Annotated in this window: 53 protein-coding genes and 2 pseudogenes (2 of these 55 running past the window's edge); 33 read left to right on the forward strand and 22 right to left on the reverse strand. The window is 50.7% G+C overall.

The features are described 5' to 3' along the window. The 7 genes in view from dpdF to dpdD are tightly spaced (each overlapping or abutting the next) and all read left to right on the forward strand, a layout consistent with a single transcriptional unit that may run on beyond the window. Positions 1-1,810, forward strand: the 3' portion of a protein-coding gene (dpdF, locus tag OGV71_RS19330; RefSeq protein WP_174349141.1) for a protein DpdF. Its footprint begins 671 nt before the window's first position; only the last 1,810 of its 2,481 coding nucleotides appear in the window; the start codon falls outside the window, past its left edge; its stop codon occupies positions 1,808-1,810. Continuing rightward, positions 1,797-2,699, forward strand: coding sequence for a protein DpdG (dpdG, locus tag OGV71_RS19335; protein ID WP_032175789.1), 903 nt, complete (start codon positions 1,797-1,799; stop codon positions 2,697-2,699). Before dpdF ends, dpdG begins: the two co-directional genes overlap by 14 nt. Continuing rightward, entirely contained in the window at positions 2,696-5,833 is a 3,138-nt protein-coding gene (dpdH, locus tag OGV71_RS19340; protein ID WP_286533851.1) for a protein DpdH, read from the forward strand. Before dpdG ends, dpdH begins: the two co-directional genes overlap by 4 nt. After that, positions 5,820-6,563, forward strand: a complete 744-nt coding sequence (gene dpdI / locus OGV71_RS19345; RefSeq protein ID WP_174349142.1) for a protein DpdI — start codon at positions 5,820-5,822, stop codon at positions 6,561-6,563. The genes dpdH and dpdI overlap by 14 nt, the downstream gene beginning before the upstream one ends. Beyond that, a complete protein-coding gene (gene dpdJ, locus OGV71_RS19350; protein WP_174349143.1) occupies positions 6,560-11,098 on the forward strand; it encodes a protein DpdJ in 4,539 nt (1,512 codons plus the stop codon). Before dpdI ends, dpdJ begins: the two co-directional genes overlap by 4 nt. Next, on the forward strand, positions 11,095-11,640 hold the full coding sequence (gene dpdK / locus OGV71_RS19355) for a phospholipase D-like domain-containing protein DpdK (protein ID WP_032175793.1): 546 nt from the start codon (positions 11,095-11,097) through the stop codon (positions 11,638-11,640). The genes dpdJ and dpdK overlap by 4 nt, the downstream gene beginning before the upstream one ends. Continuing rightward, complete coding sequence (dpdD, locus tag OGV71_RS19360) at positions 11,640-13,811, forward strand: protein DpdD (RefSeq protein ID WP_182289235.1); 2,172 nt, start codon at positions 11,640-11,642, stop codon at positions 13,809-13,811. Before dpdK ends, dpdD begins: the two co-directional genes overlap by 1 nt. Before the next feature lie 37 nt (positions 13,812-13,848). Here dpdD and queD read toward each other — a convergent pair whose 3' ends face one another. From queD to OGV71_RS19400, 8 genes and pseudogenes are all read right to left on the reverse strand, one after another. Beyond that, entirely contained in the window at positions 13,849-14,211 is a 363-nt protein-coding gene (gene queD / locus OGV71_RS19365; protein ID WP_032175795.1) for a 6-carboxytetrahydropterin synthase QueD, read from the reverse strand. A gap of 260 nt (positions 14,212-14,471) precedes the next feature. Next, positions 14,472-14,861, reverse strand: a complete 390-nt coding sequence (locus tag OGV71_RS19370) for a putative zinc ribbon protein (protein ID WP_032175796.1) — start codon at positions 14,859-14,861, stop codon at positions 14,472-14,474. Between the two features lie 139 nt (positions 14,862-15,000). Next, positions 15,001-15,582 carry a YagK/YfjJ domain-containing protein gene (locus OGV71_RS19375; RefSeq protein ID WP_032175797.1) on the reverse strand — a complete coding sequence of 194 codons (582 nt, stop codon included), beginning with the start codon at positions 15,580-15,582 and terminating at the stop codon, positions 15,001-15,003. 335 nt (positions 15,583-15,917) lie between these two features. Next, positions 15,918-16,295: a putative zinc ribbon protein gene (locus OGV71_RS19380; RefSeq protein ID WP_131347512.1), complete on the reverse strand. Its 378-nt coding sequence runs from the start codon at positions 16,293-16,295 to the stop codon at positions 15,918-15,920. 11 nt (positions 16,296-16,306) lie between these two features. Then, positions 16,307-16,840: a secretoglobin family protein gene (locus OGV71_RS19385; protein WP_174349110.1), complete on the reverse strand. Its 534-nt coding sequence runs from the start codon at positions 16,838-16,840 to the stop codon at positions 16,307-16,309. 401 nt (positions 16,841-17,241) lie between these two features. Next, complete coding sequence (locus OGV71_RS19390; RefSeq protein WP_248180111.1) at positions 17,242-17,568, reverse strand: hypothetical protein; 327 nt, start codon at positions 17,566-17,568, stop codon at positions 17,242-17,244. A gap of 83 nt (positions 17,569-17,651) precedes the next feature. Beyond that, positions 17,652-17,855: pseudogene (locus OGV71_RS19395) on the reverse strand (helix-turn-helix transcriptional regulator); the annotation flags it as partial. 104 nt (positions 17,856-17,959) lie between these two features. Further along, complete coding sequence (locus OGV71_RS19400) at positions 17,960-18,541, reverse strand: rolling circle replication-associated protein (RefSeq protein ID WP_174349108.1); 582 nt, start codon at positions 18,539-18,541, stop codon at positions 17,960-17,962. Between the two features lie 462 nt (positions 18,542-19,003). On the opposite strand from OGV71_RS19400, the gene OGV71_RS19405 reads away from it, so the two are divergent. The 12 genes from OGV71_RS19405 to OGV71_RS19460 all read left to right on the forward strand — a co-directional run bounded on the left by OGV71_RS19405 (position 19,004) and on the right by OGV71_RS19460 (position 26,394). After that, the gene (locus OGV71_RS19405) at positions 19,004-19,915 is read left to right on the forward strand and encodes a hypothetical protein (protein ID WP_248180110.1); all 912 of its coding nucleotides are present in this window, start codon (positions 19,004-19,006) and stop codon (positions 19,913-19,915) included. A 98-nt stretch (positions 19,916-20,013) separates the two neighbouring features. Then, positions 20,014-20,877, forward strand: coding sequence for a GTPase family protein (locus tag OGV71_RS19410; protein WP_174349107.1), 864 nt, complete (start codon positions 20,014-20,016; stop codon positions 20,875-20,877). Between the two features lie 96 nt (positions 20,878-20,973). Further along, positions 20,974-21,798 (forward strand): DUF932 domain-containing protein, encoded by an 825-nt coding sequence (locus OGV71_RS19415; protein WP_174349106.1) that lies wholly within the window; start codon positions 20,974-20,976, stop codon positions 21,796-21,798. A 208-nt stretch (positions 21,799-22,006) separates the two neighbouring features. Beyond that, the gene (locus tag OGV71_RS19420) at positions 22,007-22,717 is read left to right on the forward strand and encodes a DeoR family transcriptional regulator (protein ID WP_174349105.1); all 711 of its coding nucleotides are present in this window, start codon (positions 22,007-22,009) and stop codon (positions 22,715-22,717) included. Between the two features lie 25 nt (positions 22,718-22,742). Beyond that, a complete protein-coding gene (locus OGV71_RS19425; protein ID WP_116541151.1) occupies positions 22,743-22,850 on the forward strand; it encodes a DUF4339 domain-containing protein in 108 nt (35 codons plus the stop codon). A gap of 159 nt (positions 22,851-23,009) precedes the next feature. Next, positions 23,010-24,077: a hypothetical protein gene (locus OGV71_RS19430; RefSeq protein WP_008783819.1), complete on the forward strand. Its 1,068-nt coding sequence runs from the start codon at positions 23,010-23,012 to the stop codon at positions 24,075-24,077. A gap of 127 nt (positions 24,078-24,204) precedes the next feature. Continuing rightward, positions 24,205-24,432 (forward strand): DUF905 family protein, encoded by a 228-nt coding sequence (locus OGV71_RS19435; protein ID WP_370655833.1) that lies wholly within the window; start codon positions 24,205-24,207, stop codon positions 24,430-24,432. Between the two features lie 85 nt (positions 24,433-24,517). Continuing rightward, positions 24,518-24,976, forward strand: coding sequence for an antirestriction protein (locus tag OGV71_RS19440; RefSeq protein ID WP_174349104.1), 459 nt, complete (start codon positions 24,518-24,520; stop codon positions 24,974-24,976). An 8-nt stretch (positions 24,977-24,984) separates the two neighbouring features. Further along, positions 24,985-25,467: a JAB domain-containing protein gene (locus tag OGV71_RS19445; RefSeq protein ID WP_058649301.1), complete on the forward strand. Its 483-nt coding sequence runs from the start codon at positions 24,985-24,987 to the stop codon at positions 25,465-25,467. Between the two features lie 8 nt (positions 25,468-25,475). Further along, positions 25,476-25,697: a DUF987 domain-containing protein gene (locus OGV71_RS19450; RefSeq protein ID WP_286533871.1), complete on the forward strand. Its 222-nt coding sequence runs from the start codon at positions 25,476-25,478 to the stop codon at positions 25,695-25,697. A 17-nt stretch (positions 25,698-25,714) separates the two neighbouring features. Further along, positions 25,715-26,032 carry a type IV toxin-antitoxin system YeeU family antitoxin gene (locus tag OGV71_RS19455; RefSeq protein WP_174349102.1) on the forward strand — a complete coding sequence of 106 codons (318 nt, stop codon included), beginning with the start codon at positions 25,715-25,717 and terminating at the stop codon, positions 26,030-26,032. 20 nt (positions 26,033-26,052) lie between these two features. After that, entirely contained in the window at positions 26,053-26,394 is a 342-nt protein-coding gene (locus OGV71_RS19460) for a TA system toxin CbtA family protein (RefSeq protein WP_174349101.1), read from the forward strand. A 378-nt stretch (positions 26,395-26,772) separates the two neighbouring features. Here the strand turns inward: OGV71_RS19460 and OGV71_RS19465 are convergent, their stop codons facing one another. Next, on the reverse strand, positions 26,773-27,645 hold the full coding sequence (locus tag OGV71_RS19465; RefSeq protein ID WP_081365436.1) for a phosphorothioated DNA-binding restriction endonuclease: 873 nt from the start codon (positions 27,643-27,645) through the stop codon (positions 26,773-26,775). A 196-nt stretch (positions 27,646-27,841) separates the two neighbouring features. Here OGV71_RS19465 and OGV71_RS19470 point away from each other — a divergent pair, with 196 nt between their 5' ends. After that, complete coding sequence (locus tag OGV71_RS19470; protein WP_040230261.1) at positions 27,842-28,168, forward strand: DUF1493 family protein; 327 nt, start codon at positions 27,842-27,844, stop codon at positions 28,166-28,168. Positions 28,169-28,386: 218 nt separating this feature from the next. On the opposite strand, the gene OGV71_RS19475 is transcribed toward OGV71_RS19470, so the two are convergent. The 4 genes from OGV71_RS19475 to symE all read right to left on the reverse strand — a co-directional run bounded on the left by OGV71_RS19475 (position 28,387) and on the right by symE (position 30,498). Further along, a complete protein-coding gene (locus OGV71_RS19475) occupies positions 28,387-28,866 on the reverse strand; it encodes an Hcp family type VI secretion system effector (protein WP_048219803.1) in 480 nt (159 codons plus the stop codon). 2 nt (positions 28,867-28,868) lie between these two features. Then, entirely contained in the window at positions 28,869-29,216 is a 348-nt protein-coding gene (locus OGV71_RS19480) for a hypothetical protein (RefSeq protein ID WP_286533873.1), read from the reverse strand. Position 29,217: 1 nt separating this feature from the next. Then, positions 29,218-29,892 (reverse strand): Ssp6 family T6SS pore-forming effector, encoded by a 675-nt coding sequence (locus tag OGV71_RS19485; protein WP_048219800.1) that lies wholly within the window; start codon positions 29,890-29,892, stop codon positions 29,218-29,220. A gap of 243 nt (positions 29,893-30,135) precedes the next feature. Next, positions 30,136-30,498 (reverse strand): endoribonuclease SymE, encoded by a 363-nt coding sequence (gene symE, locus OGV71_RS19490; protein WP_204584180.1) that lies wholly within the window; start codon positions 30,496-30,498, stop codon positions 30,136-30,138. A 777-nt stretch (positions 30,499-31,275) separates the two neighbouring features. On the opposite strand from symE, the gene OGV71_RS19495 reads away from it, so the two are divergent. The 3 genes from OGV71_RS19495 (at position 31,276) to pdxY (ending at position 34,971) form a co-directional block, all read left to right on the forward strand. Continuing rightward, a complete protein-coding gene (locus OGV71_RS19495; protein ID WP_003837154.1) occupies positions 31,276-32,646 on the forward strand; it encodes a tyrosine phenol-lyase in 1,371 nt (456 codons plus the stop codon). A 190-nt stretch (positions 32,647-32,836) separates the two neighbouring features. Further along, the gene (locus OGV71_RS19500; RefSeq protein ID WP_003837156.1) at positions 32,837-34,102 is read left to right on the forward strand and encodes an aromatic amino acid transporter; all 1,266 of its coding nucleotides are present in this window, start codon (positions 32,837-32,839) and stop codon (positions 34,100-34,102) included. Positions 34,103-34,113: 11 nt separating this feature from the next. Beyond that, positions 34,114-34,971 carry a pyridoxal kinase PdxY gene (gene pdxY / locus OGV71_RS19505; RefSeq protein WP_204584177.1) on the forward strand — a complete coding sequence of 286 codons (858 nt, stop codon included), beginning with the start codon at positions 34,114-34,116 and terminating at the stop codon, positions 34,969-34,971. A 460-nt stretch (positions 34,972-35,431) separates the two neighbouring features. On the opposite strand, the gene OGV71_RS19510 is transcribed toward pdxY, so the two are convergent. Then, positions 35,432-36,985 (reverse strand): L-lactate permease, encoded by a 1,554-nt coding sequence (locus tag OGV71_RS19510; protein ID WP_003837161.1) that lies wholly within the window; start codon positions 36,983-36,985, stop codon positions 35,432-35,434. A gap of 581 nt (positions 36,986-37,566) precedes the next feature. On the opposite strand from OGV71_RS19510, the gene OGV71_RS19515 reads away from it, so the two are divergent. Genes OGV71_RS19515 through OGV71_RS19525 form a run of 3 tightly spaced genes read left to right on the forward strand, consistent with a single transcriptional unit; the run spans position 37,567 to position 40,412 of the window. Further along, positions 37,567-38,286 (forward strand): (Fe-S)-binding protein, encoded by a 720-nt coding sequence (locus tag OGV71_RS19515; protein WP_003845579.1) that lies wholly within the window; start codon positions 37,567-37,569, stop codon positions 38,284-38,286. Positions 38,287-38,296: 10 nt separating this feature from the next. Then, the gene (locus tag OGV71_RS19520; protein WP_071696542.1) at positions 38,297-39,724 is read left to right on the forward strand and encodes a LutB/LldF family L-lactate oxidation iron-sulfur protein; all 1,428 of its coding nucleotides are present in this window, start codon (positions 38,297-38,299) and stop codon (positions 39,722-39,724) included. Continuing rightward, positions 39,717-40,412, forward strand: coding sequence for a LutC/YkgG family protein (locus OGV71_RS19525; RefSeq protein ID WP_071696543.1), 696 nt, complete (start codon positions 39,717-39,719; stop codon positions 40,410-40,412). Before OGV71_RS19520 ends, OGV71_RS19525 begins: the two co-directional genes overlap by 8 nt. A 49-nt stretch (positions 40,413-40,461) precedes the next feature. On the opposite strand, the gene gntP is transcribed toward OGV71_RS19525, so the two are convergent. Beyond that, positions 40,462-41,805 (reverse strand): gluconate permease GntP, encoded by a 1,344-nt coding sequence (gntP, locus tag OGV71_RS19530; protein WP_003033260.1) that lies wholly within the window; start codon positions 41,803-41,805, stop codon positions 40,462-40,464. Between the two features lie 259 nt (positions 41,806-42,064). Between gntP and uxuA the strand changes: the two genes are divergently transcribed. The 5 genes from uxuA to OGV71_RS19555 all read left to right on the forward strand — a co-directional run bounded on the left by uxuA (position 42,065) and on the right by OGV71_RS19555 (position 47,760). Beyond that, positions 42,065-43,249: a mannonate dehydratase gene (uxuA, locus tag OGV71_RS19535; RefSeq protein WP_003837169.1), complete on the forward strand. Its 1,185-nt coding sequence runs from the start codon at positions 42,065-42,067 to the stop codon at positions 43,247-43,249. A 78-nt stretch (positions 43,250-43,327) separates the two neighbouring features. Next, positions 43,328-44,803: a fructuronate reductase gene (locus OGV71_RS19540; protein WP_061548391.1), complete on the forward strand. Its 1,476-nt coding sequence runs from the start codon at positions 43,328-43,330 to the stop codon at positions 44,801-44,803. A gap of 132 nt (positions 44,804-44,935) precedes the next feature. After that, the gene (uxuR, locus tag OGV71_RS19545) at positions 44,936-45,709 is read left to right on the forward strand and encodes a Uxu operon transcriptional regulator (RefSeq protein WP_003033268.1); all 774 of its coding nucleotides are present in this window, start codon (positions 44,936-44,938) and stop codon (positions 45,707-45,709) included. A gap of 648 nt (positions 45,710-46,357) precedes the next feature. After that, a complete protein-coding gene (locus OGV71_RS19550) occupies positions 46,358-46,561 on the forward strand; it encodes a hypothetical protein (protein ID WP_008322159.1) in 204 nt (67 codons plus the stop codon). Between the two features lie 191 nt (positions 46,562-46,752). Then, positions 46,753-47,760 (forward strand): porin, encoded by a 1,008-nt coding sequence (locus OGV71_RS19555; RefSeq protein ID WP_008322158.1) that lies wholly within the window; start codon positions 46,753-46,755, stop codon positions 47,758-47,760. 63 nt (positions 47,761-47,823) lie between these two features. On the opposite strand, the gene OGV71_RS19560 is transcribed toward OGV71_RS19555, so the two are convergent. The 4 genes and pseudogenes from OGV71_RS19560 to OGV71_RS19575 all read right to left on the reverse strand — a co-directional run bounded on the left by OGV71_RS19560 (position 47,824) and on the right by OGV71_RS19575 (position 51,981). Next, positions 47,824-48,225, reverse strand: a complete 402-nt coding sequence (locus tag OGV71_RS19560; RefSeq protein WP_071696545.1) for a hypothetical protein — start codon at positions 48,223-48,225, stop codon at positions 47,824-47,826. 190 nt (positions 48,226-48,415) lie between these two features. Further along, positions 48,416-49,603 carry an MFS transporter gene (locus OGV71_RS19565; RefSeq protein WP_204584175.1) on the reverse strand — a complete coding sequence of 396 codons (1,188 nt, stop codon included), beginning with the start codon at positions 49,601-49,603 and terminating at the stop codon, positions 48,416-48,418. A gap of 96 nt (positions 49,604-49,699) precedes the next feature. After that, complete coding sequence (locus tag OGV71_RS19570) at positions 49,700-50,980, reverse strand: DUF445 domain-containing protein (RefSeq protein ID WP_044699088.1); 1,281 nt, start codon at positions 50,978-50,980, stop codon at positions 49,700-49,702. Positions 50,981-51,055: 75 nt separating this feature from the next. Further along, positions 51,056-51,981: pseudogene (locus OGV71_RS19575) on the reverse strand (LysR family transcriptional regulator). Between the two features lie 219 nt (positions 51,982-52,200). On the opposite strand from OGV71_RS19575, the gene OGV71_RS19580 reads away from it, so the two are divergent. Together OGV71_RS19580 and metC are read left to right on the forward strand one after the other, a co-directional pair. Continuing rightward, the gene (locus OGV71_RS19580; RefSeq protein WP_136397524.1) at positions 52,201-53,433 is read left to right on the forward strand and encodes a dicarboxylate/amino acid:cation symporter; all 1,233 of its coding nucleotides are present in this window, start codon (positions 52,201-52,203) and stop codon (positions 53,431-53,433) included. Positions 53,434-53,463: 30 nt separating this feature from the next. Then, the gene (gene metC, locus OGV71_RS19585; protein ID WP_003019195.1) at positions 53,464-54,654 is read left to right on the forward strand and encodes a cystathionine beta-lyase; all 1,191 of its coding nucleotides are present in this window, start codon (positions 53,464-53,466) and stop codon (positions 54,652-54,654) included. Positions 54,655-54,734: 80 nt separating this feature from the next. On the opposite strand, the gene mdtM is transcribed toward metC, so the two are convergent. From mdtM to OGV71_RS19600, 3 genes are all read right to left on the reverse strand, one after another. Beyond that, a complete protein-coding gene (gene mdtM, locus OGV71_RS19590; protein ID WP_048241697.1) occupies positions 54,735-55,976 on the reverse strand; it encodes a multidrug efflux MFS transporter MdtM in 1,242 nt (413 codons plus the stop codon). Between the two features lie 325 nt (positions 55,977-56,301). Further along, the gene (locus OGV71_RS19595) at positions 56,302-56,952 is read right to left on the reverse strand and encodes a LysE family translocator (protein ID WP_204584173.1); all 651 of its coding nucleotides are present in this window, start codon (positions 56,950-56,952) and stop codon (positions 56,302-56,304) included. A 48-nt stretch (positions 56,953-57,000) separates the two neighbouring features. Beyond that, on the reverse strand, positions 57,001-57,671 hold the 3' portion of the coding sequence (locus OGV71_RS19600) for a helix-turn-helix domain-containing protein (protein ID WP_204584171.1). 145 nt of this gene lie beyond the right edge of the window; 671 of the gene's 816 nt are visible here — the last part of the coding sequence; its start codon lies beyond the right edge, outside the window — the gene reads right to left on this strand; its stop codon occupies positions 57,001-57,003.

Consider the following 57,671-nt stretch of genomic DNA (forward strand, 5'->3'; position numbering starts at 1 on the left):
GCACTCTGGGCAAACACCAGAGGCACGCGAGGCGATTAAGGCCCGTATCAAAGCCGGTAAACAAAGGTTACTGTTTTGTTCACCGGAGGCGGCATCCAGTGGTTCGCTGCTATTGCTTCTATTTTCACTGGCCAAGCGGAAAATGATTGGCGCCCTGGTCGTGGACGAAGCCCATCTTATCGATCAATGGGGTGCGGAATTCCGGCCGGAATTCCAACTGCTTGCGCCGTTGGTAAAATCATTGGTGGAAGTGAGTAAGGCGAGCATTCGCACGGTACTTCTTTCCGCGACGTGGAGTCAGGCAACGCTCAATACCCTTAAAGAGCTCTTTGCCGGTGATAACCCTCAGGCGATCGTTGAAGTTAACGGCAGTTTCCTGCGACCAGAGCCTATGTGGTACGTCAGCAAAGCGGACGATCGTGAAGATCATCGTCGGCAGGTGGAAGATGCGATTTCAACGCTACCGCGGCCGTTGATCCTTTACGTTACGACGGTCGAGGACGCCATCGACTGGCACCAGTATTTGCTCAAAGCCGGCTATAAGCGCTGCGGGTTGGTCCACGGTAAAGTATCTCCACGCCAGAGAGAAAAGCAGATAGCCGACTGGGCTGAGGATAACGTTGATATCATGGTTGCGACCTCTGCATTTGGCGTCGGGATGGATAAAAACAACGTACGCGCGGTGCTGCATGTTACCGTCCCGGAAAACATCGACCGTCTCTATCAGGAGAGCGGGCGTGGAGGGCGTGACGGCTATGCTTCAGTAGCACAACTCATTTATAGGGACGATCAGATCTCTTTGGCTCGTCACCTTAACCGCGATAACCTTATCGGTGCAAAAAAAGGGTTTCTACGTTGGCAAAAAATGCATCAGAACCGGGAATCGGAATCACCCGGTTATTTCTCAGTTTATCTGGATACCAAGCACGACAGCATCAAAATTGATTCTCGTGCTAATGTCGCGTGGAACTGGCGCACACTCCTCATGCTCCAACGTGCCGGCTTCTTGAGTCTGCATTTTGCTGCACCGGATCTCGAACAGTTTGCCTCAGATAATGTGGACGATGCGAAGGTAGAACAGTACTTTAACCATTATTTCAGCCATATTGGCGTCAAACTCCATCGTGAAGGTCATCTTGATGTGCAGGAGTGGAATGGCACGTTAAAAGAACTGCGTTCCAGAGAGTTGCGTGCCCGGCAAAAAGGGTTTCAGGTGCTTGAAGATTGGTTGAATCATCAGGAAAATCCGCTATGTAGTGTCCTTGAATCGTTCTACACGCTTGATGGTTACGCCCCAGAACTGGCTTGTGGTGGTTGCCCAGGTTGTCGCTCTCAGGCGTTGTCAGCATATACGCCTACGCTGGGCTTGAATGCATATTTGATTTCTGGCGAAGAACGCGAGCGCATCGGTAGCGATATGCGTATTTATTACCCTCCGGCCCGATCCTCTGCTTTGCTGCTTCGCCAGTGGATCGACTGGATCGCACGTTTGCTAGTCACACGTGAGATTCAGGCCATCCGCGCAAGCTCGACCGTACTATCCCAATTAAGCCAACAACTTTATAAGAGCGTGCCATTCTGGTGCGCGCTTTCACATGACGATCCCTCGACAAACTGGAATGAACTGGTACTTGTCCTGCCCGGAGAGAGCCTGCCAGAACTTGACCCGTTTAGTGATATCAAACGAATCATTGTGGCCCCAGAGACGCTCCCTGAAAAAAACGTTCGGGGAAGGCTGTGGTGGGAGAGTGATCCCAGAGCTCGTACGCTGGACCAATTTATAAGGAGTTTAAGCAGTGGCAATCATTAATAACGCCCATCCGGGTAGCCAGATTCGCTTGATCTGCACAATTGATAGGGTCCTCAATCGCCGTGGAGGAAAACCGATTTTGCATGAAGATTTGGTTGAACTGCTGCGTCCCCAGGCGCTGCCGCAATCCGATATTGGTGCGGATCGTTTTCGGAAGAACCTGGATTTCTGGTTGGAAGAAGGGCTATGGCAGCAGACTGAGGCGGGTATTTCCCGACATACTCCACTCGCGAATGAGCGCAATCTGCCGAGCCGCGTATTACGCACATTGATAACAAACGAGCCAAAAGAGTCATTGCTGGAAGGCACCCGTGGACAGCCTTTCCTACTCAGTATCACCGCGTTGCTTGCGCAGGATAATTTTGCCTTCATCGGCAAGAGCACGCTGACAAAAGAGAGTGTCACGGGAGGCGTTGGACCGCTGCTCAAGGATTCGAACAACGAAGGCGTACGTCGCCAGATCAACTTATCAAATGAAGCGACAACGTTCCTTGAATTTGCTTTTTTCCTCGGTTTTGTTGAGCCATTTATGGATGGATATCTGGTTGATCCGACGCGAGCTATTGAGGGCGTACTAGACCGTGTGCTGGAGAACCACAGCAACCTTCCCGCAATTGACTTCATATCCCGGCTTGCAGAAGTCTTACCGATGATCGATGGCGGAAGCTATCGTCAGCAGGTTGAACCAATGATTACGGCAGATAACTGGACACCGAAAGAACCATTACATTTGAGCGCCTCTCTGAGTCAGGCGCTGGTGCGTCTTGAGCTGGCACTGAAGATAAAGTTTGAGATTAGGGCTGATGATCATCAGGCGCTATTGTTAACCGGGCCGGACGGTAATACCCAACGGATAAGCGCCATTAGCCCTGGGGAGCTTTTAAAATGAAAATGCTGGAATATTGGCCGTCTTTACCGAACATCAGACAGTGCATTCGTACCGAGGCGGAAGAGCTTTCGGACCATACGCTGCTGGCCGTTCATGAGCCAGCCCGAATCTTACGAATGAATACCGACGGCAGTCCGTTGGCGTATGAAACGGAAGAGCAGTTGCTAAAACACTTTCTGGAAGTGCAGCGCCCACTGCCAATCATAGGCAACACAGGGGTAGGGAAGTCCCATATTATCCGTTGGCTGGATGCGAACCTGCGCCTGCGCCCTGAATTTAAAAATAAACAGTGGCATATTGTCCGTATACCCAAAAGTGCAAGCCTACGGGAAGTACTTGAGCTTTTACTGGAAGGGCTTGAGGGCGAAATTTTTGATGAAGCGCGTGAGGATATCAACAAGGTCAGCGATAAACGCTCATCCAAAGAGATCGCTGAATGGCTTTTGATGTTGATGGGGCAAGAGCTTCGCGATCTTCATGCGCGTTCAAGCGCTGATTATGAGCAGCTTAAGCAGGAAGCGGCGGAAGCAAGCCCGGAGCAGCAGAATGCACTGCGCAAGAAGTCCTCTGAGTTAAAGAAAATCAATATTCATGCCGCAGAAAATGCCCTGCCGACGCTGATCAACGACGCTTATTTCAAACAGTTCTTACTAAAGGAAGAACAGTGCCTGTTCCGTTTCGCCAGCCGTCTGATCAGTGGCGCAAACAGCGATGAACTTGAAGAGGGTGAACAGCAACTTAAAGCCAGCGATCTTGATTTCCAAATACACCTAAGTGATCTGAGCCTTCCGACGCGTTCGTATATCAGTCGGACGCGACTCAATACGCATGAACCTGGTCGGCAGGAAGCCGCTGATATTCTGAACCTGGTGCTCGGTAAAGCAGCACAAACCCTTTTTAATCAGCTGTTTAATTTCCGGGGGCGCAGCTTTTCCGATCTATTTCTACAGATTCGAAAAGCATTGCATGAACGGGGAATGACCCTGATGGTGCTGGTGGAAGATATGTCTCTGATCACCGCTATTGAAGATGTGCTTATCGACAGCCTGGAGCGTGAGGGGACGCGCGATGGTGAAGAAGTGCTTTGTCCGGTGTGCTCGGCCTTTGCGACGACTGAAGGTTATCAGGGATATAACCGTCGTCGCCAGGGTATGCGTGACCGTGCGAAAGGTGAATGGCGGATCGAAGAGGTTGTAGGTGAGCGTTCAGAGACGCGGCAGCGGATTGTCGACTTTTGCAGTCGCTATATCAATGCCGCGCGTTTTGGGGATAAGTCTTTGCTCGAGTTCTGGAAAAAACGTACCAGCGATACGAACTGGGTGCCAAACTGGGATCAGCATGCTGAAGCCATTGAGGGTATTGATGCTTTTGGCTACAGCTCTCTGGGCTATGCGCTTTTTCCCTTTAATGAACGCGCAATTCATGCGCTGGCGGATGTTCACTGTGGCGATGGTAATAAGGGCATAAAATTTAATCCCAGAATCATCCTTAACAAAATCCTGTTAAACATCTTGTTCAACTATCGGGTTATGGCACAAGAAGGACGGTTTCCGCCTCCGCAACTTGATGGCATTACCGCACCTCATGGGCTGCGAACCTGGCTGAGTCGAAAAACGTTGGCGGAGCAGGACCGCTCTGAAACCGTCGCGGCTATTTGGGGATATCCGGCAGACAATGGTCCCGCCCTTGCTACCGCATTGCCTCCTGCGGTTGTGCGCTGCTTTGGCCTCAATGATTTGGCAAACGAACTCGCGTCGACTGAGAAAGGCGCGATCAACCCCGGTAATGCTGCAACGGTTGGACGAAAAATCGAGCCTGTCAGTGCGAAAACGGTGAAGCCAAACCCTGTTCCGCAAGAATCGGTTGAGCCTGTTGATCCCCTCGAAGCACGTGTTTACAAGATGGAGGCCAGCGTTTCCGACTGGATACTGAAAGATGTATTACTCGATCAGGATACGGCGAAATATATCCGTAACTCGCTGGCAATGATTTATGACCAGCACGCCAATGCTGACTGGTATGGTGCGAAGTTTAAGCCCGATATTCGCAGTGGGAATTTCGTTAACATTAATGTCCCAAATGCGCACGGTAACAGGCTGAAACAGGTAGTGAATTTTGTCTCCGAGGCGGAGTATAAGAAACGGTCAGTCTGGATAACTGAGGTATCGATGGCCCTTGCACGTTTCGGGCTCTATATGGACAAAAAAAATGGTCCGGACTGGACTTATTCGAAAGCTGCGGAAGATTATCTGGTTATACAGTCCTTTGCTGACCGTTGGGTGCCCTACGCTCTCACTGAACTCCTGCGCAGCAAGCGTGAAAATCAGGGGATGATACTGACTGAACATCTGCAGTTGGCCCGGGCCCTTGGCATTATCAAACCGAATGCGACCTCCAAAGAGGTGCTGAATCAATTGCTAATGAACAAAGAGGCATTGATCGGCCAACATAAATCTGCCGCCACAGAGAGCATTGCCAAAGTACGCTCTGACGCTCTTGATAAGTGGGAGGAGGTGAAGTCGAAATGGCTAAATCTCTATGCCCCAAACGATCATGCACTGGAAGGCGATATTGTGCAGAAAATGGTGCTGGAGGCCCTGAAACAACCAGCAGACAGCAGGATAGAGCAGGCGGCGAACAGAACGGTAAGAGAGATTGCGTCAACGCTGACCGAGGTCACGTATTTCTCTGATTGCGAAAACAGTGAGGCATTCGCTCAACTTATCGAGGATGCCGTATCGTTGTTGGAAGAGTTACGTGAAGAAGGTGACTATCCGGTTAATGCTGAGGTGGACTGCAGTACGCTGCAAGCAGAACTAAGTGCTTTAAAAGAAGGTGGCACGTGGGCAATGATCCTCAAATTACGAAGCATTACGCAGAAAGAAGAACCACTTGCTTTGTGGCAGTTGCTTTGCGATTTAGATGGAAAATTACTCAAGCGTTTTACAGATACTCTGCAGCGGTGGCAAAAGATTTGTAAGCAAACCTTTAGTGCGATTACGGGGTACAACCAGGATAAAGGTGGTCACCGAATCAGTGAGTGTCGCGTGCAAATTGACAGAGTCCTGATGGAGATGATGCAGGATCTTCAGATCCTCAAAGAGAATGCAGGAGGTAGCGATGAACACGCTTAAGCAGCAACTCATCCAACTTCGCAAGGATTTTCAACTGAAGAAGCAGGTGAAACAAGAAGATAATGTTTACGAAAAGTACCGGCAAATTCGCGACGATTTGCACAACGTTGCTTCATCTTTAAAGGAGACGGCAACTCAGCTTGATGTCATTACTCAACTGCCTTCACCGTTGTCGCAAATCACTCTTGATAGCCATGAAAAAGCGGCGATTTATGACGCTGAAATCGCTCTGAAAGAATTTGCGGAAAAATACCAGCATATGGCCGATGAGGCTCAGCAAAAAGGGGGATTAGGCGAGACGCTCAATGCGCTGATGGCCGTCCAGTCGAAATTTGCAGATAAAATTGATAGTAACTGGCAGGCATTCATCCACAATCTTGAAAGCCAACAGATGCTGGAAACTGTCTTCCTTGAACAGCAAAAGACGTTGGGGCTCATTCGTATCTACAACGAGTACCGAACGGCTCTTGATGGGTTCAATCATCAGAAAATGATGGGGCCCGCTAATCCCATTGTGATTAAAAAACTACAGCAGTACTGTGATGAAATGGTCGAGTTAAAAGGCAAAATGGATTTTAAAGCGCCAGCCTGCGTCCTTGATTTTTTCCAGGCGCTCAATAATAGCAATCGCGCACCGTTGACTTTGCTGACGCCTGAAGTCCTTAGCTGGCTGGCGGAAAAAGAAATGCTGAACTCATTCAATGTGATGCGCAAAGGTTTACTGGGATGAGTGAAATCACTACTGCTGTGCTGCATCACGTCCTCGACGCTCTTGAAGCAGAGGAAAATACATTGCTGGTGTGGGGAGACACAGGTGGCTTCTTCAGTGAAGAAGAGTTACTGACTCACATCAGAAGAGAGTTGGGCGTTGTTTTTAAACGCACTCCGACCGATGAGGAATGTGATAATACACAATTGGCGATGCTAGACGCCGCCATGCTGATCCAAGTGCCGCACCTCAGCGGCATGCCTGTCTGGCGAACCCGAATGGGGGAGACGGTCCATCTCTTACGTAACTTGCGCCAGTGGATGCATGGGCAAAAGCTGGACCAGAGCAAAACGCTGGTATCGGACTATCGCTTTATTCGCCGGCCGCGCACTTATCCCGATCGCATTTACGAACCGACCACGCTGATTACTGGCTGGAAAAAGCAGCTGAAATTAAGCGAGCGCGTTTGTGACATTATGCGCCAAGCGCTGGCGTCAGATAAGTCCTTCCTGCTGGCGGGTTTTCAGGTGCGATCTACCGAACGCATTATGCAGTGCTGGCAGGATCACAAGGTGAAAAGCGACACGGCCAGCGGAACCATTATTTGTGCCGGTACCGGTAGCGGTAAAACGCTGTCGTTTTACCTGCCTGCGCTGACCCGTCTTGCCGAGGAGATTTGCAGCAACCCTGAGCGCAAGGTGCGTATCCTCGCTATCTATCCGCGAAAAGAACTGCTAAAGGACCAGTTTGCTGAAACTTTTTCACAGTGCCGCAAGCTTGACGACTATATGCTCACGGCGGCCGGACGAAAAATTCGAATCGGCGCCTTTTTTGGCGATACGCCAGTGAAAGCGGAATGGTCGAGGAAAGACGTTAAGGGTAAGGTTGGGCTGCCGTTCGGGTTGATGAAATGCCAGCATCCCCACCCGCATCATCCTAAGCAAGCGTGCGGAGGGGCATTGATTTGGCGTCGTGAGGACATATTTGACGCGCGAGAGGTGCTCACCTGTACGCAGTGCCAGCATCAATTGGATCAGAGTGAAATCATGATCACCCGTGATGCGCAGCAAAATCGCGGCGATGCCCCGGATATTCTATTTACCACAACGGAGATGCTGAATCTCCAGTTGAACTCCACCTGGAGTAATCATCTGTTTGGCGTCGGAGAGGGCTATGGCCCGACGCTGGTCCTGCTTGATGAGGTCCATACCTACAGCGGAACCACCGGCGCTCAAACTGCGCTGTTGCTACGGCGCTGGATGCAGCGCACCGATTGCCTGCCGCATTTTGTTGGCTTGTCGGCAACGCTTGCCGACGCGCGGCACTTCTTTGCCAAACTGGTGGGCGCACCTGAAGAGCAGGTTGCGCTGATCCACCCCTACGCGGAAGATATGATCGAAGAGGGGGCTGAGTACCTGCTGGCGCTGCGAGGCGATCCTGTCTCTGAAACGGCATTACTCTCCACCACCATCCAGGCCAGTATGCTGATGGCGCGCATGTTGGATAGTGAAGCGAATAAGTCGAAAGGCACGTGGGGTAAGAAAACCTTCATCTTCACCGACACTCTTGATGGTAACAACCGTCTGTACCATGACCTCAGCGATGCCGAAGGCTGGGTCACGGGGCCAGGGGCGTCGCGCATTGATCACCCACCGTTGGCCGTATTACGCAGCCCCTTTGATGATACTGCACCTGAGCGGTCTAAAACCGAACTGGGGCAGAACTGGAAGGCGGCTATGGAGATTGGTCACGACCTCGCGCAAAACAAATCTATTTCCCGAACGTCGAGCCAGGATGCTGGTGTTGATGCATCAGCGGATGTCGTGGTCGCTACCTCTTCGCTCGAGGTGGGATATAACGACCCGCTGGTCGGTGCTGTTGTTCAGCATAAAGCGCCTAACGATGTCGCCTCTTATTTACAGCGTAAAGGTCGCGCCGGACGTCCACGGGGCATGCGTCCTTGGATGCTGGTAGTGCTTTCCGAGTTTGGCCGCGATCGCGTCGAGTTCCAGCGTTATGAAGGGCTGATGAGCCCGGAGATCAAACGTCAGGGCCTCCCGCTGGGCAACCAGCACGTGCAGAAAATGCAGGCAGCTATGGCGACCCTCGACTGGATCAGCAAAGTCGGGCAGTTCAAAGACCTCTGGGGCATGTTGAAAAAAGTTGAACATAATCAGCTGAAATATGACCGAATGTATGGCCCGCTTATCAAGCTGATTGAGGAGGTTCTGAGCGGCGGCAGACGGCTGAACGAGTTGACGCGCTACCTTCAGGACGCCCTGCAATTATCTGACGACGCGGTGCAGAATATCCTCTGGAGCCCGCCGCGCTCGGTCATGTTTGAGTTTCTCCCAACCATACTACGTAACCTCAGAACTCGCTGGTCGGTTAACGGCGTGGAGTGGGCCGGACTGCGCCCGAATCAGCCGAATGGCGAGGGCGAACAGCACCGGAGCAATTCACCCGCCCCGGAATACATCCCGCAGAACCTGTTTAGCGAGCTGAATTTGCCGGAACTGGACATTCGCCTGAAGCGTGGATTTGACGATGAAGACCACTGGGAAACTCTCTCTTTCTGGCAGGGAATACGTGAATTTGCGCCTGGGCGACTCTCTAAACGCTATGCCGTCAAATCGAACAAAAGTACCGACTGGCTGGTGCCACAATCCTACGAGCCGATGGCAGGGGAAGGGCGGCAATTCGTTGATTTCCAGATAAGCGATGCGTTCGGTGATAGCTGGCAAAACGAGTGTGAAGTTGACTATCAGGGAAAAACCATCAAGGTTGTTAAACCGTCGAAGGTCATGACCACCCGGGCCGACATTCGCCGTATAAATGATAAAAGTAATGCGCAACTGCAATGGGTACTCAACGTCATTAACCCCGCTATTGCTACGCCAGACGAGGTGCCGAAGGGACCCTGGAAGCACACGCTGAGTGATGTCACGTTCTACAACCACCAGCATATGACCCCGCTGGAACTGGTCCGCTTTTCTACCGGATCGCAGGCGTCGCTTCGGTTCAGGAATAAGGAGCGGGCTCACGTTGATTTCACCTGGGTTAATGGCGAGGAACAGGTTGGCGTAGGAAGTCGTCAATGGGTGGATGCAATGCGCCTGCGTTTTAACCTCACCTGTGATGATGTGCTTGGTCTGCTGCATCAGGAAGAAATTCAGCGAGGCATGCGCCCCGTTTATTTTCAACATCTTGTAAGACAGTCGCCGGAATTTGAATTTGACAGCTTCAACGCGGACTGGGCCATTGAATGTTTTATGGCTCAGCTTGCGGAGACACTGGCAAACGGCGCTCACTCCTCGGTTGAGTCGGCATTACGAGAAATGGCCTCCGAAAGAGGGGTAGAAAGGCTGGCAGAGATCCCGGCCAGCCTGTTCCAGCCGGATACCGACAATGAAGCAGGCACTGACCAGGCGCTACAGATTGGCCTCAACAAACTTCTTCAGCGACCGGAAATACAGCAACTGCTGCTGAACTGCGCGCAGGCGCTCTGGAAACCCCTGGCTGAAATCGACGGTTTTGTTGAATGGGCACGCCAGGTATTAGCGGATACCTTGGCTGCGGGTGTGCAGCAAACGCTAAGCACGCTGCTTCCAGACGTTGATGAGCGGGCGGTGGTGACAGACTCCTTTTGGATGAGCGATCCCGACAAGGGCGCTGAATGGCTGGAGATCTGGCTCTGTGAAATGGAGTCTGGTGGTAGCGGTATTCTGATTCGTTTACAGCAGAAGTGGGCAGAAGATCCTGTCTCCTTCCTCAATGTGCTGGTGCGTAATCTTTCAGCCAGCGACTACGAGCAGATCGATTACGATCTGCGAACTGTGTTGCAGATGCTGCAAACGGATGAGGCGCTTCGTATGGCGATCTCAGCCGTACGTGAAGCCAGCAACATGGACGCCCGGCGGGAGGCTAACAAGAATCTGCATTTGCGGCTTTCACAGCGCGGTCTGCGCCTTTCCCACAGCTTTACCACGGTGCTGTACTCGCGGATTCTGCGGGCGGGCAGCAGCGATGACACAGACACCCAGCTTTATCAGTTACTGTCGGACTGGTCGTCGCTTGAAGTGAGCGCGGGTATTGAGTTCAGTATGAACACCATGGCACACGCGCTGGCGGTGAACGCGCTTAGTGTGGAAACCGATGCTTCCGTCGTGTTTAACGCGCAGTGCCGGAACCAAAACCTGCTCTGGCCGCGTGGCTACACGATCCGCCAGGCTGAGCTCGGCTTTTACAATATGTTTTGCTCGCGCAAAGTCACAACCGAGCGTCTGCTTGCTGGCGCGTTATTTAGCGAACAAATCGAAAAGATTGCTCTTGACGATGACTGGCTTGGGCATTTGCATGCGGCGCTGCGTAAAGGCGGTCGTGCGGAGCTGATCCTCACTCGCCAGCAGCGAAATCAATTACATCAGGTCATTACCACCGTGCAAATTGAACCCATCGATCATTTGGGACTGCTGCTGTATCCGCGTCTCGGTGAAGTCCGCCGTGAGCAGGATTTGCTCATATTGCGTATTGAACTGGCGGAGGCGATGCAATGATCGGACGAGCAAAACAGCGGCAGATTTTTTTACATGGCTCCGCAGGGCAACGGCAGTTGCGAGAAGTCCTCAGCGCCCAGCTTGTTGCTCTGATTATGCAGCCAGAGCCAATCTGGCTGGTTTCGCCGTGGGTGAGTAACTTCCCACTACTGGACAATCGCTCAGGCCATTGGGACAGCATTGATCCTGCATGGGGAGGCCGGGAGATGGATTTCATTGAACTGCTAGCCTGTGCGGCGAATAACGGTGCGCCGCTTTCGCTGGTGACCCGCGACGACCCTATGAACCGTATCTTTGTAAAAGCATTGGAAAAGCGCCTGAGCAGCTTTGCGAATTTTCGTCTGGAATGGCGTAACCAGCTGCATACAAAAGGTTTTTTGACGCCTAACGTCTTCCTGAAGGGCTCTATGAATTTTACCCGGAGTGGCGTCAATCGAAATGAAGAATTTGTAGAACTGAACTGCGATTCGCATATGATCGGTGAAGCGATGGCCGAATTTGAAAGTCAGTATCTTTTTAGTGGATCACAGGAAGCGTTCTGATGTGTGCAGATTGGCTGAAAAACTTTTACGCTGAAGATAAACATCTGGATTATGACAGGGCGATGCAGGGCGGTTATAGCATCCAACAAATGAACACGCTGATTCAGCGGGCCGCTGCGCAACGGATGCCCTGCATCGTTCCTTCTACGCGAACGGGAAAAACGGTGTTTTATGCTCTGGCAGAGAATGCGAGAAGCCTGGACGAATTACGGCGCATTTTGACCGCGGCGCTGGGCTCCGCCGACACTAATGCGGATATCAGATCCCTCTATCACACTAACGATCCAGGGGAACAGTTGCTTCTGGATAAATCTCCGGACGGAATTCTGACCTTTGACTTTTTACCGGTGCCGGATGGATCGCCGCAACAGGTAAAAGAATGGCAGATAGCCCGAATGAAACGGGTCTACGCCATGCTGCAAATGGTGATGGATCTTTATCATCAGAGACCCGTCTTACATTCGCTGGTCAGTCGGCAAACTGGACGAATCCTCAGAGATTTCTACACAGCATGCCACGCTCGCGATGGCAAGATTGCCGAACAGTATCTGGAAGAGTTACGCGGAAATCAGATGCTTTCTTCTCTTAATCTCCTGTTTCTTGAGCTACAGGGGATGGCGGCTTCGGCAAAATGGGACTCGATTCTCAACCACCCTCGGCTGGAAGTATTGTTGCGCGGTCGGGTGCCGGAGCGTATCCAGCGCCTGCTGTTGCGATCCTCTGGCCATTTAATGCTTAACGCCATCCGCGATGCGCACTTCCCGCTGGACAGGCGTGAGGATGCAAGGCGACTGGTGCTGGGCTTATTGCCGCTGTACAAGCATAAGCCCCGCTTTGCTCATCAGGCGAGTTTTCTGCCTGACTGGCAAATGTGGACCATGGGGGCCGCGCTGCTGGGGATCGACGAATGGCAAACGGCGTCGCCTCTATTAGATCCTGACTGGATACAGCAGGTCGAGGGGTGGGTGACAGGCGCAAGTTCGCTGCCCGCGCCGATAGAAGCGGAAGAACAGGCGTTGATCCAGGCGCCGGTTGTCATGCTGATAAGCCTTGAAAACGCGACCGATTTGTTACTTGAAGCGCTACTGGCGGACGCTGAGCGCGAAAGTGAGATCTACGCACAACTGGCGGCGATGCCTGAAGCAACACGACAGGCATTGCAAAAAATACCCAAACTCTGGGAGGCGTGGCAGGCGCTGAAAAAACGCTGTGAACCACAAGACTATGGCTGGAGCCGCTGGCTTGCAGATATACAACAGGCTACGGAATCCGAACGGTTTGAATCACTGCGCCAGCAGGCGACCGTTCACTACATGGACTGGACGCCGTCAACCTTCAACGAAACGCAGTGGCAGGCGCTGCTGGAGCAGCAGTCCAACGCCCAGTTGAGCAAAGTTTTACGAGACGTACTGCCAACCTTTCTGAACTGGCTGGAAGAATATGACGTTCAGGTATCTGCCTCCTTGTGGCCGGACTGGCTTATGCTGCTGGCCGTTGAGGATATTCGCTCAGAGGAGGATGTGCGTCTCGGTGGAATGATTCTGGATAAATTCCTTTCCGGTACCTTCACCCGCGAGGAATATGCGTCCGCAATTGAATCGGTGGCAATGCTGTGCTCTGAAAACCTGTCGGTAAGAACCTTGGGCTACTCACTTGATATTGCTGAACTTCTTTATGATAAAGTCACGGCTGACGATGCCGCCAGATTAGGTTTCTGGGTCACCTTGCAGGAGTTGCTCAAGCAGCGCTGGGAGCGTCTGGATGTCAGCATGCAACTTTCTGCACGCTTGGTGGAAAGGCTCTATCTCGGCGAACATGCGGGACATGCTTTCCCGGAAGAGGATAATACGCCGGGTGTAGCGTCTTCGCTTCATCGCGATCTCAGTGGTAAAACGTTGGCGATTTATAGCCTGATGGAAGGGGCGGCAAGACGTGGGAAAGAGGCGTTGCTTCAGCTTTATCCAGGGCTACGAGTGGAACTCAACCACGATCACGTCGCTACTCCGGCGCTGGTGAACCTGGCGGAAAAAGCTGAATACTTTATCTTCGCCAGCGGCAGCTCAAAGCATCAGGCGTTCTATACCGTGACGGATTATCGCAAAGAGATAATCTATCCCTCAGGTAAAGGGGCGTCGAGTATGATCGCCGCCTTCGTCAGTGCACTGGGGTAAACAGCAAATAAGGAATAGCTTCTGCTATTCTTTATTGTTATTCACCACGGTAGATGCAGCCTGCGGAGCATGTCTCTTTCACGACAACTGCGCTAAGGATCGGGAGTTGTGTCTTAATCTGATTCCAAATCCATTCAGCAAGCACTTCGCTGGTGGGGTTTTCCAAGCCTGGAATGTCATTGAGATAGTAATGATCCAGCCTATCTAAAGTCGGTTTAAAAATTGCTTTTAGTTCGGCAAAATCGATAATCCAACCGGTATGCTTATCCACTTCACCGGTAATCTCAAGGCGCACGACAAAAGAGTGGCCGTGTAAGCGGCCGCATTTATGGCCTTCCGGAACATTGGGAAGACGGTGTGCAGCTTCAAAGGTGAAATCTTTGTATAACGTAGTTTTCATGGTGACCTCATTTTTTGTTATACAGTAACAATAAGAACCAGGATTTCCTAGCATTTCTGAGTTAGTTACCACTACTCTATTGATAGACAAAAATATTCCGGTCGAGCTTAATCCGGGCTGTTTTCGAGTGTGAGCCTATGTGCAGGCTGAGTATGCAACTAAATTGCGGGTTATCGCCGGCCACTGCCCAACATTGATCGCTGCGCGTGGCTCCCACTTAATGGTTTAAAGATTGGCGACAAGAAAAAACCTCAGCATTCTCATGTTGCCACAGTTGCTGGAAGGCTGAAGTTTCCAGTACGACAAATCAGGCAGTATCGTTCACCATAGTAATTGGTCTTGCATTGTGTGCACTGCCAGTCGGCTTTACTGACTCTGGGGATAACATTGGGGAGGAAGCGCTGTAGCCGTCTGGTTAATTGACTTTCACCCGCATCAAGTTTCACATAAGGGCAATGTTGCTGACCATTATCGGTAAGGCCCGCTTCGATGTGCTCAAACCACGGACGCTCAGTTTCGTACTCAGGATGGTATTGCAGTGCGCTGTTGCAAAAATGGCAGGTGTAGCGGTCGTAGAGTGCAGTTTGCGCAGTACGGGCACCGGTCAGGCGACCGTTACCGTCGAGAGCGATAAAAGATTTGGCAAACATATTTCAGGTTCCTGTCAGACAACACGCAGGCGTAAGCCGTCCCGCAAGGGCAGACAGACGCCATATGTGTTAAGTGTGAGGGATAAGAATTAACAAGAGATGCGGTGGTTCAAACGATGGGAAGATGACGTAAATAAGCTCAGATAATCCGTTCCTCTGTACCGGTTCGGGGACGTCCGGTTAATGGGCGATCGGGTACTTCGTTGCACCCGTACAGTAATAAATCATTCTTCTGTTCAATCTTGGTCATGTACTCCAGTACCTGGCGCATGTTGGTAATGCTTCCCGGATCGCTGTAGTGCACCGGTATATTGATATCGGATTCGTAGTTCGGTTTATGTTCACAACGATAGTAACAGCCGTCATGTTCCGTGATTTCACGCCAGCATGCCCCGGCCTTCTCCATCCAGAAAAAGGGCTTCTGAGTCTTATTACCATCCAGCCAGAAAGCCACATGCGCATGGAACAGGTGATCCTCGGTCCATTCAATTACCCAGAAATAACCCACCACTGCGGACATACTCATCATCATATCCATGAGTTGACGGACGTCAGGCTCCAACTGGCGGTGATCCGGGTGGCGATATTTAACGGTATTATTTCGATAGAAAAGATCCAGCCGTATTACCCTCAGGCAGGAATAGCGATTAACCATCGCATTAATATGCGAATCAAGAACAGATTTCAGAAACCAGTCCGGTTCCCAGGTGCGTTTTTTCATAGCGTGACCTCCTGATCGCTGAGGACAGGATCAGTTTGAATGGATATGTGGGAGAGTAGCGACGCCCTGAAGCGGGCATCGTGGTAGTCGTGTCTGTGCGCCATACAGCAGTCAACATGCTGCGTGTTGCATACGCAGCAATGGGATACTGAGAGTGGGGGGAATTACAGGGAACAAACGTCAGGGATTATTGGGTTACAGACTGCAAAGAAAAAATAGATTACAGACAGGGAGTGAGTATTAATTATATTAATTAACCGAAATTAAAATGCCCCTGGTGACACCCTCTTTGCGAGCGGTAAAGCACTGGTGGTTCGTGAGTCCGAATACTCTGTTCATTCCTCCCGGCTGTATATCCCCGTTCTGCACTGAGGGCACCGTTTCTCACCGCCATACGACAGGCCGCACATCGTGCATCGCCACCGGGTGGTCGTCATAACCGGGGGCAACTGTGTCACGAGTTGCTGGAGTTTCTCTACGGCAGAAGACTTCCCATTGGCTGGTGCCAGGTAAGGGCACTGTAGCAGCGCTTCCGGTTGTCCATTGGGAATATCATGTTCAAACCAGGGCGGTGATGCTCTGGTGGACGAATGGAAAATCAACGGGCACTGGCAGTGGTGACAGAACCATTCGTCCCCGGTTGAGTTAAGCTGGCTGATAGCGAAAATCTCACCCGTTTTGCGCTGTGCGATATAGCATTTCTGAATGTGCATGCTCCATGCCCTCAGAGTGGTTTACTGATACGAATGTATTCTTTAGTCAGTGCTGTCAGACAACTGAACTTTTTTTGTCGTGTGCTGATCCACTTTTTCAGTGTGTGGGGGAGTGGCAAATGCAATGCGTACCATGCTCCCAGATCAATCCCACCCACCAGTTCACACCAACACAGTAGCGTCAGCGATTCACGTATACCGGGCTGTGGATACTGGCGGATTAAAAGCTGCAACTGTTCAGCAAGGGCGCTCAATCCCAGCCGGTAACATTCACTGCGCAGCATACTCATCAGTGGAATCCCCTCAGCACGCTTGATAATGCGTCCCGGGACGGATTCTTCTTCCACAGTGCCAGCCTGCACAGCCTCCAGTAAAAACTGAGGAATAATGAGTAGGTCGGTAAAATCACCCGGTAACGGGCAGGTCGTCATGGTCAGCCTGTGCCACTTTTTGATTTCAGGCCGACAGAGCCCATGGGTGACATGCAACCGGGTAAGGTCATCAAGCCAGGCCTGGCAATGAGCTGTAAAAATGGTTGAATTCATCTGTAACGCCTTATTTTTAAATGGCAGACAGCAGCATTCCGCCTGCGTGAATCGGTGAAGGGGACGTTGTCTGCGGGAATTAATGGGGTTTTCGGGGAAAACGCGTTTTCTTTCGTCACGGGTGCGAACGTCGTTCGCAACTAAGCCTTCACTGATATCAGTGGCCGGTAAACAGCAGGTATTCATCCATCATCAGGGTGAAAACGGAATCGTTATCCTAGCGGTCACCCAGCCAGAGATACAGTGCTTCGTCTGGCTGTGAAGCCAGGCGCTCGAGCCAGAAGCAGGGATCCACTCCGCACATCAAATCGCGCCAGCACAGCCAGACAATCTTGTGTCAAATCTCCTGACTGGTCAGCCGCTGTAACATCCTCAGCAATGCCGTTGTATCGGGAACAACTTCAGCCGGCGCATTCGCTCAGCAATATGCCTTCGAGCATGGGATGGTGAAGCAGCATTGCGGTGTCTGAGTCCAGCCGGGTGGACATGTCCTCTGTTACAGTGATAACCGGCGTTTGGTTACGGTGAAATAGCCGGTTCAGAGCATGGGGGACAACAGCAGTGACCTGATCCGTGTCCGTGAACCAGAGCGAACCGAGGATGAGATGATGGCTGGCCTGAATATTCGGGTGACACAACCCGTGCCGTATATCCAGTCGGATAAAATCGTCCAGCCAGCGCTGGTAATGTTGCAGCAGGAAGTCATGACGGGAATGAGGCGTTTTCACGATAACGATGCCCCCGTATCTTTTACTGCGGTTATCGTAAGCGGGCGTTGTGGGTGGCTGGTCAGGGATGGCGTTGAATTAACGCCACGGGAAGCGTTAATTCGTTGTAGTAGCCAGACTTCCACCTCACTCTGCAACCAGCGGGAACTGCGGCCAAACTTGGTAGGTTTTGGAAACTCACCATCTTTGATGAGCTTGTAAAACCACTTATCGGTTAATCCGGTGAGACGGGTAATGAATGCCATATCGATAAACTGGTCTTCGAGCAGGGGTAAAGTCGTGGTCATGATGAGATCCTCCGGTAGCTAAAGGGAAACCGAAGAAGGGTTATGAATTACTGCTGCCCTCTCCGGCATAGCAACCGGTGGTGCTGTAAAAAAGTGTCGTTAGCTTATTTTGTTTTTCTAGGTCTGCCCTGTCTTGTAGGTTCAGGATCCTCATTACATCCCCAAATCAGATAACCATTCTTCTGGGATTCTTTCGTCAGATAGCTGGCAATACGCCTCAAACTTTTAACTTCTTCGTCGTTGTTATAGTCAACGACGTTATTGATGTTGTCCTGGTAGCAGTCCTTCGGTTTGCAACGTTCGTATTTCCCTTCGTCGTTAGTTATCTTCCGCCACAATTCACCTGTCTGCTCAATAAGCGGAAATGACTTCTGATGTTTCTGTCCTTTGAGATAAAAAATGGCATGTGCGTGGATGGCATTTGTCTTTGTCCATTCCAGTACCCAGAAACAGCCACAGAATTGAGACATTTGCATTACAGCCTGGGTTAACTCCCGGAGGCTATCCTGTATCTCAAATGAGGAATTACGAATGAATCGGTTGGTACTTCGCTGATAATCAAAATCCATTCGAAACGCCAGTATTTTGGAGTGACATGCCAGGATCTGATTAAGATGGTGATTGATCATATTCAGCAGAAAATCATTTGGAGTGAATTTTTTAAAGTGTGGGTAATGTCTTTGCATTGTTCTGTTCCTTTGGATGAATTCAAAGGAAATGGCACATCTGTTTTTTGTCTCTTTAAGGATGCTTATAAAGCAGGGTCCAATCGCTTTTGACGGATATTAATTATCCTGCTGTGGGGATGTTAGATGGCTATAAATTGAGATCTACTCTCTATAATACCAATTAACCTTAATTATTTTTTGACCTGATGGCACTCCACAGTTTCCCTATGGCTTTTACATTTATATTGCCTGCTATCCGTGACAGCCGTCGGGGTGACACATAGCCAATTTTTAGTGTTCCAAGTAAACGTTCTACATGATGTACGTCAAAGTTTCTCAGGTATCATTGAAATCCAGGAATGTAGTGCACGTTGAAAGGCTTGTGATAACAAAAAAATGACGTAGTCTACTACGTAGAGTGCTACGATTTTTTCTACGATTGTTGTTACGTTTGAGGTTATGATGAGTGCAGGAAAAAGAGTGACCAGTCTCTGGACGAAAAGAGTAAATTTATGGCTTTACTGGGATATCTTTCGCTCAGCATTAATGCATGTTGATGAGTCTCGTGAAATAGTGGGAAGAATAGATGATGCCAATCTTTTCAAAGAGTCTTGCATTAACTGTATGAATAAAAAAGAAATGGTTGAATATGGGAGTGCGGAGGGATTCTTTGAAAAGAGTAAACGAGAGGTTGAGGGTAAATTAATACCTTTTAGTGAACTTGAGTGGATTAATTGTGAGCGTTCTTTGTCATTTGTTTCTAATTACATTCATTCCGAATATAAGCTATATACCAATAATAAAAACCCCTCTCTTCTTGATATCACTTTACCTGAATGGAGCCTTGATTCTGACAAGGGTGGTGTAAATTATGAGGGGTTAATTCTTTTGATCGACTATCAATGTCGTGTATCAAGCTTTAACCATATCCGCTCAAACTTAGAGCGTTTGAAAAACTCTTGGCTCCGTATCCAGAAAAAATTTGGCAATCCGTTCTGGTTCTCATCCACCAGATATGATGCTAAATACTTGGCGGATTATCAGTGGGTGATGTCTTACTTCGATAAGAACAAAATGATTAATGGTAATGTTGATTTTTGGTTTGAAAAAAATTTGAATCTGAAAGTTCATTCAATCTTTGATCAATGGGTTGAGAATAAATCCGATGCTGAAGGTGAATTGTTTATTATAAAAACAAAAAAAGCATGGGGTCAGAAAAAATTCAGAGATAGTGTTGCAAACAAAAAAGTTCTCAATACCTATATTAGCAAAGACAGTAAGAGACAGCTTGATTATCTAGCAAGCCAAAATGAAATGAAAATCAATGAATTGATTGAGATGCTGATCAATGATGCATACGCAAAAGCTAAACTGAAAAGTTGGGAGAATTAAAAAAGATCACAGATATATATCATCACTCTGAACATACCCCATTAACGGCAGAATCTCGTGGTTCTGCCGTTTTTGTATTCTTTTTCGGAGGAGCAGTAATGAAACAAATTGACGGTCTGCAGTCACTGCAGCAACCGCTTTCCGGCCTGCCCCAGTGGGTCTCTGAACGCATTCTGCAGCAGATAAATCAGTTAACCCACTACGAGCCAGTAATAGGCATTATGGGGAAAACCGGCGCGGGCAAGAGCAGTCTGTGCAATGCGCTGTTTGCCGGGGACGTTTCACCGGTCAGCGACGTGGCTGCCTGCACACGCGAACCCATGCGCTTTCGCCTGCAGCTCGGCAAACGCTTTATGACAATTATGGACCTACCCGGTGTTGGAGAGTCTGAACTACGGGATGCTGAATATGCCGCACTCTACCGTGAACAACTTCCCCGGCTCGACCTGATGCTGTGGTTGATCAAGGCCGATGATCGAGCGCTGGCGGTGGATGAGCATTTTTACCGGGAGGTGATTGGTGAGGCATACCGGCATAATGTGTTGTTTGTTATCAGTCAGTCCGACAAGGTTGAACCCACCTGCGGTGATGAAAAGCTGTCTACAGAGCAGAAACAGAATATCAGCCGAAAAATCTGTCTGCTGCATGAGTTGTTCCAACCTGTAAACCCTGTCTGTGCGGTGTCGGTACGTTTGCAGTGGGGGCTGCGGGTGATGGCTGAACGGATGATTCGTTGCCTGCCACGGGAGGCCAGTAGTCCGGTGGCGGTACAGCTTAGTGTTCCACTTCGTACCGATGCCGTTAATAAAAAAGCCCGTGACGATTTTGGTGAAACAGTCGGCTCGGTACTGGACACAATAAGTTCCATGCCACTGATACCGCCCCCAATACGGGCAATCATTCAGGCTGCACGCGACACCGTGGTATCGGTCGCTCGTGCTGTCTGGAATTTCTTCTTCTGAACACTTAACCCTTCTAACCCGTAGTTTCCTGAGCCCTGTCGCGATTGAGCGGCAGGGCTTTTCTGTCTTTATTTTCCCATCATGAGGAGTCTGCTTATGACCCGTCTGGCCTCGCGCTTTGGCGCAGCAAACCTTATTCGTCGTGACCGCCCGTTAACCCGTGAAGAGTTGTTTCGTGTGGTGCCCAGCGTATTCAGCGAGGATAAACACGAATCCCGCAGTAAACGTTATACCTATATTCCGACTATCTCCCTCCTGGACAGCCTGCAGCGCGAAGGCTTTCAGCCATTCTTTGCCTGTCAGACCCGGGTACGTGACCCGAATCGTCGGGAACACACAAAGCACATGTTGCGTCTGCGCCGGGAGGGACAGATCACCGGTAAACAGGTCCCGGAAATTATTCTGCTCAACTCCCATGATGGCACCAGCTCGTATCAGATGCTGCCGGGATTATTTCGTGCGGTATGCCAGAACGGCCTCGTCTGCGGTGAGTCGTTTGGCGAGGTGCGGGTGCCGCACAAAGGGGATGTGGTGAGTCAGGTGATTGAAGGGGCGTATGAAGTGCTGGGTATTTTTGACCGTGTGGAAGAGAAGCGGGATGCCATGCAGTCGCTGATGCTGCCGCCACCTGCACAACAGGCTTTGGCACAGGCTGCACTGACGTACCGTTTTGGTGAGGACCACCAGCCGGTGACAGCACCTCAGATACTCTCCCCACGCCGCTGGCAGGATGAGAGCAATGATCTGTGGACCACATACCAGCGTATTCAGGAGAACCTGATTAAGGGCGGGCTCAGTGGCCGGAGTGCAAAAGGCGGGCGAACACATACCCGCGCCGTGCGTGGTATCGACGGAGATGTGAAGCTCAACCGGGCTCTCTGGGTGATGGCGGAAGCTATGCTGAGTGAGTTTCAGTCCTGAGAGTGTTATCGCCATGTTAACAAAGGACGCTCCCTGTCCGTTTTACCTCCATTGGATTGAGTGTTTTATCACCGCATTTCACAGTGTGCCGCGTCGGGCCTGCCTCCGGTGGCAGAGAAAAAATAGTTCATTCCATGTCCATACCCTGTCCGCCCCCCTCTTTAGAATCATTTCATATTCAGTCAGTTAATTATTACGGAGATTCGAGATGACACAGGCAGAGCGCCGTCATGACCGGCTGGCTGTCAGGCTGTCACTGATAATCAGCCGCCTGGTTGCCGGTGAAACGCTGAACATGACGCGGCTTGCTGCAGAGTTTGGAGTTTCAGTCCGTACCCTGCGACGGGATTTTCGTGAACGGCTGATGTACCTCGACCTTGAGTATCGACGGGGGCAATGCCGCCTGCGCAGCACCGGTGGGGGCGTACAGGGGGAACTCGATGCGCTGACCTTCGCGCACCGGGCCGGACTGGCCGATATTTTTCCGGGGCTGGACCGGCGTCTGGCGGGCATGCTGCTCACTGCAGGAGGGATGCCGTGTCTGGTATGGCAGCCGCCACAGTCTGTGTCACCGGCCAGCTCACTGGTCTTCTACCGTCTTGTCAGTGCCATTACTGCCTGCCAGCGGGTACTGTTGCTGGCCGAGGGAGAGCGCTGTGACGGGCTGGCCCCGTACCGCCTGATATCACTCGACGGCTGCTGGTACCTCACTGGTGAACTTAACGGGTATATCACCGTGCATCCTCTGGCGACTATCCATGCGGTGACGGTTCTGAACACCACTTTTACCCCGCTAAAACGTCTCAGCCAGTTAACCACACAGGCGGGCTTTATCCGGGCTCTTCCGCACTTCAGCTGTATCCGCGAAGTCCTGTCTCCTGGTCCCTCTGAGGAGATGCCGGACAACACACTAATTTAATAACCTCTGTTAAGAAGGAAAAGCAATGACCTGGCATTACGAGAAAAATGGCATACGTTACGGCAATATGACCAAAGACGACCTCATCGGCCTGATTTTACGCGGTGAAGCGAACGCTACCGCACTGGTGTAATGGCATTAACTTAAGGAACAGAAATCAATTTCAACAACGCTCATGGTAACTGTACTGAATCGAAACGACTATCCAACGTAACTGCCATATTTAAGTTAGCCAGGATGTTTGCCGATAGTTATTAACTGATGTTTTTTTAAATTTTCAAAGAGGATAGCTGTGAAAATATTATTGATTGTCCTGACTCTATGTTTGAGCTTTAGCGTTAAAGCCACCCCGATGGAGGCTGCTGCCAACTGCACCGATAATTGCCCTTATCCTAGCGAGCTGTACAAATCAGACAAAGCATTTGCGGATGCCTTAGCCGGGAACTTGCGTGCTATTGGGATTAAGGACGCTTTTACCAGAACCGGCGCGCTTAATGGCACTGAATCGCCGGTAAGCTCGTATCAATATAAAGGCGATACCGTGATTACCGGCTCAATTTGCGCCAGTGACTGTTTTACCCACTTCAATTTCATCTACAACGTCGTTACCAAAACAGCCGCATCTGTATATATCGAAGGTGATAAAGCTACTTTGATGGGTAAGCCACCAGAGGACGTTACTAACTTTCTGCTAAAAGATGAAAATATTGCCACCACAACTATCGCCCCTTTAGCACCAAAGGGACCATCTGAGAGTGGAGAAAATTCAGACAAAACTATCTGGGAACTAAAAGACAAGAGCGGGCGGCTGTTGGGGGATGTGTGCGCTGGAAAACCGGGTACCTGCGCCATCGTAATGAACACGACAAACCTCGTGGCCGTCGTTAATCATAAATCTCTCAACGGATGCGCCATGGGAGATTTCTACGTCGTAAGTAGACCTGAGCAGTTTTGGAGTCAGTACGATACAGGCACCTGCAGCAGAGACGCCTATTTTGCTGAAGGGACAATGAATAATGGTCAATATCGTACAATCGATGTTCACCTTAATGGAGAACTGGTCAAACGTTTCCCAATCGAATACTGGTCATTGGCAAAATCCTTTTCCGGCAGTAACCGTCCGAAATGGAAGGAAAAGGAATATGGTAGAGGTTCTATTTACCAAACTAACGAAGAGCCGATGGAGAAACCAACTTACACCCCAGAGGAATTGGAAAAAATGGAGGCTGCGCAAAAAATGGGGGGGCGTGGTTTTTCTGGTACCTCAAACGACATTAATCAAGCTGTAAACGATGCCGGTGGGATTATGAATTATATAAAGAAGACAACAGGAACAGATAAAGATCAGACACAAAAATAATCCGCCTCACTACCATGTAAGCGCTCTATTTTTGGGCGATTAGAAATTGAGAATCAAGGTACTTAGCTTAGCCCCTGTGCTCATGTTGCGGGGGTTAATTTTACTTAAAGTCTATGTGAAAGCAGAAATTATTTTTTCCTTCACGCAAATCATTCATCCAGTAGCAGCTGAAGTTGTTAGTTACCTGAATAACAACATGCCCCTCGAAGATTGCAAGCATATCCACTTTAGCCCAGCGATTCGCTGTTCTGAAAGCTGGATGGTCTGGCGGGCGTGGTGCTTTGAACCGGATGCCGGTGAAGGGCTTAACCGTTATATTCTGCAGTATGGCATCCTCAGAGCATCCTCCTCCTGACCACACCCATTCATCATCCCTGCATGTCCTTTATTTCCCATACGCCAGCCATCGTCGCTGGCGTTTTTATTGACGGAGAATATCCATGACGACACAAACGCAATGCAAATTGATGTCCGCTAATGAACCTCAATTTGACCTTACTGCATCACCAGTACCTGACGAGCAGCGTCTCGATTTCTGGCCGCTGCACTTTGGTGCTATCACACAGTGGATAACGCTGGAACCCCGTATTTTCGCCTGGATGGACCGCTTCTGTGATGAGTACAGCGGTGGTATCTGGTCCTTTTACACGCTCAGCAATGGCGGCGCGTTTATGGCTCCTGATGCTGACAGTGACGATAAATGGCATCTTTTCAACAGCATGAACGGTAATGGTGCGCAAATGAGCGCAGAAGCCGCAGGTATTGCTATCTGCCTGATTGAATACAGCCATCACGCTTGTCGCACCGAATGCGATGCCATGACGGAGCACTATTACCGCCTGCGGGATTACGCCCTGCAGCACCCTGAATCCCACGCCATTTTTCGCATTATTGATTAAGGATATTCATGATAGAACAGTCACTTATCCCACAGGCTCCGGCACTTCCACTGACCGCACAACGTACGGTAAAACGCGCCTTAACCCTGCTTGACCGACACCTGCGCGAAACAGGCGTGGCATTTACCTCCACTCAGGCTGCCCGTGACTGGCTGAAACTGAAAATGGCGGGGCTGGAGCGCGAAGAGTTTATGGTGCTGTACCTGAATCAGCAGAACCAATTGATTGCCCATGAAACCCTGTTTGCCGGTTCCATTAGCAGCACCGAGGTACATCCCCGTGAGGTGGTCAAACGCGCCCTGTACTTCAATGCAGCAGCAGTGATACTGGCGCATAACCACCCCTCCGGCGATACCACGCCCAGCCAGGCAGATAAGACCATAACGCAGCGTCTGGTGCAGGCGCTTCAGCTCGTTGATATCCGTGTGCCTGACCACCTTATCGTCGGTGGTACGCAGATATTGTCGTTCGCTGAGCATGGTCTGCTTTGAGGTATTACATGAAAATTATCAGTAAACGCCGGGCGATGACAATTTACCGTCAGCATCCAGCCTCACGCATTTTTCGATACTGCATCGGCAGATACCAGTGGCACGGCAGTGTCTGTCATTACATCGGTAAGATAGTTCCTGACATTCCCGGCGTGCTGGCGGTATACGCCGAACGCCGCCAGGACCGCAATGGACCTTATACCTGTCTGATGAGTATCACCCTGAACTGACAATAAAGAGGTTATAAATGAGCAATCCCACATGGGGCCTGCAGCGGGATATCACGCCGTGCCTGGGAGCACGTCTGGTGCAGGAGAGCAACCGACTGCACTATCTGGCTGACCGGGCAAGTATCACCGGTAAGTTTAGTGATGTCGAAAGCCTGAAGTTGGATGTCGTATTTCCACATTTTATCAGCCAGATGGAGTCGATGCTGACCACTGGTGAAATGAATCCTCGCCATGCCCACTGCGTCACCCTGTATCACAACGGTTTTACCTGCGAAGCCGATACCCTTGGCAATTGCGGCTACGTATACATCGCTGTTTATCCCACTCAACGCTAACTAATTTCACGAGAGCAAGCATGAAAACTCTACCTGCAACAACTCAGCAGGCGGCGAAGCTATGTCTGTCGCCTGTGGCTGTCTGGCAAATGCTGCTGACACGTCTGCTGAAGCAACACTATGGTTTGGCCCTGAACGACACGCCGTTCAGTAATGAAACGGTTATTCAGGAACACATTGATGCCGGTATCACGCTGGCCGATGCCGTTAACTTTCTGGTGGAAAAATACGAGCTGATTCGAATAGATCGCAAAGGATTTAGCTGGCAGGAACAATCCCCTTATCTCCGGGCTGTCGATATCCTGCGGGCACGACAGGCAACTGGCTTGTTACGAAGAAACTGTAATAACTCTGCGTTGTGAATATTGCGAACTATCTCCCGATTTACACCGCCGATCTTTGTTCCTTGTTTACTCATTGCATAATGCGCCTGCTGGTACTGGTGGGTGCGTTTACTTTTTTACGGAAAAAATACCATGCAAACTGAAGTCGTAGTTTTAACCGACCGAAATATTATCCGGAGATGCTACCTCCCGATAATAAAAAACGCCCCAGGCTGAAATGATGCAATCGGGTATAATCACAGCGCCATCTTTGAGTTGGTTTATGTGCTGCGTTAAGCGCTAATTTTTGAAAGAAAATGGTTGAGTATATAACTGAGTATATATCATCAATGCATTAACAATTAATAACTTGTAATTCAGTTGATTAACTTTGAAATTCGAGTCCGGCCTTCGCACTCACCCTCTAAACACCTCCTTCCTGTGCCACTCCACAAACCCTTCTTTTGGATAATTCTCGCGCATCATCGGTAGCGCTATCGATTTACCGTCGAAATCCCAGAACAGTCTGCCAACAATGCCGCTGCCATTCACTGCGGTGGACACCTGAACCCGCATACTTTCATCCAGCCCAATCGAACCTTTATCAAAGGCTTTATGGTGGATTGCACACAACGCCAGGCCGTTTGAAATCTCACACGGGCCGCCGTGCTGTTTCCATTTGATATGGGCGGCTTCCAGGGCGACTGAGGTGCTGTCGTGGCGCATATTGAAGCCACAAATAGCGCATTCATAGTTATAGGCACGCAGAACCTGCTGGCGGAACAATGGATCCCGCTGTTTGCGGATTTGCAGGATATCAAATCCCAGTTCATCCGCGATCTCTTCCTGGATGCTTTCGGTGAAGTGCGCCTCGAGGATTTGCTGGGCCAGGGCGTTGATGAGGCTCTTGCTCTTTTTCAGCAGGGCAAAATGCTGTTCATCAAAACCTCCGGTAACGTTGTGCGACACCAGTTCTCCGGCAGGAGGCTGTTTGCTGCTACCGGATGTTGAACAGTGCTCGGCGTTTTGTAGCTCCCAGAACCCATCTCCCTGTAAGCGCCAGAAAGGCATATCCGGGCGGTATTGCGCGCGCTGTGGTCCAAATCGCTCCAGCAGACTATGCAACGGGTCGCGAACTTCCGAACCGTAGTCAAACAGGCGACCGTGACCCTGCTGATAACCGGCCAGCACATGAAGCAGCAGCAGGGGCTTGTGCGGCGCACGCTGCTCGCCTTTACGCCAGATGGTGATGTCGGCAATCGCCTGTTGCAGGGTTTTACTGGAAGTCATTGATTTCATTATCAGGTAAATAATTGCGATGATGCTCGCAAAATATCACCTGATCAAGCAAAGACGGGTTGATGCGCTACCGACATCACTTTTATGTTTTCTGAAAAACACATACGCCATGGCGTTTACCGTTCCCCAAACTGGAGACGCAGGAGTACAATAAGTAAGCAAATTATTGCATATCGAAGGATCTTTGATGGTGAAGGATAACGAGGTATTGGAATTTTTTCGGGGGGAGTTATCTCTCGCGGTAACGTTTACTTTCAAGCTTATCCCGATTGAACTTGATACGCCGCTGCAAGGTTACGCTGAATGGGATGAATTACCGTATGCCATTGAAGATTTTGGAGAGAAATATAACGTTGAGGTTTCAGTCATTGATTTCGAAGCCTATTACCCCAGGGAAAGAGAATCGGTCTATCGAAAGTGGTTTACGAAAGAACCCATCAAACAAGTGTCAAAACCGCTTACTGTGCGTATGTTCGCAGAATCAGCCAGAGCAGGTCACTGGTTATATGATTGACTGTATGCTTACAGAGGATACTGACGCAATTAGATGTTGATTGCATTGACAAAATCTGGGAAATAATTATACCAAGAATAATGGCAGTATCAGTTTACTCAAAAGTTTTGGTGGTGTATCTCGCTGTTTATTAGAGAGGAATGACCTCGTTTGTTCATAAAACGTATGCTTTCACCACCAGCACATTCTTTCTGTGCTGGTGAAATACTCAATGGCAGTTACGAAATTACTCTGTGATTCCAGGCATCCTTATAAATGATATTTCCATCGCAGTGCTTCCATGTAATAGCCTCATATCTTAGCTGAATAGTTTCATTGTGGGTTCCTGTTCCCGAACCGGGGAATAAATTTGGTGTGATTCCTGTCACTTTTACATTTTCTAAAATGATATTGAAATATTCACTTTCAATACCAACCTCCAGAATTTGATACATTTTTATTGTGGCTGATTTTAATGTCTGGCTTTCACTTAACGCTTTATACAAAAGGGGCGTTGTTTTATCAAACTCCTTCTGTATTGTAATCGGCGCGTGCACACGCGTTCCTGTCAGTCTACCTGTATTTCCATCTACAGGGACAGACAGGTGATGAGTGACTGCTTTCAGTTCAATAGCACCAATGCGTCCAGCGACTTGTGAGCTTCCCATTACGGGGGAGCCATTTGCATCGGTTAACCACAGATAGGCTGGGTTTGACATGATTAGTCCTTATCTATATTTATACGGGAAGGGAAATAAAGCATGATGAGAATCCAAACGAATGTTCCAATAATTTTTATGGGCCAGGGTTCAAGAAAAGTGAAACAGGCGAGGCCTCCTGCGATTAGCAATGGACCGGATAATAGATCAAGAACTCCCCCCATCAGGTGTATCTTTGTTGGTAAGAACCTATTGGCTATAAAGGCGATAATATAAGCGCTTACAACGATGATAATAATGGCAAGGATTTTATCCTGCCATGAATCGAATTCGATGAGAGAAATTAAACAAAGGGTGGCAACATACCCACAAAACAATGAATTTATTATTAGGGTGATAATTTTTTTCATGTTACCAGTCCTTAGACTTACCGTTTAAATGTTCTCCCACTAACTCAATTATTTTTATAAAAGTAGGTTTGCCTTCTGTATATCCAGCATGTATAGCATCAACGAAAGGTTGTACTGCATCAATGAAAAGGAAATAAAGAAGATCGTAGTCATGAGGCCTTAATAACTCGTATATCTCGGGTGCATCTGTACTGAGGCCATCCGATGTCCTGATAGAACGTTCGGTCATACCTCCCAATAAAAGGAAGGTGCTTAACAGTGTTATGGGATTACCTTTACCCTTAAAGACAACATAAGTGAAAGATGTTTTTTCGATAACGGCTTTCGCAATGTTTGAGGCGATTGTATTTGCAATAATCCTTCCTGCTATAGATGTAATAACGGTTCTGTATATTTTATCTTGTGCCTGTTCGGATAAGAAATTGTTAAAAAGATGAAAGATGCGAGAAACAGCATTGACGATATTCTCATAATTTAGAATGTCATTTTTTATGGCTGTCATGATGCGAATACGTTCTGTTTCTCGTTTAAATCTGCTGTCTGTATCAAAGACACCGTAAATCATATATCCATAATCTAAAGGAACAGACAGGCCACCATTGATAAGTCCTGTGACTGTATCAGGTGAAATGATAATGTTATAGATCCTTCTTGCAATGCCTTCTATATCGGCCATGGCAATCCTTTAATAAAATAAGATGGCTAGAAATGAAAGCATGTAAATAACAAAAATAGATGGTGAAATAGTTGACCTGAGTAACAGTTTCTCAAATAACATTAAGAATATCGACATTGGTTATTAATTAGAGATATTAATTCTTGAGCTAAATATTCTAGTGCTGATATAAAAAATCATATGAAAATGCTTCCTCAAAAAAGGCGCCCCGCAGGCGCCTCAATGACAATCACAATTACAATCTCACCCCTTCAACGCTTTCCCCGCAATCACCCCGATAAACTCCAGTACCTGCTTTTGCTTACGCGCGGAGAGCTTTTCCACGGCGCGCAGGGATTTCATCAGTTCTGACTCTTCGGGGTCGGCGGTGCGGGCGGTTAATACGATGCAGCCTTGCATTACGCGCACATCAACGCTGGTGCCGGTATCGAATCCGGCGGCTTTCAGCCACTGGCCCTTCATCACAATGGACGGAAACCGAACGTACTTCACCGGAATACGGCTGTAATCAGGATAACGGCCCGCATAACCCACCTTCAGGCGACGGTTATCTGCGGCGTGGACTTCTGGATCAAATGAAACTGCAATACAATGCGTATCAGTCATGGCTGCTATTCTCTATTAATAGTTGCTGTGATTAGCGATGCGGAGGTGTTGGCGCACCTTCGCATCGCGCTAATAAAACCCCTGTAAATTACGCCAGTATCCTGGGGGAAGTCCAGATGTAAATAAGATGAAATAAGCGCGAATAGCACGCTTTCGGAATAAATAGAAAACGCCTTCACCCCAATGAATCCGGTATTATTCACCGTATAAATCCATTCTCATCCAATCCGCCAAATACCTGCCATTTCCAGAAAATAATGCTCCTCTGCATCTGGCCAAAAATGTGATATAACTCACTGAAGCAAATAGCAAACTCTGAAACAACACCGTTTTGTACACTTTGCTTTACACTTTTAGTGATGTGAATCACAAATATCACTCCGTGAAGTGATCCGACTCTCACAAAATGAGGTGTACTCATTCACCAATACATTACGAGCACAGCCTGGAAAGTTATGTTTTCAGTATTTCCACTCTCCGCAGACACACTACGACGAATGACAAATCGAAACGCAAAAAAAACTTGTTGAATATTAACGGGTAAAAAAATGACGTGTGATTTGCATCACTCACATTTACAGCTTTTTAAATTATTGCCAGTGATTAATGTTGACCGGGCTATTTCCATAATCAATCAAATCTTGCATAGTGCCTCCACATTATTTCTCCCCCTGACTCAGGAGGCGAATAGTTATATTTCATCAGGATTTGTTGATGAACCAGGTATGATTTACTTCACATTAATACGTACATGACCACTGTTACTGGAGAAACAAAATGAATTATCCGGCAGAACCCTTCCGTATTAAAAGCGTTGAAACTGTATCTATGATCCCGCGTGATGAGCGCCTCAAAAAAATGCAGGAAGCGGGTTACAATACTTTCCTGTTAAATTCGAAAGATATTTATATTGACCTGCTGACAGACAGTGGCACTAACGCAATGAGCGACAAGCAGTGGGCCGGAATGATGATGGGTGATGAAGCGTACGCGGGCAGCGAAAACTTCTATCATCTGGAAAGAACAGTGCAGGAACTGTTTGGCTTTAAACATATTGTTCCGACTCACCAGGGGCGTGGCGCAGAAAACCTGTTATCGCAGCTGGCTATTAAACCTGGGCAATATGTTGCCGGGAATATGTATTTCACTACCACCCGTTATCACCAGGAAAAAAATGGTGCGGTGTTTGTCGATATCGTTCGTGACGAAGCGCACGATGCCGGTCTGAATATTGCGTTTAAAGGTGATATCGATCTTAAAAAATTACAAAAGCTGATTGATGAAAAAGGCGCAGAGAATATTGCGTATATCTGCCTGGCGGTGACGGTTAACCTCGCTGGCGGGCAGCCGGTCTCCATGGCGAACATGCGTGCGGTGCGTGAACTGACAGAAGCGCATGGCATTAAAGTGTTCTACGACGCTACCCGCTGCGTAGAAAACGCCTACTTTATCAAAGAGCAAGAGCAGGGTTTTGAGAACAAGAGCATCGCCGAGATCGTGCATGAGATGTTCAGCTACGCCGACGGTTGTACCATGAGTGGTAAAAAAGACTGTCTGGTGAACATCGGCGGTTTCTTGTGCATGAACGATGACGAAATGTTCTCTTCTGCCAAAGAGTTAGTCGTGGTCTACGAAGGGATGCCATCTTACGGCGGCCTGGCCGGACGTGATATGGAAGCGATGGCGATTGGCCTGCGCGAAGCCATGCAGTACGAATATATTGAGCACCGCGTGAAGCAGGTTCGCTATCTGGGCGACAAACTGAAAGCCGCTGGCGTACCGATTGTTGAACCGGTAGGCGGTCACGCGGTATTCCTCGATGCGCGTCGCTTCTGCGAGCATCTGACGCAAGATGAGTTCCCGGCACAAAGTCTGGCCGCCAGCATCTATGTGGAAACCGGCGTGCGCAGCATGGAGCGCGGAATTATCTCTGCGGGCCGTAATAACGTGACCGGTGAACACCACAGACCGAAACTGGAAACCGTGCGTCTGACTATTCCACGTCGTGTTTATACCTACGCACATATGGATGTTGTGGCTGACGGTATTATTAAACTTTACCAGCACAAAGAAGATATTCGCGGGCTGAAGTTTATTTACGAGCCGAAGCAGTTGCGTTTCTTTACTGCACGCTTTGATTACATCTAAAAAATAGTTATGGCCCCATCACGTGATGGGGCTTTTTTGTATTCCTTTTCCATGAACAGGAAGCCTTTACGGTGCCCGTTACCGTGACATAACTAAAAAAAAGTAAACCCTGACTCCGACATTTTTATTATCCGCATGATGTACAAATGACAGCTGTAATTATAACGAATAGTCTACAGGAACATTTATCATGGATATTAATGCCATTGAGCGACAGAGTAGTACCCCCGGACTGATTAGCGGAACCATGTTGGTTATCGCGACCGTAGTGGGTGGCGGGATGTTCTCCCTGCCGATTGCGATGGCCGGCGTATGGTTCCCCGGTGCGTCTGTTATTCTTCTGTTTATCGCCATCATGATGTTATTAACCGGTCTGATGCTGGTTGAAGTTAACCTGCATTATGGCGCCGGTGCCAGTTTTAATACCTTTACTCAGGATTTATTAGGCCGGAAGTGGAATATCGTGGTTGGTATCGCTTTCGGCTTTGTGCTGTATATTCTGACCTATGCCTATATCTCCGGTTCGTCGGCGGTGATGGCGCAAACCGTGTTCAAATACAGCGGTGTGCGCTTTCCGGCGAATATCTCGGTGGTGATCGTCAGTATGCTGGTCGGCGCGATTGCCTGGTATAGCTCCCTGCTGGTTGGACGCATCACTACCGTGCTGATTATCGGTAAGTTTGTGGCGTTCTTTGCCACGTTCTCCGGGCTGATTGGCCATATCGAAGTGGCAAAACTCATCGACAGCGTGGCGGTGGCGTTGCCCAATTCGCAGTATCTGCCGTACATCCTGATGACGCTGCCGTTCTGCATCATCTCGTTTGGTTTTCACGGTAACGTGCCGAGCCTGGTTAAACTGTATGGCACAAGCGGAGTCTCGAATATTACGCGTTCGATTATCATCGGTACGCTGTTTGCTCTGCTGCTGTATATTTTCTGGCTGGGCGTGACGATGGGTAACATCAGCCGTTCCTCATTCCCGCCGATCATCGCCAAAGGCGGCAATATCGATGTGTTTGTCGAGGCCATCAGCGGGCTGTTCACCAGCCGGTATATGGATCTGATCCTCACCTTTTTCGGCAACTTCGCGGTAGCCAGTTCCCTGCTGGCGGCGACGCTTGGCCTGTTCGATTACATCGCCGATCTGTTTCACTTCCCGGACGACGGTATGGGCCGCCTGAAAACCGCGCTGGTGACCTACTTCCCGCCAGCCGCCGTGTGCTTTTTCTTCCCGAACGGTTTTGTGCACGCGATTGGTTACGCCGGTCTGGCCTTTACCATCTGGAGCGTGATCCTGCCGCCGTTCCTGGTGAAAGCCGCGCGGAAACGTTTCCCAACCGCCAGCTATACCGCGCCCTGTAATAACACCGTGCTTAACCTGGTGATTGTCTGCGGAGCGGTTGTCTATCTGACGGTTGTTCTGGACGTATTTGGTCTGCTGCCAACGTTTCGTTAGACGGAGTCAAAATGAAAAACGTGTTGTCTGTTCAGTCGTCGGTTGTTTATGGCTATGCCGGAAATAAAGCCGCTGTGTTGCCGATGCAGCTCTCGGGGATCGATGTCTGGCCGTTTTACACCGTACAGTTTTCCAACCACACCCAATATGGGATGTGGCAGGGTATGGCGATGCCGCACGGCGAGCTGAGCGCGATCATCAGCGGGTTGGATGACCTGCAAAAGCTGGCGCAATGCGATGCCGTATTGTCCGGGTATCTTGGAGATAAACGCCATTGTGAAGAGGTGAAGCACGCGGTCATCACCATTCGTCAGCGTAATCCGCAGGCGCTCTATTTTTGCGATCCGGTAATGGGCGACCCGCAAAAAGGCTGCATTGTCGCGCAGGGCGTGGAGTCATTTTTTGTCGATGACGCCATTCAGCTGGCCGACATGATGGGACCGAATCTCTATGAGCTGGGCGTGCTGACGGACAGACAACTGCGTAGTTTTGACGAGGTGGTGGAAGCGGCGCGGCAGCTGGTGTCGTGGGGCGTAAAGAAGGTGCTGGTGAAGCATCTCGGCGACTGTTCGCGGGACAAACAGGCGTTTGAAATGCTGCTGGTGACGCCGGAACAGACGTTACACATTGCCCGGCCGCTGTATACCTTTGCCAAAATGCCGGTCGGCGTTGGGGATCTGATTTGCAGCGTGATGCTGGCCTCACTGCTCAATGGTTATGAGGACAAGCAGGCACTGGAGCGGACCACCAGTGTTGTTGACGCGGTAATGCGGCTGACGAAAGAACATGATTCGTATGAACTGCGGCTGATAGACGCGCGCCACCAGATTATGGACCCACAGGTTCGCTATCAGGCAACGGTGATCTGACGCCGCAAGGGGGCTCTGTGTTTCTGACATTGCTGAGGTTTCAGCATCCGCTGGTCTACCGTTTTGCATGGCTTCGTCTGCGGGTCAGGGTGTTAAGGGCGTTCAGGCTGCGTAAGTGAAAGGGGGCGTGCTTTACTCTGCGGCGCTTGCGCCTTATCCGGCCTACAAATGAATGCGAAACGTAGGCCTGATAAGCGAAGCGCCATCAGGCATAAGTGCCCAGTATTACACGCGGAAGTAGCGTGGTGGAATCAACGCGGAAAAGGCGTCGAACTTCTTCACCATCTTTTTCCAGAACAACATAACAACAATCCTCGATTTGAAACATCGGCGCTATTTTAGTCAGCGCCGACAAATCGTAAAGTCTGGCGCCTCGTTCCGTTTCCGGGGAGGTGTAAACCTTTTTGGTCACCGCGTCGTCAAATACGGTTGCCGCAAATTTGACGGGGTTGACAATGGCTTACGCCATAAACCAGTAATAAAAGAGGCCAACCTTTAAGCCGAGGATCACGATATAGGCGCAGCAGTATTTCATGGTGCCAGACATGATCTGGTTGGCCTGACCGTCCATTTTTGTGGCGGATACCGCGATGGCGATGCTTTGCGGCGAAATCATTTTTCCGCCCGTTGCGCCAGAGGTGTTGGCCGCCGCCAGCCAGTTGGGATCGATATGCAGTTTGCTGGCGGCAATGGTTTGCAGTTTTCCGAACAAAATGTTCGAGTTGGTATCGCTGCCGGTAACGAACGTGCCCAGCGCGCCAATCACCGGGGCGAGGAAGACGTACGAGCTGCCGGTCAGATCGACAATCGACTGCGCCAGCGTGGAGATAATCCCGCTGAGATCCATCACCGTGGCCAGCGCGACGATCGCCATAATTGCAACGATAGAGTTTTTAAGCTGGAAAATCGTTTTGATAAATACTTCCAGCATCCCGCGTGCGGACGCTCCCTGAATAAAACCACCGATAATGGTCGCAAAGATGATCAACATCCCTGGCGTGGTCACCCATTCAACTTTCAACGCCATCGTTTTGCCGTCAGCCAACGTGAAATGTAGCACCGAGGCCAGTTGTGAGGCTGCGCCTTTAATCGTCGGGAACAGCGGCGAACACATCAGGATAAACACAAAAATAAACAGATAAATAGAGCCAACTCGGAACAACACTTTTGCCGAGCGCGGCGTGGTTTCGCGGGTATGGCTGACTTCAATTCGCCACTCGGGATCGGTTTTCCCTTTGCGCAGGCGACTAACCATCGCCACGGCAAACAGGCTGACCAGGCTACCGGCAAAGGCGGGTAATTCAGCACCGAGATGAATAGCGACAAAATACTGCGGAACCAGTGTGGTAATACCGCAAATCAACGTGATCAGAAATACGCCGCGAATGGCTTTCAGGCCGCCGCCAATAATGCAGACAATCACAAACGGCAGCAGGATATTAAACAGCGCGAGCTGCAGAATAATGGTTCCGCCTAAGGTATAAACCGGCAGGTTAACCTGTTCTGCCAGAATAGAAACCGGGATCCCGACCGCGCCGAATGCAGTGGGAACGGTATTTGCCACCAGAGAGGCAATCGCCGCCTTCAGCGGATTGAAACCCAATGCGATAAGAATACCGATCGGAATGGCGACCGCTGTACCATAACCCGCCGCGGCTTCAAGAAATCCACCAAAGCACCATGAAATCAGCAGCACCTGAATACGCTTATCTTCGCTAATACTGGCGAGAATATCGCGCAGAATATCCAGCGCTTTGGTCGCCTGCATGACGTTATAACTGAAGATAGCACCGAGGATCACAATCACAATCGGCCATAATCCCTTCAGCGCGCCATAGCCTATCGCGGCTTTCAGATTTTGTACGGGCATTTCCCAGAATATTGCCGATAGTGCAGCGGTGAATACCAAAGAGATCAGTACTGAATAATGGATGGGCATTTTCAATTTCAATATTAAAAATACCATCAGTAGTAACGGAGAGAGTGCCAGGGCAAACATAAAATATTCGTTCATTGCTATTCCCAATTGGTTCATTAAACCTGATTTATATTTATGGTGGGGAGGCTACATTGCTGTTCTAATAAAGTATGCAAACTGAATCGCTTCAGTGAATAAAGTAATTATGATTTGTGGTTTTGTAACTATTGTAATCTTTTAATTAAAATTCAATGCCGGGTAAATATACTTAAGTGCCGATTAAATACCTATAAGTAGTTATTTAATAAACTTTTTAATAATGGTAGTGACAACAGTGGTAATCACCTGAAACTGTTTTCTAAGGTGTTAATAACGCTGTGGTTTCCAATATAAAAATGTGAGCGAGGCCGAAATAAATAAACCAGGGTATTGCATGTGCGAGTCGATTAGGGGATTATTTGGTTTTGTCATACAAATGAAAATACAGACATTTGCGATTGTCCTGATATAAGAAGAGGAGAGTCGCCATCAAAGGAAAACGATCAGAGCATCACCATGAACCCAGGTATTGGTAAAACCAGCAAACAGAAAAACTGGGCATGAAATACGAATGAACATTTGTTTGATATCGTGATATCAAGCGCAATAAACAGAAATGAAGCAATGGAGTAGTTATTGTGAATGTAAATTTCTTTGTTACCTGTATTGGTGACGCACTGAAATCACGGATGGCACGAGACTCCGTATTGCTGCTGGAAAAACTGGGTTGTCGCGTTAATTTCCCCGAAAAGCAAGGGTGTTGCGGTCAGCCAGCCATCAACAGCGGTTACATCAAAGAGGCGATCCCCGGGATGAAAAACCTGATCGCCGCCCTGGAAGACAACGACGATCCGATTATCTCCCCAGCAGGCTCCTGCACCTACGCGGTAAAAAGCTACCCGACGTATCTGGCGGATGAGCCTGAATGGGCGCTGCGCGCCGAGAAGGTTGCCGGACGTATGCAGGATCTCACCTCTTTTATCGTCAACAAACTGGGCGTGGTGGACGTGGGTGCCAGCCTGCAGGGCCGCGCTGTGTATCATCCTTCCTGTAGCCTGACCCGCAAACTGGGGGTGAAGGAAGAGCCGCTCACGCTACTGAAAAACGTGCGCGGACTGGAGCTGTTGACGTTTGCCGATCAGGACACCTGCTGCGGCTTTGGCGGGACGTTCTCGGTCAAGATGGCCGAGATCTCCGGCGAGATGGTGAAAGAGAAAGTTTTACATCTGATGGATGCGAAGCCGGAGTTTTTGATCGGCGCTGACGTCAGCTGCCTGCTGAATATTGGCGGCCGACTGCAACGCGAAGGCCAGCCGGTCAAAGTGATGCATATTGCTGAAGTGCTGATGAGCCGCTGAGGGGAAAGAGATGTCGATAAAAACCAGCGATGTAGAATTTAAACTGCGCATTCGTCAGCAGATCGAAGATCCGATCATGCGCAAAGCCGTGGCCAACGCGCAGGAGCGTATTGGTGCGAATCGGCAGAAAATGGTTGATGAGCTAGGCCACTGGGAAGAATGGCGCGATCGTGCCAGCCAGATCCGCGACCACGTTCTGAGCAACCTCGATGCTTACCTGTATCAACTCTCCGAGAAAGTGACGGAGAACGGCGGGCACGTCTATTTCGCCAAAACCAAAGAAGACGCCACCCGCTACATTCTGCAGGTTGCGCAGCGTAAAAATGCGAAGAAGGTGGTGAAGTCCAAGTCGATGGTGACCGAAGAGATCGGTGTCAACCATGTGCTGCAGGATGCCGGAATTCAGGTGATCGAAACCGATCTCGGCGAATATATCCTGCAGTTGGATCAGGATCCGCCTTCGCACGTCGTGGTCCCGGCTATTCATAAAGATCGCTACCAGATCCGCCGCGTGCTGAACGAACGTCTGGGCTACGACGGCCCGGAAACCCCGGAAGCCATGACCTTGTTCATTCGCCAGAAGATCCGCGAGGATTTCCTCAGTGCCGAAATCGGTATTACCGGCTGTAACTTTGCCGTGGCGGAAACCGGCTCTGTTTGCCTGGTGACCAACGAAGGCAACGCGCGCATGTGCACCACGCTGCCGAAAACGCACATTGCGGTGATGGGCATGGAGCGTATCGCGCCGACCTTTGCCGAGGTGGATGTGTTGATCACCATGCTGGCGCGCAGCGCCGTGGGCGCACGTCTGACGGGCTACAACACCTGGCTGACCGGCCCACGCGAGGCGGATAACGTCGACGGCCCGGAAGAGTTCCATCTGGTGATTGTCGATAACGGCCGCTCGCAGGTGCTGGGCTCAGAGTTTCGCGATGTGCTGCGCTGCATCCGCTGCGGGGCTTGTATGAACACCTGCCCGGCGTACCGCCATATTGGCGGACACGGCTATGGTTCTATCTATCCCGGCCCTATCGGCGCGGTGATCTCTCCGCTGCTCGGCGGCTATAAAGATTTTAAAGATCTGCCATACGCCTGTTCATTATGCACGGCCTGTGACAGCGTTTGTCCGGTTAAGATTCCGCTGTCAAAACTGATCCTGCGTCATCGCCGGGTGATGGCCGAGGAGGGCATTACGCCGAAAGCCGAGCGACGGGCGATCAAAATGTTCGCCTACGCCAATAGTCATCCTGGGCTGTGGAAAGTCGGGATGATGGCGGGCGCACATGCGGCGAGCTGGTTTATCAATGGCGGCAAAACGCCGCTCAAGGTTGGCGCGATTGGTGACTGGATGGAGGCGCGCGATCTGCCTGATGCCGACGGCGAGAGCTTCCGTAGCTGGTTTAAGAAACATCAGGCGCAGGAGAAAAAGAATGGATAACCGTACCGCGTTTTTAAATACCATCGCCCAGGCGCTGGGTCGCCCGCTGCGCTTCGAACCGCAAGCGGATGTCGCACCAGTTAACAACTATGCTAACGAGCGCCTGACCGAACTTAGCCCGCAGCAGCGCTGCGATGCGTTTGTCCAGTTTGCCAGTGAAGTGATGCTGGCTCGCTGTGAGCTGACTCGCGAAGACCAGGCCGCAGACGCGGCGCTCCGTCTGTGCGAAGAATTGGGTCAGCAGCCGGTGGTGCTGAGCGGCGACAGCCGGCTGGCGGCGCTGGGCATTACCGAACGCTTGCAACAGGAATGCAACGCCGTGGTCTGGGAGCCGGCGCGTGGCAGCGAAAATATTACCCAGGCCGAAAAGGCGAAAGTGGGCGTGGTGTATGCCGAGTATGGCCTGACCGAGTCCGGCGGCGTGGTGCTGTTTTCCGCGCCGGAGCGCGGGCGTTCCCTGAGCCTGTTGCCGGAATCCTCAATTTTCGTGCTGCGTAAAAGCACTATCCTGCCGCGCGTGGCGCAACTGGCAGAAAAACTGCATCAGAAGGCGCAGGCCGGTGAGCGTATGCCATCGTGCATTAACATCATTAGTGGGCCCAGCTCGACGGCGGATATTGAGCTTATCAAGGTGGTTGGAGTGCATGGCCCGGTGAAGGCGGTGTATCTGATTATTGAGGATTGTTGAGGCAGGATGGATAACCGCTCTGGCGCTGCGGGCCAGAGCGGTATCGACGTTATGCAATCATGCTGATGATCAATACGATAATCAGGCCAACCACGGAGTTCACCAGCTCCAGCAGACCCCAGGTTTTCAGCGTATCCTTCACCGACAGGTCAAAGTAGCCTTTGAACAGCCAGAACGAGGCATCGTTGATATGGGTCAGGGTGTTGGAGCCCGCCGCCGTTGCCAGTACCAGTAACGCCGGATCGACGCCTACCAGCTGACCGGTTGCCGGGTCGAGAATGGCGGCGCTAATAATCCCTGCTGCCGTCATGGCTGAGACTACGCCCTGACCCGTTGCCAGACGAATCAACACGGTTATCAACCACGCCATGATGTACGGAGAAATATTGCCGTGCGACATCAGCATGCCGATGGTATCGCCAATGCCGGTATCAATAATGGTCTGCTTCAGTACACCGCCCGCGCCGATGATCAGGATCACCATGGCGATGCTTTTCACCGCGTTTTCAAAGGCATTCATCACCCACTGCATGTCGTGACCACGCGCAGTACCAAACAGCACGAAGGCAACAACCATAGCGATAAACATTGCAATCGGTGAAGAGCCTAAGAAGTTGACCACTTCCCACGCCTGCGTCCCTTTCACCAGCCAGATGTTGGCGATGGTGGTGGAGATCATGATGATTGCCGGGATCAGCGGCACCAGGATAGAAACACCGAAGGATGGCAGGTTATTCTGGTCAACCGGTACGTCGGCCTTCATGAATGACGGCGTTGGGCGATCGAGGTTGCCGAGGAATTTCGGCAGGATAAGCCCGGCGCAGATCACGCTCGGAATGGTCACCAGAATACCGTAGATGTAAACCATGCCCATGTCCGCACCGTAGGCGTTAACCAGCGCCACCGGACCCGGCTGCGGTGGGAACAGCGAGTGGGCGGTGGTGGCGGCGGCAACGGCAGGAATCGCCAGCTTGAGGAACGGGATCTTCGCTTCTGCAGCAATGACGATCACCAGCGGCGCTAGCATAATAAATGCCACTTCATAGAACATCGCCAGGCCGAAGATCAGACCAATAATGATCACCGACAGCTGCACATAGCGCAGGCCGAGGCGCGCCAGCAGCGTATGGGCAATCTGATGCGCCGCCCCGGAATCAACCATCAGCTTACCGATGACCGCCCCGAATACCACGATAATCGCCAGTTCACCCAGCGTGCTGCCAAAGCCGGATTTCATGGTGTGCAGCAGCTCCATCAAATCCATACCCGCCAGCATACCGACCGAGAGCGCCGCCAGCAGCAGGGCGACCATCGAGTTTATTTTGAATCTTAGATTGAGCACCAGCATCAGACCGATGCCGAATACGACCCACAGAATATTGAGAACGTGCATATAACGTCTACCTTTATTGGTTGAACTATTATGATTTTGGTTGAGATGTTACATATATTGGTTAACCATTGATGCGATGAATGTCACATTGCGTTACATGTTTACATTCTTACTGAGCAACATGGCCGTAAAATGGCGATTTCAATAGAATAAATCGTGATTTGGTTAACCAATTTTAAGCTTCAGGTTGACATGTCATACCAAAAGGAGGAATTTATGTGCCATATCGTCGAGTCCATAACGTAACGAGGAATAAAACATGGAACAGACATGGCGCTGGTATGGTCCTAACGATCCGGTCACCTTAGCGGATGTACGTCAGGCGGGTGCCACAGGCGTTGTCACCGCCTTGCACCATATCCCGAACGGGGAAGTGTGGACGGTTGATGAGATCCTAAAACGCAAAGCCATTATTGAGCAGGCTGGCCTGGTCTGGTCGGTCGTCGAAAGCGTGCCGATCCACGAAGACATTAAAACCCGTTCCGGCAACTATCTGCAGTGGATCGCCAACTACCAGCAAAGCCTGCGTAACCTGGCTCAGTGCGGTATTCGTACCGTGTGCTACAACTTCATGCCGGTTCTCGACTGGACCCGTACCGACCTGGAATACGTTCTGCCGGACGGCTCCAAAGCGCTGCGTTTTGACCAGATTGAGTTTGCCGCCTTTGAGCTGCATATCCTCCAGCGTCCGGGCGCGGAAGCGGACTACACCGCCGAAGAGATTGCTCAGGCAAATGAACGCTTCGCCACCATGAGCGATGAAGACAAAGCGCGTCTGACCCGCAACATCATCGCCGGTCTGCCGGGTGCGGAAGAGGGCTACACCCTCGACCAGTTCCGCCAGCATCTTGCGCGCTACAAAGATATCGACAAAGCCGCGCTGCGTGAGAATTTCGCCGTCTTCCTGAAGGCGATTATTCCGGTGGCGGAAGAAGCTGGCGTACGCATGGCGGTACACCCGGACGATCCGCCGCGCCCGATCCTTGGCCTGCCGCGCATTGTTTCCACGGTGGAAGACATGCAGTGGATGGTCGATACGGTCAACAGCATGGCGAACGGTTTCACCATGTGCACCGGCTCCTATGGCGTGCGGGCGGACAACGATCTGGTCGACATGATCAAACAGTTTGGCCCACGCATTTACTTCACCCATCTGCGCTCCACGCTGCGTGAAGATAACCCGAAAACCTTCCATGAAGCGGCGCATCTTAATGGCGATGTCGACATGTACGAGGTGGTGAAAGCGATCGTTGAAGAAGAACAACGCCGTAAAGCCGAGGGTAAAGAGGATCTGATCCCGATGCGTCCGGACCATGGCCACCAGATGCTGGACGATCTGAAAAAGAAAACCAACCCAGGCTACTCCGCGATTGGTCGCCTGAAAGGGCTGGCGGAAGTGCGCGGCGTTGAGATGGCTATCCAGCGCGCTTTCTTTAGCCGCTAAAGCGAGTTGCCGGCCACCTGTCTGGCCGGCTTTTTCTTTTCTCATCCGTTGGCCTTTCAACGGGTTCTGGAGTTCACGATGACAACGACAATTGCCAATAGCGACCTGCCGGTTGCGCGCCCTGCATGGGACAGCGCGCGCCTGCAATCCCGCATTGTTCACCTGGGATGTGGCGCTTTTCACCGCGCGCATCAGGCGCTGTACACCCATCATTTGCTGGAAACCACTGACAGCGACTGGGGGATCTGTGAAGTTAACCTGATGCCGGGTAACGACTGCGTACTGATTGAAAATCTGCGCAAGCAGCAACTGCTGTATACCGTGGCGGAAAAAGGCGCGGACAACACCGTGCTGAAAGTGATCGGATCAATGAAAGAAGCGCTGCACCCGGATCTTGACGGATGTGACGGTATTTTACAGGCGATGGCGCGCCCGCAGACGGCAATTGTTTCGCTGACGGTCACCGAAAAAGGCTACTGCACCGATGCGGCCAGCGGTCAGTTAGATCTCAATAACCCGCTGATTAAACACGATCTGGCGAATCCGACCGCGCCGAAATCGGCGATTGGTTACATCGTACAAGCGCTGTACCTGCGCCGTGAGCAGGGGCTGGCGGCTTTTACCGTGATGTCCTGCGATAACGTGCGTGAAAATGGGCATGTGGCGAAAGTCGCAGTTCTGGGGCTGGCGCAGGCGCGCGATCCGCAGCTGGCGCAGTGGATTGAAGCTAATGCGACTTTCCCGTGCACTATGGTCGACCGCATTGTTCCGGCGGCGACGCCGGAAACGTTGCAGGAGATTGCCGACCAGTTGGGCGTTTACGATCCGTGTGCTATCGCCTGTGAGCCGTTCCGTCAGTGGGTAATTGAAGACAATTTTGTCAACGGTCGTCCTGACTGGGACAAGGTTGGCGCACAGTTCGTGGCCGACGTGGTGCCGTTTGAAATGATGAAACTGCGCATGCTCAACGGCAGCCACTCTTTCCTTGCGTATCTGGGCTATCTCGGCGGCTATGAAACCATCGCCGATACCATGACCAATCCGGCGTACCGCAAAGCAGCGTTTGCGCTGATGATGCAGGAGCAGGCGCCGACGCTCTCGATGCCGGAAGGCACCGATCTCAACGCCTACGCGACACTGCTGATCGAGCGTTTCAGCAACCCGTCTCTGCGCCACCGTACCTGGCAGATTGCGATGGACGGCAGCCAGAAACTGCCGCAGCGCCTGCTGGATCCGGTGCGTCTGCACCTGCAAAATGCCAGCAGTTGGCGTCACCTGGCGCTGGGCGTGGCGGGCTGGATGCGCTACACCCACGGTGTGGATGAGCAAGGGCAGGCCATTGATGTTGTCGACCCTATGCTGGCTGAATTTCAACACATTAACCAACAGTACCAGGGAGCCGAGCGCGTGACGGCGCTGCTGGGGCTGTCTGGCATTTTTGGTCATGACCTGGCGGAAAACGCTGGCTTTGTGGAGACCATTATCGCGACGTATCAACAGCTATGTGAACACGGCGCACGTGAGTGCGTTGCAGCATTAAGCGCTGACGCATAACCTCCGAACTATGACGGGTCAATCAAAATATTGGTTTGGTTGACCCGTTTTCTGTTTTTGCCCTCCCGCAAATGCTATAGTTCGATACCTATTCCCCGTATCTGATTACACGCATCTGACGGACATAACACGATGAAATCGAACACTTCTCAGCAAAGACCCTACCAGGAAGTGGGTGCCATGATCCGCGATCTGATTGTCCAGACGCCGTACCAGCCCGGTGAACGCTTGCCGCCAGAGCGTGAAATTGCCGAGATGCTCAATGTCACTCGCACGGTAGTTCGCGAAGCGTTAATCATGCTGGAAATTAAAGGCCTGGTGGACGTGCGCCGCGGAGCCGGGATCTACGTGCTCGACAATGCGGATGCGCAGACTATCGACAGTACGGATGCAAATCATTGCAATGATGCGGGCCCGTTTGAACTGTTGCAGGCGCGACAGCTGCTGGAAAGCAACATTGCCGAATTTGCCGCGCTGCAGGCTACCCGCGAAGATATCGTCAAAATGCGCCAGGCGTTGCAACTGGAAGAGCGGGAGCTGGCTTCCAGCGAGCCGAACGGTTCTGAAAGCGGCGACATGCAGTTCCATCTCGCCATAGCTGAGGCCACGCATAACAGCATGCTGGTGGAGCTGTTTCGCCAGTCATGGCAGTGGCGTGAGAACAACCCGATGTGGATCCAGCTCCATAGCCACCTCGACGATACCCACTACCGGAAAGAGTGGATGGGCGACCATAAACAGATCCTGGCTGCATTAATCAAAAAAGATGCCCGCGCGGCCAAGCTGGCCATGTGGCAGCATCTGGAAAATGTCAAACAGCGTCTGCTGGAGTTTTCAAATGTCGATGACATTGATTTTGATGGTTATCTGTTTGATTCCTGGCCGCTGGATAAAGTTAACGCCTGATTTTCCTTCCTCTCATACGCGGGCTATTGCGGCCCGCACCGCGTTTTCCGCATCCTCATTCATTGCCCGGCAGGGCCGCTTTTCACGTTCTGAAAGTCACGTAAAAAATTGTTTCCATCGCCTCGGATGAACATTTTTTCGTCCCCTTTGTGCGGTGTAAATTGATTTAAATCAATTAAAAACAACTTATTTTCGCATGCGAAAAAATGTGTTATTTACCTTATTTTTACCTTTCCGTGCTTATTTTTAGACAAAACGGGTCTGGGTTAAGTGAGAATCAACGCGATCTCTGCAGTAATCAGGATAAGGTTTACCGGCATAACTACACATAAAAACAAGCGGTTCGCGTAAATGTAGACATTAATAACGGTGCGTAACTTATTGGTCATAATGATGTTTTGAGTTGTGATATGTCTAATGTAAATTCCTCATGTTTTTTTAATCAAATGAATAAAAGCCAATATGCGTAAAGTTAACATTACACATTATTCCATAAACAAGTTATCTTTCATTTGAAATATCGTTCCATTCTTCATTGGTTTATTAACACTTTCATTACTATTATGACGGTATTTTACCGTTGACATGTTTTTACACTAACTGCATATTTCATCGCCATAAGCGTGTTATTACGTTCAGGAGTTGAAAATGCCATCTCGAGACTATCCCGATATTCGAAAACCCAGAGGGACCCGATCAAAAGATATGGTTCTTTTAAGTGCCCGTGTCGATACCTCTTTGTGGGAATATGTGCGAACGCTGGCATTTGAAACACGTAAAAGTAAACAAGATATTATTGCTGAAGCATTAATGTTGCATCGCTCAGTTAATGAGAGTGAAAGTCTCGAGTAATTATCGCTGTCCGGTTTTGATTGAAAATCCAAAAATGAATTATGTCTTGCCACTTCATTATTACCTTCATTGGTATTTTTTTGGTGTGTTATTGGTATTGCCCCTTAATCCATAGGGGACTTTTTTATGCAGGTATTCTGCCTGCATAACAAAGTTGATAGCCAAATTCACAATTAAAAGTGAGTAATAACATGAAAAAGTCAGTAGTGGCATTAGCTGTAATGGCATTAGGGGTAACCTCCGTTCATGCAGCGGAAATTTATAATAAAGATGGCAACAAGCTGGATCTCTACGGCAAAGTAAAAGCAGCCCATTCCTGGACTGATGGTACTAATGCTGATGAAACCTACGCACGTCTGGGTTTTCGCGGTGAGACGCAAATCAACGATCAACTGACCGGTTACGGGCAATTTGAAAGTCAGTTTGATGCCGCTAAAGCAGAAGGTTCGCAGAATGGCGTTAATACACGTCTGGCGTTTGCTGGCCTGGATTATGGTCATGACGTCAGTTTTGACTATGGTCGCAACTATGGTATCGCTTATGATGTGGGAGCTTATACTGATACTCTCTCAGAGTTCGGCGGTGACTCCTTTGAAAATACTGACCGCTTCCTTACTACACGCACTTCTGGCGTTGCAACACTTCGCACCAAAAATCTGTTCGGTGCCGTTGATGGTCTGAATGTTGGCGCGCAATATCAGGGTCAGGACGATACCAATAAGGATCCGACGAAACAACACGGCAATGGCTACGGCTTCTCCCTGGGTTATGACAACATTGCGGATTCTGGCATATCTGCAATTGCGGCCTATACCAACAGTTCTGTGACTGCTCAGCAGAAACAAAAAGGTTGGAATGGCGAAAACGCAGAGTTCTGGGGCGCGGGTCTGAAATATGATGCTAATGCTATCTATGTAGCGACTATGTACGGAGAGTCCCACAACCTGATTCAGGATGCGGACAAAGCTGAGCACTTTGAAGCGATGGCCGCGTATGTGTTTGATTTTGGTCTGCGTCCAAACGTGGCTTACGTCCACGCGCGTGATAACAACAATAATGACCTGACCGAATACGTCGCGCTGGGTACAGACTACTACTTCAACAAAAACATCGTGGCTGATGTAGGTTACAAGATTAACCTGCTCGATGGTAAAGACAGCGATAACCAGGTTGCTGCGGGTCTGACCTATCAGTTCTAACTTTTTGTTCTGGTATGAAAAAGGCGTCCTGGTTAAGACGCCTTTTTTTATATCTGCCGGCGTTTAAACCGGCTGACTCTCTTCCTGCTGTACACCGCTAAACAGCCATTGCCAGATGCCCACTTTTACCCATGCAACCACGCAGAGAATCAGATAAAAAAGTGGATTATGCGTAATGGTAACGCGCATGACCTCCATTAAATCCACATGCAAATTTCCGGCAATGGCCATATTGATAACAAAAATAGAGGCTATCGCGCTGGCCAGTAAAATAAGTATGGCATGTAACTTTGTTATCTCCGGTAACCTGCCAGAGGCCCATTGCCATAAAAATGTTGTTGATAACAGAAAGATAATAAACAATCCCAGTGCGCCAAACAGGCCAAAGTCTTTATAATCTTTTATCGTGCCAATTAAACCCGCCAAAATAATTAACCCCAGTAATATTTTTTTAAACCACGACATGTATTTTCCCGAAGATAGTGTTGATGTTGAATTAATATGTCCATTTTTACGCATTTTAAATTGAGTTTATAAATGAACAGGCGGGAATTATAAATTGTCTGGCGGGTAATTACCGATTATTTTAGGTTTATTAAATGTTGACATTTAATTGCGGACTAATCCGAATATACCTTCTTTAGACGATTGCCGGTTATACCCTTTTTGGCGAGGCGAAACGTTGTTTGTATAATTGCGTGAGGCTGATAAGTGCCGCAATCAACAACGCGACGGCGCCGCACACCGTGGCGTTAACGATCGCCAGTGCGCCGCTTCCCAGCAGGCTGGTTAATAGCGGACCAAGTATTTGCCCAATGCCGTAAGTCAGAGTGACCAGGCCCAGCAGATTAATATTGCGCGGTACGCTAAGTTGTCGGGCAAGCGGCATCACCAGTGAAGTGGTTCCCATAAACGTTGCGCCAAAACCCACGCTGCTTATCACCAGCAGCGGCAAAGAGCCGCTGGCGAGCGTCATGAGCACGCAGGCGCTTTGAATCAGCAAATTCGCCGTCAGGCATTGCAATACTCCCCAGCGTCGGGCGGCCCACAGCCAGGCGAAACACCCCGGAATTATCGATATGCCGACCAGCGACCAGAGATGGGCAGTCAACAGCGGCGAACCGGCGCTTTTCGCCATTAGCGGCAGGTAGGTGGCGACAATGATGTAGCCAAATCCGGCCAGCCCGTACAGCAGCGCCAGCAGCCACCAGGACATAGGCTGATGCTCTGTTTTTACCGGGGCCGCGGCGGGGAGCACGTGGTCGCGAGATGGCAGGAGTATAACCAGTAGCACAAAGAACAGAGCCGAGGCTGCCGCCGCGCCCAGCCAGAGCGTGTGCGAGGACAGCGCAAAATGCAGACCGCTAATGACATATTCATTGCCCAGCAAAATGCCTGCGCCAACGCCGGAGAACAACGCCGCGATCACGAAGGGATGCCGGGTATGATGCAGAACGATCATCGAGCCAAAGATCATCATACCGGCACTGGCGACGCCCGCCAGAAAGCGGATCAGCATCACCAGTGCGGGCTGCGTAAAGCTGGCCATCGCCAGAATCAGCCCTGCGGTAGCGAGCGCGGACGTTAGCAACATTGGACGTAAGCGTGAGGGAAGATGAAAGAGCCCAAAGGAGAAGAGCAGACTTCCCGCCAGATACCCGGTGTAGTTGGCGCTGGCAATCCACGAGAGTTGGTCAAACGTAAATTGACCTTCTGACAACAGTACCGGCAGCATTGGCGTATACAGAAAGCGCCCAATCCCCATGCCCAGCGTTAAGACCAGCATGCCAAAGAGCGCGACACTGATGGCATGGCGATTTGAATCTGGGCTTCCCTGGGGCATACGGACTCTCATTTCGCGCTGTTAGCTGATAATTGTTATATTACATACGTAAATGATAATGAAAAGTAAAAATAAAATGACTCAGAATCTTTCTCCTTAAAAATTCGCCAGCGTCAGCAGGGACGGAATTTGCGACAACAGATATAACACCAGCCCGATTGAACCGCCAACCAACGTGCCGTTGACGCGAATAAACTGCAAATCTTTACCGATGTTTAACTCAATTTGCTGCGACATATCGCGAGCATCCCAACTTTTCACCGTGTCGCTAATATGGCGCGTCAGGAAGGTGGCGAACTCCGGGGCAACTTTATGCGCGGCCTGCTCCAGATGCCCATTTAGTGAGGCACGCAGGGCGCTGTCGGCTACCAGCGTTTCGCCGAACCACTGCCCGGCGCTGGCGATGCGCTGCTTCACGCGGGAATCATCTGCGTTAATGTCGGTTTTCACCCACTGACGCAGGTCTGCCCACAGCTCGCCAAGATAACGGTTGAAGGCTTCATCTTCCTTCAGATAGCTTTTCATGCTTTCGGCCCGCGCGGCCATCTCCGGATCGTGTTTGAGCTTATCGATGAGCTTAAATGTAGCGCGATCGAAGGCATGGCGGATCTGATGCGCGCGATCGTGGCTGATGTCATCCAGCAAGGAGTTAACGGCATCAGATACCAGCTCGGCGCTGTGCTCGCCCAGCCATTCGGTCGGCAGGATCTTCGCTTTCAGCGGATGTTCGGTTTCCAGCCAGTGCACTACTTGTCTGGCGATAAACGCTCGTGAGCTGTCGCGCTGTAGCAGGGCGATCAGTTGGGCGATCAGCGTATCGAGCAGCACCTGATGGCGATTGTTTTTGGTCATGCTTTCCAGCATCAGCGCGCTGGTTCCGGAGAGATCGACCTTGTCGATGGCCTTGTGCACCGCCCGCTTGATCAGCCGCTGAATGCGCGAGTCGTCGGTCAGTTCGAGAAAACCGCTCATGATCTGCAACAGATGCTGGCCGATGCGCTGGGCGTTTTCCGGCTGGCTGAACCAGTTGCCGATCAACAGCGCCGGTTCATGGCGGCGGATCAGGGCTATCAGCGACTGGGTATCGAGGAATTTCTCTTGTACAAACTGACCAAGATTTTCGCCGATCCGATCCTTATTGCGCGGGATAATAGCCGTGTGTTGCGAGATAAACGGGATCGGCACCCGGCGAAAAAGCGCCACCACGGCAAACCAGTCCGCCAGCGCGCCAACCATCGCCGCTTCAGCGATCGCTTTGATCCCGAGTACCCAGAAGTTGGGCGGCAAAAACAGCGTGATGACGAAGGTCGCGGCAGCGATCAGCAGCAATGAGAGCGCCAGTCGCTTGGCACGTTTGAGTTCAGCAATTTTATTCATAGGCTTAAGGATAGAGCCAGACGGGGGGATCGCGCAAAAATTGTGGTGCGTCTCCCATTTTCAGGCGGGAAGCATTTATCCAGGGATCCAGTTATCCCACGCCGGTAAGGGACCAAGTTCTGCGACCAGAAAATCGATAAACGATCGCACCTTCGGATTGCTGTACTTGCTGGGAAAGTACAGCGCATACAGGGCATGAGTTTCACAGGTGATGGTGCCGTCGAGCATCAGCGGCGTGATCTCCTCTTTTTGAATATGATCGCCAATCAAATAAGTGGGCAAATATGCCACCCCCTGATCTTCTAGCACCGACTTCAACAGCACCAGACTGCTGTTGGCCTGGATCGGCATATGTAGTTTCAACTGATGCAGCCGATCCTGTTCATCTGCCACCTTCAGTACCGGCGTGAGGCCCGGGTAAACCAGGCAATCATGATCTACCAGATCGCTGCGACGCTGGGGCATGCCTTTTTTGGCGAGGTAGCCGGGTGAGGCACAGTACGCCCAGCGAACAGGCACCAGCTTGCGCATCGCATAGTTTTGCGGCGGCGCGGTGGAAATTCGCAGGGCAATGTCGAAATCCGTTTCGTTCAGATTGACGAAGTTATCGTTGAGATCGATATACAGATTCACATCCGGGAACTGGGAGCGGTATTTATCCACCAGGTTCACCAGCCGGGAATAACCAAACGCAATTGAGCAGGTTATGCGTAATTCACCCTGCGGGCTGTGGTAATAACCGGAGGTGGTATTCAGCGTTTCATCGAATTCTTTCAACAGCTTATTAGCGCGGTTGAAGAGATATTGCCCGGCGTCGGTCAGGGTAATACTGCGGGTGTGCGTTTAATTAATGTTGTGCCTAACGTATCTTCCATCGCTGCCAGGCTTTTGCTGACCGCAGACGGCGAGACGTTGAGCTGCGCCGCGGCTTCTGACAATCCTCCGCAGTCGACGATTTTAGTAAAAAACTCCAGATGCTTGAGTGAAATCGGCGTACTCATAATTTCCTTAAATTCACAAGTGATTTGCAAAAACGGTACGAATAGGCCGTTACATTCGCCTTTTAAACATGCAACTATTGAATCACAGGAAACAACTTGCTGGCAAAATGAAAAAATAACAACTTAGGTGAGTTACGTCACAAATTAAAAGGAGGCGAAACGGAAACTCATCACATTGTGAATTTAATCTCATTAATTATTATTCTAAAGGTACCGATTATGTGGTCACGACTCGAACCCTACAGATCGTCGATTATTTTATTAGTTGCTCTGGTGATTGGCGGCTTATTAGGTATTTATGCCCCATCGTTTGCAAGTAAACTCCAGCCAATAGGTCAGATATTCTTAAACCTGTTATTTATGATTATTGTGCCGCTGGTGGGGATCAGCGTCATGTCTTCGATCGCCAGTATGACCGACCTGAAAAGGCTGGGGCGTATTATGGCGATTATCTTTATTGTTTCGATCGCGATGGCCTTTATTCCGGCGGCCGGGATCGTCGCGCTGGCGCTCTGGTATAACCCGGCGCAGGGCGTCACTATCGATCTCTCGCAGTCGGTGCAGGCGGGCAGCGGCAAGATGGATTTTGTCAGCATGATCACCACCAGCGACTTTATTGGGCTGTTCTCTAAGTCCAATATTCTGGCTCTGATCGTGATGGCGATCATCGCCGGTGTGGCGATTGGTCAGTCGGATCAGGCCGGTAAACGTATTGCGTCGCTGCTGGAAGACGCCAATACCGTGATCATGAAGATCGTTTCGATCATTATGAAGGTCGCGCCGATTGGTCTGGGCTGCTACTTCGCCGCCACCATGGCCAGTCAGGACTCTGCACTATTGTTAACCTTTGCCCGCGCCATCGGCCTGTTTATGGTTGCCACGCTGGTCTATTTTGTTTTTGGCTCGATTCTCTATTCGTATATTGGCGGCGGTATTCCGGCGGTCAAAGCCTTCTGGAGTAACGCGATTGAACCGTCTGCAACTGCGCTGGGGACCTGCTCTTCGCTGGGGACGCTCCCGGTGACGCTGCGTGCCGGTAAGGCGATGGGGATTAACCCGGAAATCGTTGATGTTTCCATTCCACTGCTGGTTAACCTGAACAAAGGCGGTGTGGCGATGATTGCCGCGCTGAAAATCGTCTTTATCTATTCCGTGCTGGGGATGGAATTCACCACCGAAACCTTCTTCCTGACGATGCTGATTGCGGTGCTCTCCGCCATTATCGTTGGTGGCGTGCCGGGCGGGGCGTTCCTCGGTGAAATCTTTATCGTTACCACGCTGGGCCTGCCGATGGAAGCAATCCCGATGCTGGTGGTGCTGGGCACCATTACCGATGCGCCGGCCACACTGATTAACGTTATCCATGATTTGAATGCGGCGCAGATTGTTGAACGGTTCGCTGGAAAAAAGCAGACCAACACTGAAATAAACTCTACTGCTGCGGTGGTATAGGTTTCACACGGATTAAGAACAGGAGATGTTATGAAAGACGCAATGAAGCTTGAGACGCAACTGGTTGTTGCTGGTCGTGACAAACGCTACACCCAGGGAGCGGTGAATCCGGTTATCCAACGTGCCTCTTCACTGGTATTTGATACCGTGAAGGACAAGAAATTTGCCACCGCCAATCGCGCAAACGGTGAGCTGTTTTACGGTCGTCGCGGAACCTATACCCACTTTGCCTTCCAGAAGGCAATGAGCGAACTGGAAGGCGGCGTTGGCTGCGCGCTGTACCCATGTGGTGCTGCGGCGGTGACCAACGCGATTCTGGCGTTTGTTCAGGGTGGCGATCATATCCTGATGACCGGCGCGGCCTACGAGCCAACCCAGGATTTTTGCAATAAGATCCTGAGTAAATTCAATGTGGAAACAACGTATTACGATCCGCTGATTGGTGCAGGTATCGTCGATCTTCTGCGTCCGGAAACGAAGGTTGTATTCCTTGAGTCACCAAGTTCTATCACCATGGAAGTCCAGGACGTGCCGGGGATGGTGAAGGCTATCCGCGCGGTGAATCCGGAGATTGTCATTATGATCGACAACACCTGGGCGGCGGGCGTGCTGTTCAAAGCGCTGGATTATGGCGTGGATATTTCCATTCAGGCGGGAACGAAGTACACCATCGGTCATTCGGACGGCATGCTGGGCACGGCGGTGTCTAACGCCCGTTGTTGGGATCGTCTGCGCGAGAACTCCTATCTGATGGGGCAAACGCTGGATGCCGATACCGCCTACAACGGCAGCCGCGGATTGCGTACCCTGGCGGTACGCCTTAAGCAGCATCAGGAGAGCAGTATCCATATTGCTCGCTGGCTGTCGGCAAGACCGGAAGTGGCGCGGGTGAACCATCCGGCGTTACCGGAATGTCCGGGCCATGAGTATTTTCAGCGTGATTTTACCGGAAGCTCAGGCCTGTTCTCATTTGTGCTGAAAAAGAGACTCACCGACGAACAGATGGCGAATTTCCTCGATAATTTCTCGCTGTTCCATATGGCCTATTCGTGGGGTGGATTTGAGTCGCTCATTCTGGCGAACCAGCCGGAAGAGCTGAACAGCATCCGCCCGGCTGGAGAGGTGGATTTCAGCGGCACGCTGGTCAGGGTGCATATTGGCCTGGAGGATATTGGCGACCTGATTGCCGATCTCGAAGCGGGATTTGCACGCATTGCGTAAGGTGATGTGAGCGTAGCCGGATGCGGCGCAAGCGCCTTATCCGGCCTACATATTTGTCGTAGGCCGGATAAGCGGGCTGGTTAGTTTTCAGTGGCTAACGTCGTTGCCTCATGCTGGCGTACCCGTTTGAGTAAGCCTGCCAGCGTGAACACGACAGCGATCCCCGCCGCAACCGCCAGCAGATGAAACGAAATCCTGCCACCGTTAAACCATAGCCAGCGTCCAATTTCGACAGAAACCGCCATCACCGTCAGGATCACCATATTCAGCGATGCCGAGACCGTTCCTTTAGGTAAGTTGTTGGAAAACAGCGTAAAGCGGAACAGCGTCGGGAAGATCATCCCAATACCAAACGCATACAGGCTGGTTCCCAGCACCGACCACAGCCAGACGTGCGGCCACAGTAAATTGCCGACAATCAGCACCGCCAGCCCGCTCAGCTGTATAGGTGCGGCCCGCCAGATAAAGCGTGGTCGGGTCGGATCTTTCACGAAACGAACCACCACCATATTGGCGACGATCACTGCGCCAAACACCGGGGCCTGTGCCCAGGCAAACTGCGATGTAGTCATGCCGCCCGCATCAATCAGTATCACCGGTGAGACCGCCACCCAGCTCATCATCGGGATATAGCTTAGCGATAGCGTGGCTGCGCCAAACAAGAATACCCGGTTGCGGAAAACGTCGCGGAAATCACGCAGTACGCCGCGTGCACTGAACGGCACCGCGCCGCGCTGGACGGTTTCCGGCATGGCTAGCATTAACCCAATCAGGGCGATAAGCCCCATGACGGCAATGATGGCAAACAGGATCTTCCAGTGGACAAAGTGCATTAGCGCCGCTCCGGAGAGCGGGCCGATAACCGGTGCAACCAACACAATGGAAGTGATTATCGCCATTAACTTAATGGCCTTCGTTTGCCCAAACGCCTCCTGCACCGTGACATAGCCAACGGTCGCGATAAAGCAAATGCTGGTGCCCTGCACAAATCGGGCGATCAGAAATTGCGTCATTGAAGTAGTAAACAGTGTGGCAGCGCAGGCGAGGGTAAAGATTAACGCCCCCGCAATCAGCACCGGTCGACGGCCAATCCGGTCGGAAAGTGGCCCCAACAGCCATTGCAGCGCCATGCCGCCTGCCAGATAGAGGCTCACCGCAGCGGGCGCCAGGCTGACGTCGGCGTTGAAATCGCGTACGACATTAATGATGCCGGGCTGAATCAAGTCCGTCGACAGATAGGCGGCGAAATCATACAAAATCAACGCAATAGGAAAAAATAACGTTGTGGCGCGTTGGGAGAAAAACGCGAGAATCCGTTGCATAAAACAGCTCCTTGTCGGGAGAAAACCCTCAACGGGAATAGCGAAATTCAATACCGTCTTTGAGACGTCAGGCCGATGACAGAATAAAAGCAGACTGCAAATGTACTGAATTTCGTGTAATCAAAAGCGCTGCTTGCGTGAAGCGCAAACAGGAGAAACGCTCACTAACGCGGGGTCAGAAAACGTAACGATTACAGGTAACAATCAGCACATCGCACCTCAGGAAGAATTGGTTGAATGGATAATAGCCACCCAAAGTGTAATGCGGATTGGATATTAATTAAACGAGTTTATCCTGTTTATGTGTAGAAAATAGCAACGCAAATCAGACTACAATGCTCTGCAAAAACCGCAGCGCGATAGCACAACCGAAGATAATCAATACACCGCCAGCGATACGCTCTACCCACAAGATCCCTCTGGTTAACCGCCGCTGGATCTGCGGTAAACCGATGAACATCACGAGCAGCAGATCCCAGCACAGCACTACGCTGGTCATCCAGATCCCGCTCATGGTTTGTTGCAGCAGCGTCACTGACGGGCCGAGCAGGGCGGTCATTAGCGCCAGATAGAACAGTGCATTTTTTGGGTTAAGCAGTGACGAACCCAATCCCAGCAGCAGCTGTTTACCAAATCCTGGATAGGTAGACCGGGCATCAGCTCCGGTCAGAGTTTGCGGGCGGCTGCGTATCAGCAGGCTGCCTATCCACAATAAATAGATCGCGCCCAGCAGCTCAATAATGGTAAACAGCAGGGGAAGCTGGTGCAGGATCCCCCAACCGATAATTGCCAGCAGGATATACAGCCCGTTGCCGATAGCGATCCCCACGCACAGCCCGGTACTGCCGCGCATCCGGTATCGTACGGCATAACCGGCCAGTAAAAAGAAGTCCGGACCGGGGCTGAGTAGTGCGACAAAATGTGCCAGCGCCAGCGCGGGAAAAGCAGACGGAAAAAGTACAGAAAGCAGCGACATAGCGACCTCAGACAATGAATCTGAGATCACCGTACGCCTTACGCAGCGCTAATTATTGTCTGATATTGATCGCCCCAACGCGTACTGGCGCGGTGTGGCGGCGGTGTAGCGAACAAAGGTGCGATGGAAATGGCTCTGGTCGGCAAACCCGCTCTGATAGCCGACATCGGCAATTTCGTCCCCGGCCCGCAGCCGCTGGCGGGCATAGTCAATCCGTATGATGTTCAGATAACTTCCTGGCGTCAGCCCGGTGTCCTGCTTAAAAGCGCGGATCAGCGTCTCTTTACGCATGTGACACTCATGTGCCAGCTCATCGAGTGAGGGCGGAGCCTGCAGGTTGGACCGCAACCGTTCGCGCAGATACTGGCTGGCGGCGCTTAGGTTTTCCGGTGCTACCGATTGCAATGGCAGCGAACGTAGCAATGCTTGTGCGGCATCCGTTACCCGCGTCGTTTGCCGTTGCTGCATAAGTGCCACGAGGTTTACATAGCGCTGGAACAATTGCCGATCGCGGATAACACGATCGCGCGTGCAAAGCCGCTGATTGTTGTTCTGTGCAGGCAGATGGGCAAGGCTCCACCGGGCATCAAGATAAAGCATGTGATAGCTGCGAAACTGTCCGTTAACAGGATTACAGCTGTGGGGTGCCAGCGGCGGGATCACAATCAGATCGCCCACCTGCAGATGGTATTCCTTGCCATCGCACAGGCAACACGTTT

Source organism: Citrobacter sp. Cf088 (assembly GCF_030334295.1).
Taxonomy (GTDB): Bacteria; Pseudomonadota; Gammaproteobacteria; order Enterobacterales; family Enterobacteriaceae; genus Citrobacter; species Citrobacter freundii.

Bases quoted from the DNA above. Each gene is read 5' to 3' on its own strand.
- dpdH (WP_286533851.1), top strand. From the start codon at position 2,696: ATGAAAATGCTGGAATATTGGCCGTCTTTACCGAACATCAGACAGTGC.
- dpdI (WP_174349142.1), top strand. From the start codon at position 5,820: ATGAACACGCTTAAGCAGCAACTCATCCAACTTCGCAAGGATTTTCAA.
- dpdJ (WP_174349143.1), top strand. From the start codon at position 6,560: ATGAGTGAAATCACTACTGCTGTGCTGCATCACGTCCTCGACGCTCTT.
- dpdK (WP_032175793.1), top strand. From the start codon at position 11,095: ATGATCGGACGAGCAAAACAGCGGCAGATTTTTTTACATGGCTCCGCA.
- dpdD (WP_182289235.1), top strand. From the start codon at position 11,640: ATGTGTGCAGATTGGCTGAAAAACTTTTACGCTGAAGATAAACATCTG.
- queD (WP_032175795.1), bottom strand. From the start codon at position 14,211: ATGAAAACTACGTTATACAAAGATTTCACCTTTGAAGCTGCACACCGT.
- OGV71_RS19370 (WP_032175796.1), bottom strand. From the start codon at position 14,861: ATGTTTGCCAAATCTTTTATCGCTCTCGACGGTAACGGTCGCCTGACC.
- OGV71_RS19375 (WP_032175797.1), bottom strand. From the start codon at position 15,582: ATGAAAAAACGCACCTGGGAACCGGACTGGTTTCTGAAATCTGTTCTT.
- OGV71_RS19380 (WP_131347512.1), bottom strand. From the start codon at position 16,295: ATGCACATTCAGAAATGCTATATCGCACAGCGCAAAACGGGTGAGATT.
- OGV71_RS19385 (WP_174349110.1), bottom strand. From the start codon at position 16,840: ATGAATTCAACCATTTTTACAGCTCATTGCCAGGCCTGGCTTGATGAC.
- OGV71_RS19400 (WP_174349108.1), bottom strand. From the start codon at position 18,541: ATGCAAAGACATTACCCACACTTTAAAAAATTCACTCCAAATGATTTT.
- OGV71_RS19410 (WP_174349107.1), top strand. From the start codon at position 20,014: ATGAAACAAATTGACGGTCTGCAGTCACTGCAGCAACCGCTTTCCGGC.
- OGV71_RS19415 (WP_174349106.1), top strand. From the start codon at position 20,974: ATGACCCGTCTGGCCTCGCGCTTTGGCGCAGCAAACCTTATTCGTCGT.
- OGV71_RS19420 (WP_174349105.1), top strand. From the start codon at position 22,007: ATGACACAGGCAGAGCGCCGTCATGACCGGCTGGCTGTCAGGCTGTCA.
- OGV71_RS19425 (WP_116541151.1), top strand. From the start codon at position 22,743: ATGACCTGGCATTACGAGAAAAATGGCATACGTTACGGCAATATGACC.
- OGV71_RS19440 (WP_174349104.1), top strand. From the start codon at position 24,518: ATGACGACACAAACGCAATGCAAATTGATGTCCGCTAATGAACCTCAA.
- OGV71_RS19445 (WP_058649301.1), top strand. From the start codon at position 24,985: ATGATAGAACAGTCACTTATCCCACAGGCTCCGGCACTTCCACTGACC.
- OGV71_RS19450 (WP_286533871.1), top strand. From the start codon at position 25,476: ATGAAAATTATCAGTAAACGCCGGGCGATGACAATTTACCGTCAGCAT.
- OGV71_RS19455 (WP_174349102.1), top strand. From the start codon at position 25,715: ATGAGCAATCCCACATGGGGCCTGCAGCGGGATATCACGCCGTGCCTG.
- OGV71_RS19460 (WP_174349101.1), top strand. From the start codon at position 26,053: ATGAAAACTCTACCTGCAACAACTCAGCAGGCGGCGAAGCTATGTCTG.
- OGV71_RS19465 (WP_081365436.1), bottom strand. From the start codon at position 27,645: ATGACTTCCAGTAAAACCCTGCAACAGGCGATTGCCGACATCACCATC.
- OGV71_RS19470 (WP_040230261.1), top strand. From the start codon at position 27,842: ATGGTGAAGGATAACGAGGTATTGGAATTTTTTCGGGGGGAGTTATCT.
- OGV71_RS19475 (WP_048219803.1), bottom strand. From the start codon at position 28,866: ATGTCAAACCCAGCCTATCTGTGGTTAACCGATGCAAATGGCTCCCCC.
- OGV71_RS19480 (WP_286533873.1), bottom strand. From the start codon at position 29,216: ATGAAAAAAATTATCACCCTAATAATAAATTCATTGTTTTGTGGGTAT.
- OGV71_RS19485 (WP_048219800.1), bottom strand. From the start codon at position 29,892: ATGGCCGATATAGAAGGCATTGCAAGAAGGATCTATAACATTATCATT.
- symE (WP_204584180.1), bottom strand. From the start codon at position 30,498: ATGACTGATACGCATTGTATTGCAGTTTCATTTGATCCAGAAGTCCAC.
- OGV71_RS19495 (WP_003837154.1), top strand. From the start codon at position 31,276: ATGAATTATCCGGCAGAACCCTTCCGTATTAAAAGCGTTGAAACTGTA.
- OGV71_RS19500 (WP_003837156.1), top strand. From the start codon at position 32,837: ATGGATATTAATGCCATTGAGCGACAGAGTAGTACCCCCGGACTGATT.
- pdxY (WP_204584177.1), top strand. From the start codon at position 34,114: ATGAAAAACGTGTTGTCTGTTCAGTCGTCGGTTGTTTATGGCTATGCC.
- OGV71_RS19510 (WP_003837161.1), bottom strand. From the start codon at position 36,985: ATGAACGAATATTTTATGTTTGCCCTGGCACTCTCTCCGTTACTACTG.
- OGV71_RS19520 (WP_071696542.1), top strand. From the start codon at position 38,297: ATGTCGATAAAAACCAGCGATGTAGAATTTAAACTGCGCATTCGTCAG.
- OGV71_RS19525 (WP_071696543.1), top strand. From the start codon at position 39,717: ATGGATAACCGTACCGCGTTTTTAAATACCATCGCCCAGGCGCTGGGT.
- gntP (WP_003033260.1), bottom strand. From the start codon at position 41,805: ATGCACGTTCTCAATATTCTGTGGGTCGTATTCGGCATCGGTCTGATG.
- uxuA (WP_003837169.1), top strand. From the start codon at position 42,065: ATGGAACAGACATGGCGCTGGTATGGTCCTAACGATCCGGTCACCTTA.
- OGV71_RS19540 (WP_061548391.1), top strand. From the start codon at position 43,328: ATGACAACGACAATTGCCAATAGCGACCTGCCGGTTGCGCGCCCTGCA.
- uxuR (WP_003033268.1), top strand. From the start codon at position 44,936: ATGAAATCGAACACTTCTCAGCAAAGACCCTACCAGGAAGTGGGTGCC.
- OGV71_RS19550 (WP_008322159.1), top strand. From the start codon at position 46,358: ATGCCATCTCGAGACTATCCCGATATTCGAAAACCCAGAGGGACCCGA.
- OGV71_RS19555 (WP_008322158.1), top strand. From the start codon at position 46,753: ATGAAAAAGTCAGTAGTGGCATTAGCTGTAATGGCATTAGGGGTAACC.
- OGV71_RS19560 (WP_071696545.1), bottom strand. From the start codon at position 48,225: ATGTCGTGGTTTAAAAAAATATTACTGGGGTTAATTATTTTGGCGGGT.
- OGV71_RS19565 (WP_204584175.1), bottom strand. From the start codon at position 49,603: ATGCCCCAGGGAAGCCCAGATTCAAATCGCCATGCCATCAGTGTCGCG.
- OGV71_RS19570 (WP_044699088.1), bottom strand. From the start codon at position 50,980: ATGAATAAAATTGCTGAACTCAAACGTGCCAAGCGACTGGCGCTCTCA.
- OGV71_RS19580 (WP_136397524.1), top strand. From the start codon at position 52,201: ATGTGGTCACGACTCGAACCCTACAGATCGTCGATTATTTTATTAGTT.
- metC (WP_003019195.1), top strand. From the start codon at position 53,464: ATGAAAGACGCAATGAAGCTTGAGACGCAACTGGTTGTTGCTGGTCGT.
- mdtM (WP_048241697.1), bottom strand. From the start codon at position 55,976: ATGCAACGGATTCTCGCGTTTTTCTCCCAACGCGCCACAACGTTATTT.
- OGV71_RS19595 (WP_204584173.1), bottom strand. From the start codon at position 56,952: ATGTCGCTGCTTTCTGTACTTTTTCCGTCTGCTTTTCCCGCGCTGGCG.